Here is a 57,671-nt window from a genome sequence, read left to right on the forward strand (position 1 = left end):
GCCACCGATCCGTCCGACGTCTCAAGACGTCGGACGAAAACAGCATGCCGACGTCGGAGACGTCGGGCGACTTGAGAGGCGACCGTGGTGGAACGCCATTCTGGCCTTACAGCAGATTCGCAAAGGCTTCGTCCACCGCACCCAAGCGATCTTCACTTTCTTCGCCTTCGGACGTTTCATGACTCTCGGCAATCAAATCCAAGAAGTCCTTTGGCTCGGTGCTTGGCATCGAAGTGTCCACCACCTTGGTGGGCGTCTCGATTTCGTGAACCGGTTCTGAAACATGCAGCGTCGTTGATTGCGAAACCGCAGACTGCGCCAATGGCGAAAGCTGAGGAATCGCTTCTCCCGATCCCTGGCGATCCGAGCCTTCGCTACTGGCTTGTGGCCCCTGCAACGACAACTGATTGATCACCTGCAATGCATCGAGTGCCGAAATGATATCGTCACCATTCACGTCATAGTACGCCGGACCACGATCTGCTGCGGTAACCGGAATGCTAGACGTATTGTTCGGAGCCAGTCCGATGCGGTTAATGATCAACAACGCATCAAGTGTCGTCACCGTGCCGCTGGCGTTGACGTCATTGAAACGAGTCGGATTCGGATTTTGCAATCGGAACGCGACCACGTTGAAATGGATCGTCGCCGGTTCACTCACACGTCCAGCCGAATCGGTGATCGTAACCTGCAGCGAATCGGGGCCAAGATGTCCCACGTTGGCCTTGTACGAGATGGTTCCATCCGGGTTGGCCGTCGCGGTACCGTTGGCGGGTCCCGAGATGATATTCAGACTGGTCAAATCAAGCTGGCCTTCGACCGGTGTCGCGGCCGCCCCGACATTCACGATCGTGGTGTCCTTGGACGTTGCCACGACATCATCAAAGTCGGGCACGATTGGCAATCGGCTCGTCGTGATGATGACCGTCGCTTGCTTGCTCTGTTGTCCCAAATTGTCTGCGACGGTGTATCGGAATTCATCCTGACCATCGAAACTGGCAAACGGCGTGTAGACGAGCGTTCCATCCTCTTCGACCGACAACGCGCCCGACTTCGGTTGCGAGGTAATCACGATGCTGGTCGCCACGATCGTACCGTCGACATCCGTATCGTTATCCTGCGGGCGGAAGCGGGTTGGCCCGTTCGCATTGATGATGACGGTATCAGGATTCAAAACCGGAGCATCATTGATACCTTGAACCGTGACCGTGACTTCGACCGGATCGCTTTCAATGCCACTGGCATCCTTGACCGAGTACAAGAACGTATCGATCAGGACATCGCCCGGCTTCAAACGTTGCAATTCAACCGCAAGCGTTGGATCGTAAGTGATCTGTCCATTGACAGGGTTGTAGGTCAAACGAGCTCCCCGTTGTGTGGTGGAACTTGCCGGCAACACGACCGTCAACGATTCCAATGGATTCGAAGCCAGATCCGGATCCACATCGTTGCTTGTCAAATCAATACTGTCGATCACGACAACCGCATCCTCATCGGCATCGAGATTATCGGTAACCGCGATCGGTTTATCGTTCACTTCATCGATATTGATTCGCAAGTTTGCCACTGCGGACACCGCGTCAAGCGAATCGATCGCACGCACCTGAAGATCCGCAAACCCGCTGGCGTCTTTCGCAGGTTTGAACTGCAGCACTCCGCCAGCGTCAATCGTTGGCAACGTTTCGAACAGTCCCAACGAAGCGGTGGGAACGGTCACTTCGAAACGCACCGATTGACCCGATTCATCCGCCGGTCCTGGCGAAATGTTGGTGGCCCATACTTGCGAGTACGGATCACTGTCCTCATCGACATCGACTACGGCACCGGCGGTAAAGGTCGGCACATCGTTGACCGCTGCGACACGAATCGTAAACGTCTGGGTCACGGATTCATTGTTGTGCCCCACCGAAGCGTCGGTCGGATCGCCATTATCTTGCAGCGTGACTTCAAACGTGGCATCTCCGTTGGCGTCTGCTGCCGTGGTGTACGACAAGCTCGCCGTATTGCCCGTGATCGTGACGGTCGGTGGGACCGCGAACAACGAGGCACTGCCGCTGATCTGGTTGAGTACAAACGACACGTTTTGAGCCGGGTTTGTGCCATCGCCTAGCAATTCGTCGGTCGCTTCATCCGGGCCGGCTTGAACGCCGGTCGCCCAGTTCGGAACGACCACGGGGCCTTGATCTTCGACCGAGTCGACATCATCGGCACCGTTGAATTGCGGTGGATCGTTGACGCCACTGACTCCGATCGTGACCTGGTTGGTGACCGATTTGAAGTCATTGGTAGCGACGCCACCGGCCCCCAAAGCGACGGTGACTCCATCATCCGAGATCGTGTAAGTAAACTTGTCCGTTCCGGCGAAATTCAATGTCGGGGTGTAACGAAGTCCGATCACCTCGTTGGCTGCGTTGAGCACCGGAGTGATCGTACCGCCACCATCGGAAGTCGCTGGATAGGGCGAAGCCACATCAATGGTTTGGCCACCACCGACAAGTGTCGACGTTTCGTTATCGGGACCGACCCGGAAAAAGTCCAACAAACCAGGCTGGTCGGCCGCATTGCCAACAAACGGGATGACTACCGAACCGTCTTCGCCAACAACATAAGTCAAATTCGGAGCGTTGCTGACCTTCACCGGAGCATCGTTGACCGGTCGTACGTTGATGGTCATCGTGACTGGCACGCTTTGGAACAAATCGCCGCGGGTTGCGGTATCGGTGGGTCCATTGTCGGACAACATGACCGTAAACTTGAATTCACCAAACACGTCCGGAGCCGACTGGTATGTCAAACGTCCTGTGGGCGAGATCGTGGGCACCGTTGTAAAGAACGCATTGGCATCAAACCCAATCGGTTGGACATCAAAGGCAAGCGTTTGAGCCGATTCATCGGTTGCAGTGGACCGAGGCCCTGCACTGATGTTAAAGGCGAAAGCATTCTTCAGTGTCACCCCGGCATCTTCAGCCGACTCGACACTTAGCGACGCCGTTTCGAATTCTGGCCGATCGTTAACGGGACTCATTCGCAAACGGACTCGGTTGACGACCGCTCGCGGATCTTCGAATAGCGTCCCTTGCGACAACGAATACGTTTCACCGGCAGTCGGATCTCCATTGACAATCGAGTTGTCGTTCACTGAATAGGTGAACCCATCATCGGCTCCGATCGCCGAGTTGTAGTTCGTCGGCGGAACATAATTTAGTCCAACACGTTGGCCGCCTTGGAACACTTCGGTCAAGGTTCCACCACGCTGAGTCGATCGTGGGAAACTCGCAAGCTGCAGAACCTGTGATCCGCCCGGTGCTCCACTGGCCTCGTTATCCGGGCCGACATTGAAGACATCGAGCAGCCCCAGTGCAGCAAATCCGTTAGGCGGATTCACGGCACCTTGCACAAGCGGAATAAAGTACGCAGTCGACGCGTTGCCACCGGGCTGGGTGTTGTCTTCACGCAGCGTGTACGTGATCGTGCCATCGGTCGACACGGAGTAGGCCAAGTCGGGATCGGAATTCGAGACGCCCGCTGTGTTAACGACAGCGAGGTTCAGCCGCGGGGCATCGTTAACCGGCTGCACATTCAACGTGAAGGTCACAAAGTGGGACGCCGGCACGAAACCAGGCGTCGATGGATCGAGGTCCGTCGCCTCGATCACAATCGTGGCGGTACCGACCGCATCGGGTGCAGGGAACACCGACAAGGCACCGTTGTTGGCAACCTTTGGCGGCAATCGGAACAAACCTTGTGGCACGCTTGACAACCCCGGCACGAAGGTAAACTGCACCGATTCTCGTTGCAATTCGTCCAGTGCGGTTGACGGCCCGGCTTGGATGTTTTTCGCCCAATCGGGCACAACCGTCTCACCGTTGTCATCGCGTTCAAGCACATTGACCACTGGCAAGAAGTCGAACTCAGGAGGATCATTTTGCTCAATCGTCGTGATCGTCGCGTTGGCGTATGCCGATCGCAGTGAACCCGTGTCCTGAGTCACCAACGGATTCGAACCAGGGATCGTTACCGCACCACGGTCTTCGATCATGAATTCGAATTGATCATTCGCGGCAAACGGCGAACGACGGTTGTAATCGACGCTCGGCGTGTAAGTTCCGCTGACAAATTCGCCGTTGACGAAGGTAAAGGTCAGCGTTGCGTTGGTCAAAGTGGTACGTGTCACCGTTCCATTGCCACCGGTAAGTCCCGGTTCGTCAATCGATCCGTCCACCAGCATCGGTGCCCCAGGGACACGGAAGGCAACGACACGCAATTCCTGTTCACTTTCGTTGAAACTCGGATTGATCGCAGCATCAAACACTCCCTCGACCGCGTTTCGCAGCAATTGCGTCTTGTCGAATGTCATACTCGCCACTGGCAACGGGCTTAGCAGGTTGCCATCGCTGTCGCGTTCAACCGCTTCGGTCACCAAATCAAGTGTTTGGTCGGCTGCCCGCGGAACATCGTTGACCGGAGTCACGTTCACCGTCAACGTTTGCACCGAGATCTTGGCCGTTCCGCCGGGCGCATTATCCGATGCGGTCACCAGGTAGACCTGAGTGCCGAAAGCATCTGGGTTTGGCAACAACGTCAACCGACCAGTCGGCGAGATGGTCGGAGTCGCACTGAACAAGCCAACGTCGGTCGACAACAACTGCAAACTGAACGTAACCGATTGCCCCACTTCATCCAGTGCAGTCCCAGGTCCCGGAGCGATTCCCGTGACAAAGTTATCTTGGCTGATCGGAGCATGATCACTCGCTTGGTCTTCAAGAATCGTGATCTGCGATGGCATCACGAACACAGGCGGATCGTTGTTTTCAATCAGCCGGAACGTCATGCTCGATGGCAGTGATCGCTCGGGTGTCAAGAAAATCGGACTCGCTGGACCGCCGGGAACCGTGGTTCGCCCGTCGTCTTCGACCACGTATTGCAAGACGTCGGTCGGATCAAACGGAGTCAATCGGTTATAGTCCACTGCGGGACGATACTTGCCGGTTGTAAAGAATCCATTCGCATCGAAGCTGAACTCGAGTTCACCGCCGGTGACAGTCAGCTGAGTGACGGTTTGTCCCTTGAACAAACTTCCATCAATCGTGATGGTCCCCCCCGTCACCGGGTCTTCGATCAAGAACTGGACGACACGAAGCGTTTGCTCGATCTCGTTAAATGGCGCGGGCACCGAGGAAGCGAAATCGCCCGCGGTCGCTGGGATTTCCGATAGCGTACTGTCGCCGTTGATCAGCCCTGCGGCATCAAAGTCGATTTCGACAGCCGGATCAAGCGGATCGCCGAACTTATCGAGTTCCACTGCTTCGATTTCAGTGAACGAGCGAGGATAAGTAACCGGAGTATCGTTGACCGGTGCGACATTGATGGTAATCGTCTTGGTCAACCGCGCCGCGCCTTCGGGTGCTTGGTCATTTGCCGTGACCAGGTAAACCTGAGTTCCGTAGGCATGCGGATTCGGGAACAACGTCAAATCACCCGTCGTCGCCGACAAGGTCGGGGTTTGAGAGAAGATCCCGTGATCGGTTCCCACCAGGACTAACGATTCGAAGATGACCGATTGACCGTGCACGGCACTGTTTTCATCCAACGCGGTCACGGGGCCGGCGAAGACGTCCGAGACGAATCCTGACACTACAACCGGTGTTCCCAATCCGTTTTGGTCCTCCGTCACGTTGACTTGAGCCGAATGATTTACTTCGCCAGCCATCGTGAAAATTGGCGGATCATTCTTATCCAACACTTGGAACGTTGCCGTCACCGCAGCCGATCGCAGCGTACCGAGATCTTCGCTGCGAGCCGGATTCGCACCGGGAACCGTGACATTGCCACGATCTTGGATGACAAACTTGAATTGTTCCGTCGGCGAGAACGGCGTGCGTTGGTTGTAGTCCACCGACGGTGTAAAGCTGCCGCTAACGAACACTTGATCCTTGAACGTGAAGGCAAAGGTTCCGCCGCCGCTAGACACGCGGGTGATCGTTTGCTCGGCTTGCGTCAATGTCGCCCCATCGATGACGATGCTTGCGCCGCCGGCACCGACCATTTCGAACCGCACGACATCCAATTCTTGTTCGCTCTCGTTGAACAGCGGGTTCAATGAGCTTGCGAATTGCCCCTCGACCGCGTTTTGCAACAAGCGATCCTTGTCGAACGTCACCACAGTCGTCGGAAACGGCGAGACCAGATTTCCAAACTCGTCTCGTTCAATCGACTCATCCACAGGTGCAAACACCTGGTCCGCCGCCACGGGGGCGTCATTGACCGGATCGATTGTGATCGTCAATCGGCGAATCGTTTGTTGATTCGCCGGCGAAGTGCCTCCGGTATCGGTCACCACCACGTCGTAAACCGCCACCCCGAATGCCTCGGGCGTGGGTGTAATCGTCAACGTTCCGTCGGCTTGCAGCACAGGCGTTGCCGCCATCAAGCTATCAGCGCCAGGAACGATATTGCCGGGCACGCTGACCGGAACCAAGGTGATCGTTAGCCCTTGCTGTGCTAATTCGTCCAGTGCCGTGACGCGGCCTGGCAGGATCACCGAGGCTGGATTATTGAACAGATCCAAGGTGATCGTTGGTGCGTCGGTCGGTTCGATCTCAGCAACATGAATCGGCAGATTGTCAAAAGCAGGGACGAACGGATTGTCATTACGTTGGTTGACCTTCAAGGTCACCGTCGCAGGTTCCGAGAACTTGCTTGGCAAATCGACGATGGTTGTCGATCCAGGAACGGATGTTCCCGCACCGTCGTTGTCACGAATGATGAATTGGAAGACTTCGTTGATGAAGTTCGGGGAAACATCGAATTCAGCTTGCTCGTTGTAATCGACCGCAGGCGTGTAGGTGCCTTCGGTGAAGATACCGTTGACGAAGCTGAATTGCAGCAGTCCGCCGTTGCGCGTCGTTACCGGAACGATCGCGGTACCGACCGGGTCGGAAACGTCGTTGACGATCACATCCGCATCGCCAGGATTCGGGCTTGGAACGATGAAACGCACGACATCAAAGGTTTGATCATCTTCGTTGTAAGGCGTGCCGAGTGCCAAATCAAATTGTCCCGGCAAACTTCCCGCCATCAGCGAAGCGGCATCAAAATGAATCTTAAACGCAGCGTCGCTTGTCGATTCACCCGCGTCCTCGATTGCCTCATCGACACTAAACTCCTGATCCTGAGCGACCGGTTGGTCATTCACAGGATTGATCGAAATGGTCAACTTGCGAATCGAAACCGCATTATTCGGAGCCACATTGGATCCACTATCGGTGACGATAATGTCGTAGACTGCCACGCCAAACGCATCGGCGACCGGCGAGATCGTAATGTCTCCCGTGGCTGTCAGCAGCGGATCGGAGCTCATCAATCCGGCAGGCACCAGCGAGTTGCCTCCCAGATCAAGTGCGGGCTGCACGACGATACTGACAAGACTCTGCGATGCGAGTTCATCGAGTGCCGTTAGCGGCCCCGGTTTGATCTCGACGCCAGCCGCGGCATACAAGTCAAACGTCAACGAGGGTGCATCGGACTGTTCACGCTCATTGAAGGTGATCGAATTGGCATTGTAACTGACATTCGTCCCATCCACCGTCGTGGTCGAAGTATCAAAGTCCGGGATAAAGGGCGAATCGTTGAATGCCGAAACGCTCAACGAAACACGGGTCGGTAAGGATCGAGCTTCGCCAAGATTTGGTAGATACGGAACGTTTGGCGGCAACAACACCGTCCCATCATCCGAAACGACGTAGTTAAAGAACTCGAGCGGATTCGCCGGATCGGCTTCGTGGGGAACCAACCCGTTGTAATCGACCGCTGGCTCGTAGTAACCATCGACAAAGGCTCCGGCGGTAAAGTTGAACGACAAGACACCTCCGCTCGGAGTCGTCATCGTCAAAGTTCCTGTTCCGCCGCTGCCAGCGAGGTCCGTTAGAACGTCAATCGATTCATCAGCATCGGTGAATGCGACCACCCGCAAAGCTTGATTCGATTCGTTGTAAGGATCGATTAACGTTGGATCATCATTGCCTGGCAATACTGGATTGACACCGGACATTTGCAGCAGGAATTCTGCGTCAAACGCGACTTTGCGATTGATTCCGGTGGGGGTACCATCGGAATTCAGTTCGACCACTTCGTCGACCAACAATTCACGTGGGAACGCAATCGGATTGTCGTTCGTAGGTTCGACAAAAATCGTTACTACCGCAGTGTCCGTCAGCGGGGTAAGCGAACGGAGACCATTGATGTCTTCGTTGATCCCCACATCTTGTGCAGTGTAGGTAAACGTATCTTCGCCGTAGTAATGATCGGGCGCGCGGTAGGTGAACGTGCCGTCATTGTTGAACGTGACCGTGCCGCCAAGTGCAGTCGTCAGAACCGTGCCTGGATCGGGTATCGTCAACGAACCATCGTTCAGATTGGCATTTTCATCTGCTGCACTCGCACGCGCATTGACGTCGTTAGAGAGCAGGAAGTCAATCGGAATGGTGAGTGATTGATCCTCGGTAGGAACCGGAACCGGTTGCCCCAGTCCTGCCCAGTACGACAACCACCGCGTGGAACTCTTGTCGATCGCATCATCATTGGCAATCGGATCATCATTCTCAGGCCGAACGTCAAATGAAATCTTGGCGGTATGGGTCAAGCGACCGTTGACAGCGTCGAAAACACCAATCTCGTCATCGGCACCACCGTCCGTCAAGACGTTCGGGTCATCGGATTTGCCATCATCGCTGATCGTGTACGTAATCTCATCCAAGATGTGCGGATCGCCTACTAAACGCAAGTTATCGCGATTGAGATCTTGGTTAGCTTGGTACTCGAAACTGACCAAGAAGATATTTGCCGGATCGGAGGTATCAAACGTCGCAGACAAGATTTGTCCTCGCGACGTGGCGATCGGAAAATCACCGACCGGCGTGGTGGAATCGATCGTAGTGCCGCCGACATGCAGCGACACAACATGCAACACTTGGTCCGATTCGTCCCAAGGCGCTGTCGGCGTCACCACAGGGTACGAAGGCGAAGCGTCGGCCGTCGCGTTGGCCAACAATTCAGACTCAAGCACGGTTCGAGGTGTATCTTCGAGCATCACGATCGTTTGATCGGCTGCTCGCGGAGCATCGTTGACCGGTTGGACCTCGATTGTCACCGTCGCAAACAAAGTCGATGACAGCATCGAATCGATCGCACTTTGCTGCGTCGCCAATCGATAAGTGAAGGTATCGATTCCAACAAAGTCAGGCAGCGGTGTGTAAGTAAAGTCACCGGTCGCCGAATCGAGCACCAAAGTACCATTGGAAACATTTTGCCCCAGCAACACGGTCACGGGCGTGATGACCAGAGGACTGATTACGTCGTTATCGAGTACCGATGGAATGACATCGGGTGCATCATTGGTATCGAGCGTGCCATCTTCGTTGATCGTATAGTGCGTCGATGGCGATGCTGGGTCATCGACAGGCACAGGCAGAGGGGCGTTGAGAATCTGTACTTCATAATCTTCGACTTCCCCGCCGACGGCCAACCCGGTTGGCTGCAATCCGCCTTCGGGTGAAATTCGGAAGCGAGCCCAAGTCCGTTTGTCGGTCGTACCGGCCGGTGTTTTGACGTTAAAGATGGTCGGATTCGTCGCGTCAGTGACCAAAACATTGTCAATCACTTTTTCCAACGTTGGATGGAACACGCCGTTTCCATCAAAGTCAATCCAAGCGCTAACGTACCCCGTGCCGGTAACGCTGACCGGAATCTGAGCGCCGGCTGGATCTTGAGGATTCAAGAAACCGAGAATGTCGTCCTTATTGGTCGTCGTGCCAGTGACTCCTGGCTTCAGGAACACGATGAAATCAGTGGTGCCGTCGTTATAGACACCGACGTTCACACCGTCTTCGTCATCACGATTGAAGATCTCGATCGTATCAGGACTTCCCGCAACCGCTTGCACAACCAAGGAATCGCCAGCAGCGTTCATTTCCGCATTGATTTTGGCGATCAGCTTCGCAGCGATCAAATCTGCGGTATCGGTTGCCGCAAACCGCACCGGAATATTTCCGACCCCCGGAGCGATGCCCGCCGGAACCAGTTCGAACTGTTTGGCAACGCGTCCGATATCGATCGAGACAACATCCCCAGCGGATGGCGGGTTGGCAAGCGAATCGATGCGGATGATCGTGCCGCCGGTTGCCGTGGCATGCGTTTGGATATCGAAGATCGCTGACGCACTTGGCGAAGTTGCGACCACGGTCGCCGGCGCATCATCCATCCCGCCGGTGAGCAGCGCCGAGTCATTTTCAGAGTCGACATAACTACCCAGTCGTGGCGATGCATTGTTGATGATCGCGTGACGAGCAGCGTTATTCGCCAGCAGCGTGCCATACACATTGGCGCTGCCGGCTAGTTTGGCATCGCCGAAGTCCAAAGGCACTTCGGGCAGAATGATGGTGAACTTCGTCGTCCCATCGGCTTGATTGTCGCGCAACGCATTGCCCGCGTTATCGGCGATCACATTGTTGTCGAATGTGATCTCGTAAACGCCTGCAGGTTCCCACAGATTCGAAAATGGCGTCAGCCGCAACTCACCCGTCAACGCGTTGTAGCCAAGCGTAAAGTCAACACCTTCAGTCAACGTGATGTTGTTCCGACGAACGGTAATGGTCGATGGATTGACCGAGGCTGGATTAATTCCCGTCCCTTCAAACGGTGCGTTCGGCCCCGCACCGTCATTCAGCAAGAACACAAACGAATCCACAATGGGATTATTTAGATGCACCACGGTGAGGTTGGGGTCACGGTCCTCACGAAGCGTGTTGGCATAATCGATCGGGTCTAGGAGCACGACAAAGGGCTGTTCGAGGTCCGAGCGATCGACCGCACCGCGGTCGACAAACACATTGGAACCACCTCCGCCAGGATTATTGGACGAGTTGATACGCAACTGACCAAAAACATCCAAACTTGGCGCATCGATGGTTGAGATGGCAATTCCGAGCTCGGTTTTGAACGTGACATAGTCAAACCGGTCTTCAAGCTGGTTCAGCGAGCTGTCGAGCGCTAACGAGGTGCCAACGAGGTAGTAATTGTCATTGGCAGCATCCACGAACAACGGCGTTCCCGCAGCTTGAACGATGGCATCTGTTCCGGTTGGCCCGTTGGTTCCATTGTCTTGGAAATAGTTTGAACGAATCACGACAGGCTGAGCTGTGGTACTTCGAATCCCTGTGCCAAAGTCCGTAATGATGTTATTCATCAAAGTCGGACTTGAATTGTCGGCAATATCGAACCCGATCCCGCCGCTACCATCGCCAACAAGGGTGTTATTGACAAACCGGCCGAACGGGACGGGACGAGTGGGATTGACATTTGCTTCACCGGCGAACCGAATCGCGGAATCGCCCACGATGACATTATTTTGAACCACGATTCCCGGAACCAAACGGTTGGAATCGACGGCCGGGAAAAGTCGGTCCACTTGAGGGAAATGGATGGTCGAACCGGGGTGTGGCATTCCACCACTGACTTGTTCGGTCCCCGGTTGAACATTAATACCGAGCGTTCCTGAGTCACGGATCACGTTAGAGTCGACAATGAACATGCCCTGAGCTCGCTCGCGGTTTTCGTCCCCCAGCAGTCCGGTTCCGCCCTGCAAAACCTGAATATCGTCGATAAACGCCGCGTCGGTTGCCGAATTGACGGGGGTACCATCAGAGGACGCAAACACCCAACTGAAAACCGTATTCGCTGGATCCGTGAACGGGAAACTGACGACACGATAGCCGGCGTCACCGGTTGCAAACGAAGTGTCAGCGTTGCCACCGGACTCATCGCCTCCGGTTGGCAATAACGCTTGGGGACGACCATTGATCAAAAATCGCAGACCGTTATCGCCATTGGGACTCGACGTGCGGTATGCAAATTGAATCACACCGGCGCCGGCTCCAACGCCGCCCAACTCGAGCGGAGTCGCCTGATAAACGCTTAGCGGCCGCACGCTCAGCGAACCTGACTTCAAACTCTGCGTGCCAGTAAAGGGCTGGTCCGTCGACGGTGCCCAAGGCGAAATTGCGATCGCCGGGATCGCCTGACCTTGGATTTCGATCGCTGTGGGCGTCCACATGAAGCTTCCGTCGGCAGGCTCAAACGCCGTGGTCGCGGTCGATACGACATCGAGCGTGTGGTTGTCATTGGTATCAAACGTGGTGCCGATGATAACAGGCGCGGCTGTCGCATCACGCAAGAATGCGTATTCACCGGCTCGCCGGATCTCTAGCTGATAAGGCCCCGACAAAATATCAGGTAGAGCAGTTGGGTTGTTATCGTTGGTTCGACCGCTATCGAGATTCGTGATGCCACGATCGGTGTTACCCGCGGGTCCGGTTACCATTTCGCCCCGTTCCGCGAAACCGACGATGATATCGTCAATGTAGAACCCTTCGTATTGGTTGTCCTGACTACGGATCGATCGGGTTCCGTTCTTGAATTCGCCAAAGGTCGAATCGGTTCCGCCAAGCGACGAATCGTCCATTGCTCCGGCAGTACTAAAGTCAACTCGAATCTGAATATTCGGTTCACCGGCAAAGGTTGACATATCAACCCGCGCCTGACGCCAATTCCCGGAATTATCAAATAGCTCTTGAACGATTTGATGATTCTCGGCACGTGCTGCTTGGGCGTTCAATCCGGCATCCGACAAATGCGAAAGGAAGCCAGGCAACTCGGCAAAAGGTCCGCTCGTATTCGCCGCACTCAGCTCTGAGTTATTGGTTGCCACCAATTCCCAGGTAACACCGCCGTCGCGGGATGCAAAGACGCGTGCACTATCACGGAACGGATCGGTGCCGTCATTGTTATTGCTTGAGCCGTCGTCGTTTTCGGTTTCCAAGAAGTAATTGAAGTACAGCGTGGGCCGATCCTTCGCGTCCGCGCCCGCAAGTGAAAAATCACTTGAAACCAAACTTCCCAGTCCACCCCCAGGGAAGTTGTAGGAGTTGCGGATGTCGGTGTTGCTGCTAAGGTCGGCGTGCTGGACCGTCGTGCGAATGCCTAATTGTGCGTTCGTTCCCGCACGATAGTTGATGTAGCTATCGCTGTTCCTGGTGGGATCTTGAACCCATTGTTCAAATCCAAAATGGAAACTTAATCCACCATTGGCTTCGTTGACGTCGCGATCGTCTGCCGCATCGCCAGGGTTCGAAATCGTATACGCTTCATTTCCTGGGTTCCGGCTATTGTCGTTAGCGTTGTTCACGCCGTGACCGGCATCGTCAGCCCGTTTGGTCGTGGGGTGCCAAAGGTTGAAATCCAATGGTGAAAACGCAATTCCGGTCGGAGTTCCTGCCATCGCAGTGACGCGACTGACAAAGTCATCCGGCACCCCATCGCCTTTAATACCATCGACGGTCACGTTGGCGGTTCCGCCACTCATTTGGAAATTGTCCACCTCCATTAATATCTGATCGGCGCCCCCCAAGGCGTTCGTGAACTGAACCACGACGCCGGCGCCTTGCAGATCGCCGCTGACAAGAACGTCATTGTCTCCAATGGTGGACAATCCCACGATTGCGTCCCGAACACTCAGCACGCCGTCGACGTCGGTGACGTGCGAAACCGATACGGGACCTCCGTTAATGACGGTATCCGTCGAAGCCTGGATCGAGTTACCATTAATGATTTGAGTGATGACGACATTTGGATTGGTTCCACCCGTAAACGCGGTGCCGCTGGTGATATTACCAATATTGGTATCCTCAAGTGCCCCATTGAACTCGATCGTAAAGGTGGCGCCTGGCAGGTTCCCGCCACCGGTGACGGTCACATTTCCTACGCCGATACTACCGATACCTTCAAGTGCCGTCCGTACTGCCGCGGCATTGGCATTCCAGGCAATATTCGAGGTCGTGCCATAGCCTGGAACGTCGAGTGTGAACGTTCCTCCGGTCGGTCCGCCACTGATCGACAATTGTTGACGTTCGTTATTAACGAGGTTGTCATTGACGACGGTGATCTGTGGCAAAATGTTCTGGTTGCCAAGCGTATTGGTGAATTCAATTTGAATCGGAGATCCCGGAAGTGGTCCGCCCGTGACAACCACATTGCCGGGACCGATGTTGGGAAGCAATTCAAGCTCAGCTTGAATCACCGCAGGAGTCGCATTGAAATCGAGATCGCCAGTGTTTTCACCATCGTATTCAAGTTGGAATGTGCCGCCGACAATCAACGAATCTAGCGTGACCGATTGCACCTCGTTTTTCATCAAGCCCGAGGTGTCCGACGTCAGCTCCAACAAGTCCTTCTTACCCAAGTTATTGCTGAACTCGATCGTAACCGTTCCACTCGTGTCGCCGGTCAGCGGCCCATCATAGATCGACACGGTGATATCACCGGATGCAATCGACGGCAGCCCGCCAAGTGCCGCGGCAACCTGCGCGGCCGTGGCGTTGTAGGCGATCGGCGCGGTGGTTTCGATGTACCGAACAACTTCGTCCGCGTTGTGAGGTACACGTTCGGTCCCGTTGATTGCGCGAATCACATTGAATTGATTGCCCGTCCGGCTGACAACTCGAAGATCTTCATTGCCGATGCGAATATTGAACGAGCCCGTGGTCGGGAACGGCGCATCCGTTTCCACCGTCAGCGTGTCGCTGACGACCGTAGCCACTTGCGGATCGTAGTGAATGTCGATCGCAGTTCCATTGCGACCTCGCACCACTGTCAACGTGTTTGTGCCCGTGTTGACATTGGTAACCAGCATCTCTTCACGGTCGACTCGAATCGTAAACGGAGTCGCCGGGAATACGGAACCGTCGAACACCTGCAAACTCGTCGCTAACGGGCTGGCAGCAATTGGCGCAGTCAGCGCACTCGAACTTGGCGTCAACACTTCGACCAAACTGCCAATTTGGTGCGATGTTGCCGAGGTGCCGAGCTCAGCACGCGACACGGTTAGTTGGTCAACAACGAGGTCCACCGCGGTAACGAACATCACTTCGTCATCAATGCGAATGCTAAACGGTGCAGGGGGGAATTCCGAAGCATCCACCACACTGAGCGTTGTCGAGAGATTGTCAATACCAACGAATCCCGTCCCAAAAACGGGAATCACACGAACGGGGCTACCAAGATCATGTGCGACCGCCACCGTACCGTTCTGAGCGCGCGTCACCGTTAGCCGATTCAGAGTTGCGTTAACATTAGTAACTAACAACTCTTCATTCTCGATTTGAATCTTGAAGGGAAGAGAGGTCGGGAAAATGTCTGCATCGATCACTTCGATTGTGGTGGCAGAAGCGGTGATGCTAGCTCCCGTCGTGCTGATTGCATCCGGCAACACACGCACTTGAGTCCCAATGTTGTGGTTAGCAATCGTAGTTCCGTTTTGAGCCCGGATGACCGTCAACTCGTTCGTGACCAAATCAACCCCAGTCACCTCGAGCTCTTCTCCACCAATAAGAATCGAGAAATTTGTATTCGGATAAATCGAGGCATCGACGACTCGCAGCGTCGTGCTTGCCGGATTGTTATCAAGCCCGACTACGGGTGCCCCGGCTACCGGAATCACCTGAACTTGACTCCCTGCAAGATGCGTTGCAGCGGTCGTCCCATTTTCAGCGCGTGAGATCATAAATTCGTTATTGACCAAATCCACGGCGCTGACCAACATGTCCTCGCCGCCAACCCGAATCGGGAATGGCGCGGCAGGGAAAACACTGGCGTCATCGACTTCGAGAAAGAGTGCCGTCGGACTGATATCGAGAGCCAGTGGTGAACTGAATGTCAGATTACTACTGGCGCTCAGAAGGTCGGTTACCGTCAACGCGGAACTTGCGGTCGCCGACATCGCGGTTGTCAACAGCGACGTCGTTACTTCAGCAACCGTCGCGGTATCAGGGTGCGTCGTCGGAGTCGTATTATGAATCCCGCGTGTCACGGTGAACGAATTCCCGACACGCGAGGTCACCAACATCTGCTCGTTTTGAATCTGGATCACAAACGGTGTCGCTGGCCACTGCTCGGTGAACGGTTGATCCGAAACGTTTTGTACTTGAATCGTCTGGGACGTTCCTGCGACAGGTGCTGTCAGAATGGGTTGCAATAGAGCGCTGACGGCACCCTGATCCTTCTCGAACGACAACGTGAAGTTACCCGAGTAGGCATCCGTCGAAATCGTCTGTTCTTCGTTCACACTAGCGGTGTAAGGTGCATCCGCTTTAATAGGCTCGGTCGTCTGACGCGTCACTCCGTTATCAAAGGTCAACGTAAAGAAACTATCACCCGACGGCGCACCTCCCACGGTCACGAGTTGAGTGCCGTTGTCCGATTCAAACGCGTAAACAGGATTCCCGCTGGAATCGAGCGCAACCACCTCACCACTGCTGGTAACAGCAAACAGCGTATTAGCGTAGGCACCGTCGTTGACGTTTTGAGGGCCGAGTGCGAGTCCTTGGAAGCTAAACGGATTTCCAGCGGAATTAAAGACTTCCCTGCGATTGATCACCAAGCCGTTGTCGGGGTTGATCTCAAGGAATTCCCCTGCATTGGTAACGCCAAAGAGATTGCCGTTACTGAGGAAATTGTCGAAAGAAAGTCCTGTGACTCGTCCGGTAACCGGCCCAATCGCCCCGTCGTCTCCGCCTACCAACGGAATCGTCACGACCGTACCATTGGCCAGGAAATTGCGACCGTTCGTTCCCGTGTTACCACTGGTGATTACCGCGGTGATCAATTCACGAGCATTCACATGATTGTTAATCACATCGGCGATATCGCCTGCGGTCGGACCACCGTTGATAGCACCGTTATTGTCACGGGTGTAGCGAATCCGCAAATTGACCACCGGATTTGTCGCAGCAGAGTTCGATGCACTTGTAACCGTTGCACCGGCGCCGCTGTTCACTTGCTCATAAGACACCACGACCGAGACGTCATTCCCACGATCACCGGGCAATTTGGAGCGAAATTCGATCGTAGTGGAATTGACAGGATTGGCAGAATCACGCACTAAAAAAGTCTCGGATGCGTTCACCACATTCGTACTTTGGATATGCCCTAGGTATCCGTAGCGAGGTTGGCCACCCGCAGCATTTCGTGGCGATGCATCTCCGTTTTCACGTGCGCGATATAACTTGGATGTACCATCGGATTCACGCACGGAGTAATAAACGTTATAGGTCGGCACCGGAGCACTGGACGGTCCCGTGGTACCGGTTCGCTCGAACGTAAAGGCATCCACGTCATGCGAAATCGTGAACTGGTCTAATTGATCCGAAACCGCTGGATTGGCGTTGGTGTAGATATTCGTATTGGGGGTAGTGCCATTGCCAGGGATGTTATCGTTTTGCACCGAGATGAACGAACCATCAGTGGGATCGATCTTCACCAATTGCCCAACGGTCCCGACACCATTTTCTAATCGGATATAACCATACATCGCACCATCGCTACGGATCACGATGTCTTGTAGATCATCACGACCAGACCCCACATTCTGTTTCAATCGCGTGAGGAAGTCCTGAGTCTTTAGGATGCTGGCGGTGTAGAGATTGTCATCGACGGCGTCGAATCCTGAATCGGTCGAGACGTAGGTCACCACATCGGATAAGTCAAACGGGATCACATGGCTAGCGAGACTGACTTCGTCGGTGACGTTAAAAATCCCGTCTGCCTCGGTCGGTACAACGCCAACCCCTTGCGAACGATAACCACTAATGCCGATATGGTCTTCGACGATTCGCGTGACCGAGTTGACCGGTTCAAGCCGCATTAATTGATTGGCTTGGCTTGGATCGGCCTGAAACGCTCCCATCAACGCGGTTGGTAATTGCCGATTGCTCATCACCGCAACATAAAAGTATTGATTCGCAGCAACAGGCGAAAGATGAAACGGCCCAATGAACGGATCTTTGTCGCCCAACGAACCACGACTTAAATCGTCGACCGACGGATCGCTTCCAACCGGTTGGTCGCTATCGACATTGGATTCGCGACTGACATAAACCAATCGTCCTGCATTGTTATAGACCGCCACAGTCGTATCCGCACGAACTGCTTTGTCGGCATAGTCCATGTCCAGCACGACCGACACCGTTCCCGGACCATCATTGACACCCGAGATCGTCTGAACGCCAACATGGTTCAATTTGAATCGGTACCAATCGATATCATTGTTGTCAGAAAGAACGCCAGACAAGCCAATCGCGGCCATGTCTGTTTCAAGCAAATTAACCAGTGTTTGAGCTTCAGCAAAGTCATTGTTGTCAACGCCTAGCTCTCCTGCTTCGGCGATCAATGGACTGTGTGCGGGAAGACCGCGAACATCAATCGCGGTGGAAGCGAAGCGGATATCGGAATATTGCACGGTCGACCCAGGAAATTCATCCTCTTGCTGAGTACGAATTTGCAACTGGTATTGCCCGCTGCTTTCACCGGCAAGCGTGGCGATCGGATTGCTGCCGGGTAAGGATCGTACCCGCACAAAAAAGACCCCTTCGCTACCGGGCACGCCTGGCAACCGAAAGTAAAGTCCCGGATCGCGGAAATTGTGGCTATAAAAATCGCCACCCAAATTCGGATTTTGAGTCAACGTTGCAGAGTTCAAATTCCCAGCAAAGGCTGGATTCGATGAGCGCACCGAACGGGCAAGTACGGTTCCGTTAGCGTTGACGATTTCGACAACCGCATCCAAAGCGGAATCGGTCCGATCGACATCGATCCAAACATCCGTTCCGGCGACCCCACTGAAACTATACACATCGACGTCAGTGGGATCATCCGGGCTGATATACCCCTGAACTTCAAATCCTAAGCGGCGGTTCTCATCACCGCTCTTTTCATCGGGCGCCAAATTACCGAGAAATTGTGCCGATGGCCGATTTTCGTTAATTCCATTTCCGGCGGTAAGCGGATTTTCACGCTCACGGATGATGGCAACATTTCGATCGTTGCTCCATTCGTCAAAAACCATGCCACGCCAGTCACCAGGGCTACCCGTTGACGGACTGAGCGTGTTGTTGGTGTTGGTCATTACCGAACCATCTGTCCCAAAACCTGCACCGACGCTGTCGTCTCGCAAGCTTGTCATGACGACGGGATGCCCCGGCGTTCCCAGCACATGAATCGATCCTCCGATTCGATCGATCATCTCGAGCGGCGTTCCAGTCGCCGTAAATCCAGCGCTAGGCCCGAACAACTTAATTACCAAACTCTCCGAATTGCTACTTTGCAGACGCAATCCACTGACATGATGATGATTATCGACCGTAATCGTGCTGTTGAGCACATGCACGATATCGGTATCGTCCCAGATCCCTTCGGTGGTTAAGATTTCACCCCGCACAAACATTCCATTCGTGCTGTTATTGTCGAGCCGATTCAGACGCACCAAAGGACCAAAGTTGTCATCAAACTCGCTGTAACGATCCGCCGCTGCGGTGCTGCGACCATGGTCGATCCTGTTTTCGCTATTGAGCGAGTTTGCATTGATGTGGATTGCGGCTCCCGAATTGTCGACGATGGTATTGTCGACAATGGTTGGTTGGCTGCCGCGAACATAAATCACGGCATTCGCATTTTGGCCGCGACCGGAACGATTGCCCGAAGCGCCTCCTCCGGCATTGTCCTTCAAAACGCTGTTCGTCAGCCGAAGATCGGCTTGATGCACCTCGATAGCATTAAAGTTAGCCGACACGCCTTCGATCGGTGAATCACCCCCTGCGAACGAGATCAACGCATGATCGATGCTGCCAAAGGAGACTTCGCCAAAGAACAAACCGGACCAATTCCCTGGGGCACCGACGGTGGATGGATTACCATCGGTATCAAATGTCCCGCTACCACCGTAGCGATCATCAAACAACGACGTGAAAATGACAGGCCGGTTTTCGGTCCCTTCGGCAATCAATGCCGACGCGCCGCGTTCAGCTTCGATACGCGCATTGCTCAGCTTTACGACTACCCCTGGATCAATCATCAATCGTCCTGCGGCACGCGCATCACGTGCTCCGACCGCATTAATAAAGGGTCCACCTGGATTGCCCGCAATGATCAAGCTTTGGGTAAGAACGTGGGGAATATCGACATCATCAAAGCGTCCCGGAACGTCGAGTCGATCGATCACCGAACCACTTGCAATTTCGACGCGAACAAATAACCCGTCGATGCGGTTATCAGCCAGAAAATTGCCATAGATATCGGGACCGATTCGGTCCAGCGAATCGTCGAAACTATCAGGGCTCGCGGAAATCGCCGCATTCTGACTATTGGAAATGTGATTGAAACTAAGCGTGGGTCGCGCATCGACAATATGAATCGACGTGAATGTCAAAGATTGCGAGTTCACGGCAACCTTACCACCCCCATTGTTAATATCAGCGTGGTTGACGTAGCTCAGGAAAATCCCACGATCTTCGAGGTCCGAATCATCTCGGATGACGATGCCGCCAAAATCACCGGACGCGGGAGTGCCAATGCCGTCGGAGTCACCTCCGAACGCATCGTTATGGTACGACCGCATGTAAACGGGATTAACGGGTGTGCCCAAAACTTGAATCGCAGATCCAGCTCGACTAATCCCGATCGACGAGGTACCAATATCGATATTTGCTTTACGCAATTTGATCAACGCACCGGCATCGATCATTAGCGTAGCGCCTTGAGGCACCATCAAATCCAACCCGTCACGTAACGCAACACCTGAGTTGTTTTCGCCGATCAAATAGGGCGTGTTGTCGTTGAATGTCGACAAATTACCATCGAGTCCACCGTTGCCAACGATGCGAATCAAGTTCGGAGCAGCCAACAGTGCCGGTGTGTTCTCAACATCTAACGTGTCGATATTCGCCAATTGGACAATTCGCCCGTTTTGCGAAACCGTGACCCCCGCACTCAACCGCCCGCCCGACTTCGCACTGTTGATCGCAGCTGCTATCGTCGCCGCGACGTCCTCCGGAGTCGTGGCCGCACTGATGTCAATCCGATCAAGACCTACGGTTCCAAACGTCAATGTCAACTCAGGATTGATACCATCATCAATCGTGATGATGTCTCCAGTGCTGATATCCGCAAGTGCGTTTTTGGGCACGACAATTCGGGTCGCTGCTGCCGTTACTGCACTACTGATGGTATCGAACGGATCGAGTAGCGAACCGTTACCGTCAGGAGCGGAAAGATTCGTATCGTTCGCACGATCAACAAAAATCGTGGTGCCAGGACTTGCGGATTGGAACCAGAACGAATGGACACCGCCGGGAGTGCCATCGCCGTCGCCGTCAATAAGCGTGCCATCCGAATCTCGTAACGCTGCGTCCCCACGGTTGGCTTCAAACGATAACTTTAGTTCATAAGCTCCATCAGTCGTGCCGCCGCTGCCGCTGTCAGGAACGCGTGGATCGTAATCGTCGTTGCCAGTGCTGGACACTCCGACAAAATAGATGCCGGGCTGAAGGTCCACTTCAAGAAATGCATCATGTCCAAAGTAATGATCATTCTGGACAACCAACTCGACCTTGCCGCCAGTCGTTTGGCGATAGAGTGTGAGGACACTGTCGAGCATACTTGGGTTACTGAGCCGCTCGGCAATGGCTTCCGCTTTAAATTTCCCAGCATCTTTCAACTGAAACTGATAAAGATCAATATCGGTGCTGTTGGGCGGCACGATTCGCTGCAGGTGAACAATATCGTTATCGCCCGGCAAAACTTGTCCTGGCACCGCAATCTTGCTCATTGTCGCCGGCAGTTCATATGCATGACCCAATCCCAACGCATGCAGTAGTTCGTGCGTCATTGTTTCGGTGAAGCCATCGCCATAAGTCGACAATGCTGGAAACTCAAACTTGTTTACCGTTACCGCCCCCCCCGTGAAAATTCCAGCCACAGTTGAGGTCGGACTTAGGTGAGAAGCAACAGCTCGCAAATCCCCCTTACCCACTCGAAGGCCCGCATTGGGTGCCGAAGAATCGACCTCGATAAATTCATAGCCTGACTGACTGGCCAAGACATCAAAAATCCCACGAACAATCTCACGTTCCCGCGCGGTGATCTCATTGGGATACGAAACCCCGTTAGAGTCGGTGCCAATATTGGCAGGGAAGTTGTAGCGGAAAACGGTGATGGGTTGCGGTGTGCTCAACGCTGTACCGCTGGCACCGATGTGTTGTTCACGCTGGATTTGACGATGCCCAGGCTCATCCTGGCTACCTGGATAAGGCGGCAACGGCACGTTTTGGGCCGAGATGGTCGAGGCGACTTTCACGCCTGCGGCACCTAACACGCCCAGCTTCGTTGCGTTATTAACCGAAGAATTATCGTCGGACACCACGGCACTGATATTCGATTGAATCTCCAGTCCATAAGATCCTGTGCCGGATGCACTGGAAATCTCAACCACATACTCACCGGCCGCAAGAATCGGCATCGAATTCACGACGGCACCGACCGCTCCTGTGGTAGCTGCGGCCACCACGGTCGTCAGATCCGCGCTCAACACACGAACGGTCAGCGCCATACCTGCATGGGGCGAAGCGTTAATCGTCAACTGGCCAGTTGCATCGATTTGCACTCGATAGCGATCTACGTCGTTGGCGTCATTATTAAGCCCGTTCGCATCGCCAAGAAAACCGTCTTTTGTGTAACCGCTTTGAATCGTACCGCTATTCGCAAATAACGACCCCACATGAATGGCACCACCGTTAGCAGTTGTGCCATCTGCAGAGTATCCGACATCCAAACGATACGTCCCTTCGGGGATATCGCTATCAAACGTCAACGTTACCGTGGAAGCTGCGTTATCGTACGCCGCTGTGGCCGGAACGAGCGTGACGTCGTCTGCGGTCGACAATGAACCCGCGGTGTCGACGAGTCGGAAGAATTTTGGATCGTTCGCGTCATCCGAATCCAAGGCTTGACCATCGAAGTGAACAACGATGGTGTCCTTTTTCTGACTCAGATCGCCATTGGTCAACCGCTCAATCGGTTGAGGCACTACAGCCACGACTTGAGCACCGCGATCGAGCCGAAATGGCAAGGCATAATTGACGCCGCTATTGAACGCTTCGCCTGCGTTGTTCTCCAGTACAGCTGCACCGGCACCGATGATCTCGATGCGATAGGTGTCATCGGGGAACGAATTCAAAACGGCCGCGGGATCGCTCAGGTCGTCGGTGGGATTGTGCGATGCGGAACTGGCAGTCCGGAACACGATCCGCTGCAACTCTTCGGGATCGGTGCTGCCGGGTTCGTCGAGTCCCACATACCCCAATGCAATCCGTTGTTCGTTACCATCGCCGAACGTTCCGTCGCCGCCACTGCGAACCAAACGCACCGTATTGGCGTTGATCGTGGACTCGTTCAGATCCGCGCCTCCCTTGAACAACAAATTGAACTCGCGAGGTGCGACATTCAACGTATCACCCGACTGCAACAGAGCTCCTGCGTCCGGCCGAATCGCAATCAATTCGGGCCCCGCCAACAGACGACGATCTTCAAGTTGCTGGGTCAGCATCTTGCGTGACTGGTCGCGATGAAGTTGACTTTTTCGGGAAGATCGACGAAGGGCTTTTTTTCCGAGAAACGCGCGAAAAGGTCGGAGGGTCATAGATCTATTTCCGGAGGATCAAAAATTGCGGGGGGGGCTTTTTTCGAGACGAGATGATGAAGCACTATTACAACATATTTCGTGCACTATAGAGTAATCGGGTGGTTTAAAAATCCACCATTTGATTCCTACAACTAAAAAAAAACGTGTAATTGATTCACATGCAACTCGCCGCTGATGCAGGCCAAATCACGAAAGTTCCCTTAAACTAGAAACTTTTCTCGCTTTTCTTTTTACGGCAAATCACGAGCCGCTCGAGACGTCCCGTGCCTATCCCCCAATCGTGTGTGGATAAGATGACACACGACGGACAATCAACGAGTTTCAAATCGCTCGAGCCCCGATCAAGACGCCACTGCGGTGGCAGAAATACTCACCCTCAGAATGCCCCACACGCGCTGGGCGGGAATACAAAAAAAGTGCGGGTGGTAGAGCGTGGACGGAAGCTGCGGTGAAGTGAACTCACGCCGAAGCTTACCTGCAATGCGATCGGCAACGACGCGTTGCTGATGCGACAAGCCGAATGAAAAAGGGGCAGACGCCAGACGACGCCTACCCCTTCTCATTTTGCAGTCCCGCAGCGGTATCGCTGCGGTATCGCTCTTAAATCAACGCGAATCCTTGCGGTATCACTCGAAATCGAGAAACGCTGAATCGAGTGCCGAAACGGCATCATCTGCCCAGCCGTCCGCTTCTCGCTCGTCGGCAATCAAATCGACCGCATCGCTGTCGATCCAATCGTAGGCATCCAGATCCACACTTGAATCAAACACCCCGTCCGCTGGGGAATTGTCGGCTACATTTGCGACCGATTTATCAGGACGTGGGGCGAGTGCGAAAGCAGAATCAGGCTCGGCCATCACTGCCACCGTCTCGCTCGTCATCAGCGCCAGCGGAGTTGCCGTGGCCGAAGCCGCAGCGATACTCTCGCCTTGTGCCAGCTCGCCAGAACCGCTTGCCGGTACCGGACCGCGAAGCATCAATTGGTTGATAACTTGCAACGCATCCAAGGCCGAGATTTGACGATCACCAGAGACGTCAAAGTAATTCGGGCCTCGATCACCGGGCTGAACCGGGATACTCGAAACGTTGCCACCGGCTAGCATCAGTTTGTTGATGATCAACAATGCATCCAACGCGGAAACGTCACCATCGGCGTTGACGTCCGAAAAATCATTTGGATTTTGCAGTCGGCTCGCAACAACTTGAACGCTGACAGTCGCAGGCGTACTGAATCGACCTTCGTTATCCGCGATCGAATAGGTAAACGAATCACGTCCGACAAAACCGGTCGCGGGGATGTAGCGAATCTTTCCATCGGCAAGCGGTACTGCGTCGCCACGACCTGGGGCCGAGACAATTCGAATACTCGCAAGGTTCAGTGTTCCGTTCTCGTCGCTGTCGTTCGCGGCAACGTCAATCACTACCGCTTCGTCGACAAACGTGCCTGCCACATCCGATTTGGCAATCGGAGCCGGGTTTGCATCAATTGTGATCACAGCAGGAATGCTACGAAGTCCAAGGTTGTCTGCGACGGAGTACGAGAACGTGTCTTTACCTGAGAAACTAGCGAATGGCGTGTAAGTCATCACTCCATTCAAATCAATTTGCACCGAGCCGAATACAGGCTGCAATTCGAGACGCACCGATGCCGGGTCAATTTGACCGTCGATATCCGAATCATTGTCCAAAGGACGAATGACGGTAGATCCCGAAGCTGCAAGCACTGGATTATCCGCCACCAAGGTCGGAGCGTCGTTAATTCCATTGATCACCACGCGAACCACCACCGGAGCACTGACCACGCCCGCGGCGTCACGCACTGTGTACGAGAACGAGTCGGTCAAGCTCTTGCCGGGCGCGAGAGCCTGCAACACCGATGCTTTCAGCGGGTTGTAGGTAATCGTCTGCGTCGCGGCATCAAACTTCACCGTCGCTCCGCTGACCGAGGTTGATTCCGCAGGCATAACCAACGTCAACGATTCGTTGGGGTTGGTCTGCAGATCGGGATCACCATCGTTAGCGAGCAACTGGGCTGCTGAAATCGTCAGCACAGTGTCTTCGTCCGACGGGTCCAGAACATCCGACAATGGTCGTGGCGGGTCGTTGACTTCGCCAATCTTGATCTGGAACGAAACCGGTGGCGAGATTGCTTCGCCGGAATCGGTTGCATTGACAACCACGGTCACCGCTCCGACGGCATTCAAGGCCGGAGTGAATCGCAACACGCCCGATTCGCTGATCACCGGAAGCGACGCAAACAGTGACTTGGAAGCTTCGGGCACGGTCACGTTAAAGACGACCGTTTGGCTGCTCTCGTCCGCAGGTCCGGGCGAGATCTGCGTTGCCCACACGGCGTTATACGGTCCGCTATCTTCGTCCACGGTGACATCGCCCGCGTTTGCAAATGTTGGCGGATCATTAACGGCCGTCACGCTAATGGTGAACGTTTGGGTGTCCCCAACGGCGTCGTCACCGATCGCAGCGTCGGACGGTCCGTTGTCACGAAGCTGTGCCGTAAAGACCGCTTGCCCTGCGGCATCCGGTGCCAACGTGTAGGCCAGCGTCGCAGACGATCCGTTGATGATCGCGTTGGGCGCGACCGAGAACAGCGAAGTATTTCCACTGATCTGCGTGATGACAAACTCGGTCTGCTGAGCTTCAATCGCTCCGGCACCTTCGAGTTCGTCGGTGGCACCGGCAGGTCCGGCTTGGACATTGGTTGCCCAATTTGGAACCCGTACGACGCCTCGTCCCAATCCCGTGTCCTGGTCTTCGATCGAAACCACGTCGCCCGCACCGCTAAAGATCGGTGCATCGTTGACGGGCAGAACGTTGATAGCGACGGTATTCGACGCGATCCGTGGGTTACTACGAACCGTACCACCCGTTCCAAAATCGACCGTCACGCCGTCATCCGAAACGGTGTAAATGATCGCGTCGTTACCGGTGAAATTCGCACGTGGTTTGTATCGAAGTGCGACCACTTCGCCGCTGCCGCCCAGCACTTGCGTCAACGTTCCGCCGTTGAGCGAAGTGACCGGAATCGGGGTTCCAAGCGATAAGGTTTGATTTCCACCTGGGGTAACGTTGGAGGCCTCGTTCGCGGGTCCAACCGTAAACACGTCCAACAAACCTGGGTTAGTGCTGTCGCCCCGAACACGAATTTCGACCTCGCCATCTTCGAGCATCGTGAATTGAAGTGGACTCACGGTGGGGTCGATTTGGGGCGGATCGTTGATCGGTTGGATCTCGATCGTCATCGTTTTGGCGAGCGACGAAATCAAGTCGCCTCGGGTAGCATTCCCAGGCCCATTGTCGGTAGCAACAATTTCGAACTGGAATTTGCCAAACGCGTTGGCTGCCGGACGGAACGTCAAGCGACCATTTGAATCAATCGATGGGAACTGAGAAAAGAACTGTGCCGCTTGATCCGATGCAAAACCGAGTGCCGTCACCGTAAACGTGACGTCTTGTCCCGTATTGGGGTCAATTTCATCAAACGCGTTAAACGGAGGTCCCGCGTTGATATTAAACGCATAGTTATTGATCGTGACGGCCGCTCCGTCCTCAGGCACCTCGATATTGGGGCGACTGATCTCAAACTCGGGACGGTCGTTGACCGGATTCAAATTCAACCGAACTTGATTGATCGATGTCAAGCGATCCGGTACCAGTGATCCCGCGGCAAGCGAGTAGGTTTCGTTGCCTGTGCTACTCTTGTCACGCACGGTGTAAGTGAACGTGTCGGCAGAGCCAATCGCGTTATTGAAATTGGCAGGGGGAACATAGTTCACACCAATCAACACACCGCCGCTAAAGACGCTCGTCAATTGACCGCCCAACGCAGTGGTTTCAGGGAAATCAAACAGTTCGAGTGTTTGGGATCCCCCAGGCAGTGCCGCAACTTCATTAGCCGGCCCCGGTGTAAAGACATCCAACAATCCGATTTGGCTGTACCCCGATGTTGCCGCCGGGCGGTTGATCGGAATAAAGAACGCTTGCGACGTGTCTCCGAGTGCTTGCGTGTTGTCTTCGCGAAGCGTGTAAGTGATCGTGCCATCGAAACCGACCGCATAAGCTTGGTCGATGATCGGGTTCGGGCCGGTAGGCACTACCCGGCCGCTGGTGCCGAGCACGCTCGCATTCAATCGCGGAGCATCGTTAACGGGCCGCACATTCAAGACAAACGTTTTGTCGGTCGAGCGTGGATCATTGAACGCCGGGTTATTCGGTTCCGCATCGGTCGCTCGAACGACATACGTTGCCGTACCGAATTGGTCGGGGGCGGGGAATACTTCCAAACTGCCATCGGCCAGCACACGTGGGCTCTGCAACATCAATCCCGCAGGAACGGTTGAAAGCGAATCGACGATGGTAAACGACAACGTTTGAACATCAATTTCATCAAGCGCAGTTGCAGGACCTGCGGCTTGATTGAACACAAATGCGGGAATCGTCGTCGAGAGTGAATCGTCACGCTCGAGCATATCGACAACCGGGATCGTTTGGAAAACCGGAGGATCGTTGGTCTCGGTCACCGTCAACGTCACCGTCGCCGGGGTCGTCGAGCGTTCATCGACCAGATCGCGATCCGCGATGCCACCGCCGAACACGGTCGCTCCGTCATCGGCAATCGTGTAGGTGAAGAAGTCGTTCGGATTGAACGGCGTTCGCTCGTTGTAATCGACTGGCGGTGCGTAGGTTCCGCTGACAAAGGCACCGTTGGTGAAATCGAAAGTCAGGATCCCACCAATGCCGGTTGTCAACGTCAATTGTCCGCTTCCGCCCGCCAAGCTGTTCACATCAACGGTGTTCGAGTTTGACGCGAACGCAACCACGCGAAGAGCTTGGTTTGTCTCGTTGTACGGAGCGGGCAGGGAGGCTGCAAAATTGCCGCCACGATTCGGTTGCTCGCCCACCTTGCCGTTGATCAGATCGGCTGCGGTGAACGTCAATACCGCGGGACCGGCGGGTTCAGCAACTTCGTCCAAGGTCAACGAACGGTTAAATGCAACCGGAACGTCATTAACGGGTTCGAGGAAAATCGTCGAGGTCACGGTGGATGTTAGCGGAGCACTGGTTCGCGTTCCATCGACCGCTTCGTTGACCCCTTGGTCAATCACCGTATAGGTGAACAACACTTGTCCATAAACATCTGCGGTGGGTGTGAACAACAAGTCGCCGTTTGCACCCAGCGTCAACGTTCCCAGGGTCGGATCGACCAAGGCGACGGGGTTAATCAAACGGATCACGCCGTCGTTGCCACGGATAGCTTGATTTTCGTCCGCAGCATCAAGCGGTCCGCTCGAGTCATTTTCCAGCAAGAAGGCCGCTGGAATCACCAGCGATTGATCTTCGGTAGGTACCGGAGCGGTCAAGCCACGCGAGGTGAAGTAGTTGACATAGGCAGGATTGTCGATCGAGACGGAGTCAGTCGCCAAGAACGGTGCGTCGTTCTGTGGCGTGACCCGAATCGAAGCGGTTGCCGTTACCGTTTTTGCTGACGAATTGACGTTGCCCGAATCGGTTACTAATACACCATCGTCTTCGACGGTGAACAGGAATTCGTCTAATCGCAGTCCGCCACCGGACAACGGCAAGTTGTCGCTATTGAAGTTTGCAAGCGGTGTGTATTGAACTTCAGTTAACGAACCATCTACCGCAAACGTGGCGGTCAACGTCCCGCCCTCGACCGTGATTGCTGCCGTGTCTGCGTTTGATTGAGAAATCGTGGTGCCTGAGCTTGGATCTCCTGCAACGCGGCCGCCGGTGATCGAGATCACTCGTAAGTTTTGGTTTGACTCGTCAAACGGCGGAGTTGGAATCGCTGGATCGCCATGACCAGTGGCACCGCTTAGCAGCGCGGATGCTGGAATTCGCAACGTCGTTTCTTCACTAGTGACAAAGTTCTGATTCGACGCTCCGGGATCGTCGTTCACTGGTGCAATATTGATGGTTACTGTTGCAAACGTCGACAACGAAACCGCATTAGGGCTGTTGTTCTGCTGAGTGCTCAAGCGATACGTGAACGTATCTTCGCCGTAATAATCAGTTTCGGGTGTGTAGGTGAACTCACCCGTCAATTCATTCGTGACCACCACGGTACCGTGAGCAGGTTGCTCGCCGACAAAATAGCGAACAGGCAAAATCTGGCCACCGATACCGATATCATTGTCAAATAATGACGACTGACTCGTGGCACCTCCATCCACAACCAAAGGAATATCTTCAGTCGCGGTATAAGAGTCAGTAATCGGGATTGGAAGGGCGACTGGCAGCACCGAAACTACGTAATCTTCGACTTCCCCTCCGACCGATACTCCCACAGGACCGAGATTGCCGCCGGTGCTAATTCGCAGTCGCATGATCGTGTCGCCGGCACCGAGTGCCGCGACCGACGCGGGAGCGAAGAACGAGACCATATTGATGCCATTGACCACCGGTGAATTCGTCAGAATCTGTTCGTTGCTCTGGAAGATACCGTCGCGGTCGAAGTCAATCCAACCATCGACTAGACCAGCCCCCGTTGCGGTGACTGCCATAACGGATCCGGCAGGATCCAACGGATTAACGAACCCTAGAACCTGACTTGGCGAAACAGCATTCGGGTCGGTTCCAGGCGTGGTGAATACTTTCAAAGTGATTCCCCCGGGCGCGTTGAACGTTCCGATGGAAACACCATCTTCGTCATCAACTGCGGTGATTTCGAATGTATCGACCGCAGGATCCGATGGGCTTGCTTTGGCTTTCAAGGCAACTCGCAACGAATCGCCTGTTTGTGCAATCCGACCGTTGATCGCAGTCACCATCTTGGCAGCAACCTCCGCAGGTGTGTCAGTCGCGGTGATGATCACAGGCACGTTGCCATCCTGAGCATTGTCAGTCGCTTTGATCAATTCGAACGTCGTCACAGATCCGCCCACGATAACTTGCAGTTTCTGACCCGTGGTCGGCGTCGATGCGTTGACACTAATCGTAATCGTGTTGGCGGCCGATGCATCAATGTCAAAGATTCCTCCGGATTCAATGGCATTCACGACAAGGGGTTGGTCATCGCCATTGGCCCCCGCAGTCGGTTGCCCATCGGCTTCCGTGTCGAGGAACTGCCCTAACCGTGGTGTGCGATCGCCGCCGACAGTGTGGCGAGCACCGTTGTCGGCAAACAAGGTGCCATACGTAACTGGAGCATCGCCAAGATCGAACAGAACATCTGGCATAATGATCGTAAAACGGGTCTCGTCGTTGACACGAGTTTCCAAAACCGGGTTGCCAGCAAGATCGGCTATTGCGGGAACGACGGTACCGAAATCAACGAGAGCGGATCCACCGGAACGACTTTGAATCGACGCGGCTTTTTCAATCAGCAGCGTCCCCCCGCCTGGCGAGAACGTATTAACGTCCAATGTGGCTTTGCGAATTGCCGCTTGCAGGGTTGCGGCGGTCGACGAGGCCGGGAACTGGTCGGTTGGCAAGAAGGCGACAGGGATTGCTCCACCGCTGGTACCAGCAACCGATACGCCGCTGTCCACAGGGTTGATCGACGCAAGCGATCGAGAGACTCCAGCAGCAGGAATCTCCAACTGTTCACCCAGCAGCACAACCGCTCCGTTCGCAGACGGATTCAAGTCGGCACCAAATGTGGCATCGATCTCGCTCGCCGTCAAAGCAGCGATCTGGTTGGGGGTGGCAAGCCCGCCGAGCAGAATAAGTCGATTGGCACTCGTTAGCGTCGGATCGGTCGTATATTGGAACGTAACCGGAACACCATCTACGGTGACAATGAATCGTTTGCCATCTAGCGAAGAACCTGTGGCGGTGCCCGGAATCGTCATCCGTAACGCGCCGGTGACGCCTGGGACACCTTCTAATGTGAAAGAACTTGGATTGGTGTCGCTGGCGGCCACATCAAAGGTAAGGGTGTCGCTAACACCGCCACCTAGGACCACGCGACCGTCGATTGCTTGACTCGCGCCCAAACCAAGCGCGGGATAATTGCCGAATGCTGCAACGACTTTTGTCGCGATATCCGAAGGTGTGTCTTTCGCCGAAAACACAATCTTGCTTGGATCGGACAAGAACATTGGATCCGAAGTGAACTGAAGCGTTACCGACTCCGTTCCTGCAGTGTACGTCAGACTCTCACCTTCACGAACGCTTGCCGCGACGCCAGAGAACTCGAGCCCATTTACTGTACCGGCAACGATGTGCCCTTGCTTGGTCCCAAGCTGCAACTGATTGCTTGCCAATCCGATCGTCGTTGGTTCGAGTTCGAGGAACTCGGCAACAGTAATCGAGGTTCCCGTTTGTATACGGTTCAAGGCAGCCACGATTGCATCGCGAACCTCTTTAACCGTTCCACCGCTCTTCAAATTGACTTCGACGTTATTGCTGCTAAACGAACCGGCAGTATTGATCTCGAAAGTCCGAGATTGCCCACTGGGGCCGATTATCGAGAACGTTTGTTGGTCTTGGAAAACAGCGTTGGTACCACGGACGGTGATCAAATTGCTTTGTGGAATCGAGAACACATATCCACTTTCGAACTCAAATACAGACTGAGCTCCAGACGCATCCGTAATCACGATCTGGTCGCCATCTGTGATTGTATCGCCCGCCCCCAACTGCAAACTGGTGCGCTGTTTGTTGTTCAGCGTGATTTCGTACACCGCGTCGCTGCGGAACAATCCCGCCAGCGGCGTCAAGCGAATTGATCGACTGTTGGCACTGTAGCCAAACACATAATCGATGCCTTCGACCATGCGACGGCCATTTTCCGTCAGCAACACAGACTCGTTGGTGATCGTCGCGGGATCGGGTCCCGTGCCAGCATCGTCGCGAAGTTGGACTTCGAAGAATTCGACAGTGCCTTGGCTCAAGCGAACAAAGGATTCATCGACGTCACCGTCGCCGCCCACAACAATCACTCCAACCGCATCCTGAGGCTTCGTCAAAATCGCCTTCGGCCGTTCGACATCTGCGCGATCGATCGCACCACGGTCGATGCTCGGGTTCAGTCCCACACCACCTGGAGTCTGCACGTTGGTGTCGTCGACACGCTGCTGACCATAGGCATCAAACGCCGGAGCAATGATCGGCGACGGACTAATCCCCACAGGCTGTTTGACGGTCTGGAAAAAGTCCGAACGATCAGGCAACGATCCAACCGAACTGTCGATCACCAGCGAACCAAAGGCAGGGATATACAAATTGCGAGCCGGGTCTTGGAACAGCGCTGTCGTATTGCCAATCACGATCGACGAAGACGCCAAAGGCAGCGTCGAGTTGGTCGCATTTTGATGGAACACATTCGCACCCACGGTGGTTCCTGCGTTTCGCGACGAAGCATCGACACTGATCCCGGTGTTAAATCCGGAAACAATATTATTCAGTAGCGTGGGACTCGCTGAGCCTTCGACACGAATGCCCAACCCACCACCGGAATTCACCAACGTGTTGTTGTACAAACGCCCGAAGGGAACCGGAGCGGCATATTCGGTGCCTGTTGGAGTGTCACCGGAGAACAGAATGCCTCCCGTCCCCGACGTGTGGACGACGTTATTGGCGATCACGGCCCCGGGGATCAATTGCCCCGTATTTTCATTACGCAGCAGGCGAGCCGAACCGGGTTGAGGCATCCCCGTTGGAGTCCGGTCCCCGGCAGCAGCAACAATACCATAATTACCCGAGTTACTGATGAAGTTGCTCGAGATGATTATCTGGCCCTGGTCTTCCAATCGATTTTTATCGCTGATACCAAACTGGTAATCGACCATCACCACGTCGCGATCTGGGATCTCGGCAGAAGCGGCAGCATTTGGACGAATAGTCAAAGCGTATTCGCCATAGTCGGCGGCGCGAGTTTCCACGAATAGTGGACTTGTGAAGAAGTCGACGACGATGGTCGTTATGCCATCAACGTCTCCGAGATCAACAAACGCGCCTTCGACGGTCGGATTGAGCGACGCCACCTCGGCGGCAATCACTGCCTGAGTTTTCTGAGCGATCACCTCAGGTGTATCGGCCAGGTCGATAAGAATCAGCTTGTTCGGGCTAAACGATCCTGGAACCGTCGTGTACTGGAACTTCGTTTGCTCGCCGCCCACATCAATCAAGAAGGTTTCACCGTCAAGCAGAGCCGCGGAAGCGAAGAATGGAATCTCTAGCGACGTGTTACTCCAAACATTCGCACTACTGACCATTACGTCATAGTAAGCGTCAGCGGGAGCCGTGAAGGACGCAAACGCACCTGCAGTGGACTCACCCGGAGCCGAACTTGGCGTGTGCAGACTTGTGCGAAGGAGTCGATTAGGTCTGAAATTATTACTTGGCAGCGAAGCTTCGAAGACACTAATGACGGGCAGGTCAAGGACTTCGTAACCTCGCGTCCAACCCGCACTGTCGACGTCAATATCAACCGTCTGGCCCGCTTTCAAGTAGATACGCACACTATCGGTATCGTAATGCGGAACATAATTAATGATGACGGGATCATCTTCGAATTGTTCGCCGGTGGTGACGTAATCACCAATCTTGCCTACACCGACCAACACATCTGCAGTACCGTCCGCATAGCCGCTGACGGCGGATCGAGCCAACGCGTTGGGTGAATTCACCTCGGTCACGGTGTCGGCTACATGATCAATCACCGGAATCGTCATCGCGGTTTCGCGGCCTTGGAAAGTTTCCTCGGCAACCAAGTCCATTTTGATGAATCGTCCCTTTCCGGGATTCACCGTAATACCGTTGCCGAATAACTCAACAAACGCACCCGACGAATTCCCAGCCTCACGGCTGTCTCCGGTTGCCGCAGTCAATTGGAAACTATTCTGAACCTGAGACGAATTGATCGCATTGCGAACCGCTCGAGCAACCAAACCTGGATCTCGGCCACTTGCATCGTATTGTACCGGCACGTTGCCTGGGGTAACGCTTGATGGCCCCGTATCAGTAATGGCGTTGAACTCGAAGGTCAGACGCTGAATTCCATCACTGATCACAAACGTGTCGCCATCGACAATGTCGATACCGGCCTGCACGATCAAGGTGACGGCTTCATCATCAAGTCGATCGTTGGTGTCAAACGTTCGCCCCGAGCTCGAAGTGACGTCCAATTTCAAATTGATGGGATCATAATCTTCGGGTACGCCATATTCATCGCTGGTACGTATTTCCAAAGAGTATTTTCCGACGAGCGTTTCATTCTGTCGTTCGGGCTGGATGGCGCGAGGGTCCGAATCGGGCAACGTTTCCGGATTGAATACAAAAGTCGTATTGTTGTTCGGTGCATTCATCACCATTTCGCCACGTTCGGCGAAACCGACGATAATATCATCGATGTAGATGCCTTCGACCACGTTGTTGGACGCACTGTTCACTTCACGTGCCCCATTACTCACGCTACTCGATCGGCGTTCGCCAAATTCATCCGCGGGTAGCGGCGAATCGTAGAAATTGCCAAGACGGTCGTAATACGAACTTCCGTAGGGCCCTGTATTGACCGGTTGTGCATTGAAAATACGAATGCGGTCGTCGCCGTACAGCTTGAAGTTATCCGCGGTGGCATTGTTACTGCCATCGGTTGTGACAAGTCGCCCCAAGCCTTCGGCCAAGGAAATACGCAATCGCTGCGCAACTTGGGAACTGTCCATATCTGCGGACAATTGCACGGGGATCGCGTTAAATCGATTCGTTGAAAATCCAACAATCGCCGATCCGGGACTTGAAGTGACCGACAAAGCATTCAGCAAATTGATTTGCTGATTCGACTCGAGATAGCCTTGCAAACGCAATGGCAACGCCGCCAGAACGGCATTTGCAACCTCCGCTGCCGACCACGCTGGGTCATAGACAATTTCCGTCGATGCCCCGGTAGCGGTAGCAGCGGTTACGAATTTGAACGTCAACCGATTGGTGCCAAGAACATCGTTTTTGGCAAGGATATTGATCGTTTCATTTTCAACGATCTGCGAGCCTTCAGGCAACGTGATCGGCACCGATGTCTCGTTGACCAATTCGGTTGCGATTGTGAACGAAGACGCCCCAGTGGAGATGAATGCAAACGGGAAACCACCGCGAGCCACGTTGATACCATTTCCGTTGATATCGACAAACGCCTGCATTTCCACTGGCAGGATGCTGATAATTTGCCCATACAAATCGGCTGCGGTATCGGTATCGTCAAAGATGATCGGCGTGAAACCAAAGCCAGGCGTGGTCCCGGAGCCAGACTCGATAAATGTAAATCGTGCAGACCGACCTCCTGCAAATACGGTAATACTTTCGCCATCGACGAGATTAATGCCGTCAGCAATCCCGAGATTCAAGACAGTCGTATCGTTAAAGACCGTCGTCGCGACCGTTATCTGCGAGCTTACAGCCCCGGCGGTGGCGCTCGTCGCCAAGAGTCGAACTCGCGTCGGATCCGAGAATGTGATCAATCCATTAAAGGACGTTGGTAAGGCAGCTAGCAATTTTGACGCAACTTGCGCGGCGGTATCGGTCGTTTGATAGTTGACTTCCAAAGGTCCTGGTGCAGTGGCTGAGTTGTTGAAGGTAATGACCGTGGTGACTCCTGATGCCACCAATGTCAGCGTTTCACCATCTGTCAAACTCACCCCAGCGGGCAGCCGAACTTCTTGAGCGGGACGTGGACCTAAATTGATATTCGAGCCCGCGGTATTGGACGAAGCATTCGTAGCACCATAGAACGTCACGAGGGTCCCATTAACGATCTTGTCCACATTATTTGGCAATGCCGCAGCCACGCGATTGGCAATGGTTGTTGCGTTGTCGCCAGGTTGGAAATAGACCTGGCCGGCAGGCGCTGTTCCCGTGCTCTGAATGAATGTGATCGTCGGGTTCCCCGGCGCATTGATCGAGATCACTTCACCATCGATGAGTCCTGCACCATTGGGCACCCCGATATTTAGAGCGGCAACCGAGGCAGTACCAATCGCCGCGGCGCTCGTGACGCTGCTAACGGAGGTCGCGTTGACAAGCACATCCCCGCTATTGCCGTAGTCAAGCAACGCGCTAAGTCCGGAAGGCAATGCGCGGACCAAACGTTCCGAGATGACTTGAGCAGATTCACCATCCTGAAAATTGACCTGCCCCGGAGAAGCGAAGGGGGATTTCACAAAGGTGATGCGAGTGGTAACTCCCATTGGCGAAACAATGTCCAAAGCTTCACCATCGACGAGGTTGTCTCCGTCGGGTAACGAGATCGCAAAGCGGTTCTCGTTGATCGCAACATCCGTCGTAATCGTGTTTCCACTGGTCAAAGTACCCAGTGTCGGCAAGACAGGCGCCAGGAACGTGATCGTGCCATCGCCGCGGCTAACCGCGTCAAGCTCCGTCGGCAGCACTGCGAGAATACGTTCTGCAATCTGCACCGCGGTGTTGGTAGGTGAATATACGATCTCGATGACCGCTGGATCCGTTACCGTTCCTGCCGCAGTAACAAGCTGAATCGTCGTCGATGTTGTCTCACCTTCGAACGTGATCTGCTCGTTCGCAACAACGCTACTGCCATCGGGAACAATCACTTCCGTCGCCGTCGCTTCGACCTGAACCGGATTGGACTGGGCCACCGGGGAATCACCAAAAATGGTCACTGCCGATGCAGCCAGCAGGCTGATTCTTCCCGCCCCTTCGTTGTAGGGTTGCAGCGATTTTGGCAATATTTTGAAGACTTCGGCAGCGACTTCGGCTGCGGTTTGCGAAGGATTGAACAGAACTTCGCCCGGTCCCGCAGGTGCCGTATCGGTGAACGTGATCGTGACAAGCTGTGGGACGCCATTGACCGCCGGCCCTTGGACGGAGAATGAATCTCCGGTCTTGAGTGCCGAACCCGCAGGCAGCACGATGTCCTTACCGATAATGTTTTCAAAGAACACCGTTTGCGCGGTGGAATTGTCAAGAATCGAGAACTCTTGATGGTCGCGCAAACGGCTGCCGTCGGTAGCGACAAGCTCGAACGAGTCATATTGAGCTCGCATCGCACCGGCGGTGGAGAAGTCGAAACGCAGTCGCACGTTTTTGCTGCCAGCCAACGGAGCGATATCGACACGTGCTTGTCGCCATGCGTCGGCGTCATCAAACAACTCTTGAACCGGAATCCCGGACTCGTTGAAATAATCGTATTCGTCTGCACGTGGCAGTTCACGGAAATTGTTATTGGTCGCCAACAGCACCCATTTGCCGTCGTCGCCGGAACCGAACACACGGAAGCTGTCGTTCTGTAATCGACCGTTGGCGTCAGGGTTGTAATCGTCGTCGCCTTCGACTTCCATGCGGTAGGTGAAGTACAACGTTGGTTTGTCCGAGGCACTATATCCTTCAAGCGAAAAGCCACGCGAGATGACGCTGCCATGTGAACCGCCCGGTGCAAGCGTTCCGAGATTGTCGCCATCAGGACGTTCAATCGTGTTATTCGCGGCGTTGCCATTGATCTCGAAACCGTAATACAGGCTGTCGCCGCCGCTTTCGTGGATCCGGGTGTTGTCAACAAAGCGGTCGGTACCATGGCCAAACTCATTTCCACGATCACTGGTTTGGTGCCATGGACTCGCTTCGAGCGTACTGAATGCCAACCCCGTCGGAGAATCCGAAATGGAGATGCCGGTATAAGTAGTCAGTGCAAGTGCCGAACGACCATTAAAGAAGACGTTAGCGGGAACGATCTTATTGTTTTCGATTTTGAAGGCGTATAACCAACCGTCGTCGGTCGTGGCAAACATGGTGGACTGAAAGGCTTGCCCTTCGATACGTTGCGGTCCCATTGTCATCCCGGTAAACCGCGGGAAAGTCTGCCCAGTCGAAGCGGCATGCGTTGGATCAATCGGCACGACACCATAAAACGTGGTTGGAATCACACTGTTGTAACCCGCCGCAGGGCTTGCCGAATCGGCCGCAGTTGTGGTGAATGGATTGACGAGGTGAACTCCACCCAAATTCGTTACGGCGTAGAAATTGCTAGAAGAGTTGGGTACAAAGCCAATCCCTGTGATCGTACCGCCGTCGCCGCCTAAACCGTTAATATTCCCGGTGTCGATCACACCAAGCTCAAATTCATCCGATGCAGGTCCTTGCGTCGTTGAATAGGGGAACGTGCCGGTAAAGGTGCGATCTTGATTATTATTGGTGCTCCCATTACTTAACGCTTCACCGCTATTGGTCTGCATCTCGTATAGCAAGTTTGTCCGTAGTCCGAAGGGAACTTCACCTCGTCCACTTGTATCACGCGATCCCACCGCGAAAAAACTTTCGCCATCGGTGGGTGCACTCCTGTTGTTTACGCCCCCATCAAACTCACTGCTCAGGAAGGCGCTCGGCAACGGATAAGTCATTGCTTCGACAATAAACTGAGCGTTGTCATCATTTTCAAGATCGGTGACATTGGCGTTATTACGTTGGAACGTTAGACCGTCGTCGCCGATGCTGTTTGCGGCACCGTCGAGCGAACTAATATTCAACAAATTCCCAATATTACCGTTGGTACTATTGCCCGTGGGCGGAGCGGTGCTGTAGGCAAACAGCTCTCCATCATCACGCATCGCAAGATCGCGAGTAGCGGGACCGAAATCGCCGATGGTCCGTTCCAATACACCCGTAAACGGATTGAAACTGACAAGGGTACTGCGATTGCTTCCGGTCAATCCATCGTCGTAATTGACGAACAAACGCATATCATCAAGCGTGTACGGAACGAAAGAATCTTTGTCGAACAACGATTCGATCACCGATGCATCGGCGGTGTAATTGGCGAATTGGTCAACAAAGGGCTCTTCGAAATCAGCATCAAAAAACGCTGTAAGCGTCCCGTCAAACGCCTCGTCAGCAATTCGGCGAACCGAGTTGATCGGCATCAGACGCACATCGTTGTTGACGGCGTTGGGCGAGAAGAATTGGTTCAGCGCTGCAGGCACTGCCATCGCACTACTGACCGCGACGTAATATCGGCCTTCGGGCAACTCCACTGGGCCGATGTAAGCGTCGAGCGTTCCGACAGAACCGCCGGTCAGATTGGTTGCGTCGTCGCCCTTGAGCGGACGTCCGGTATCGTCCGCAATATTGGAGTCGCGGCTATGTAAAATCAAGCGACCTTGCGAGTCATAGACAGACAGCGACGTATTGACCCGGCCCAATCCGTCGGCGTAATCGACGTCAAACGTAGTGGTGACAAAGCGATTCTCGCTGTCAAAAACATCCGGTGCAATCTGCTGCGCCTGCAAATCGACTTGATAGACATCGACGTCTTCCATTCGAACAAGTTGATTGATGTCCGGGATATTTCCGATCATCCCGCTAACGACAAGCGACCCGCGATCGGTGGACAACAGATTCCCCAACGGATCAGCTTGTCCAAAGTTGAATCCGAGTCGATTTTGAGCATCTTCGGGAATAAATTCGTCGCCACTATTAGGCGAATTTGGAGTGGGGTCAAACAACGCAGCGCCGTTACGTAGCTTGTCCGTTGCATCACCAGTCAACGGGGAATGCAGCGGTGCTCCAGCGAGCGTTATGGCATTGGTTGCGTAACGAATATCGGCCAACTGAACCGTCGACCCAGCCACCTCATCCGCCTCGCGAAGCCGCAGCGAAAGCTGATACTGACCGGCCGATTTCGCATTGGCGCTTCGTACGCGGATGCGATAGGTATTCAGTTGGCTGGTAGATCCATCGAGCACCACGCGGAACCCTGCATCCAACGCGTTTGGTGACTCGACGGCCCCGTCGCCTGTACGATAAAGCGGATTGACACTTCCAGCAGGGAAGGATGGGTCGATATAAACAAGTGAACGATTGCGTGATTCAGCAAACGAATTGTCACTGCGGACCAAAACTTTTCCGTTTACATCGATCAGCTCCACCACGGTATCTAAACCGAACGAGGTGTCATCAATATCAACAAAGACTTCGGTCCCGCCGGTGGCGTTAAAGCGATAGACGTCAACATCGTTATTAGCTGCCAACGTCCCTCGAATGTTGAAACCAAGCCGTTCATTTTCGTCGCCAGCATATTGGTGCCGGGCCAAGGTCCCAACGAGTTCACTACTGAAAATACTAGCCGATGCATTTTGCAGAATTGCCGAGGGCACCGCACGCTCTTGCTCAAGGACATAGGCAACGTTGCGGTCGTTTGCCAAGGCTTGAATTTCCAGGCCAGCCCAATCGCCCGCTGCAGCTGTGTTGACATCGCTGCCGGTATTAAGCGTATCGTTCTGAGCGACGCCGTCGGGCGTAAAGCCAGCACCGACAGTGTTGTCATTGAGACTGGTCAAGACCACAGGGTTGCCGGGCGAACCAATGACTTGCAGTGTTCCGCCAATTCGATCGTTAATATCCAAAGTCCGACCACCGCCAACCAAAGTCGCGCCGGTACCGAACTTAACGACCAAACTTTGGTTCGGATCGCTCTTTAATCGCAATCCGCCACGATAAGCATGGGTAAGCGAGTCAATTTCGCCTTCCACAACATGCACAATGTCGGTGTCGTCCCAAACGCTTTCCGTCGTCAGAATCTCACTACGAACTCGCATCCCATTAATCATGTTCCCATCAAGTTCGTTGCCGGAAACCAATGGGCCCTGATTATCTAAGTCCGTCGCGACGATATTGATCGGTCCGGTACTGCGACCTTGATCGAGAACGCTTTCAAAATTCAAAGCATTCGGGTTGATGCTAATTGCCGCACCCAAATTGTCAGTGATCACATTGTCCACGATAGTGGGCTGAGCACCACGAACGAAGATGGTCGAATCGTCGTTAAATCCGCGTCCGCCCCGAATACTCTGGCTTACGAAACCGCTGGCATTGCGACGCAGTGTCGAATTTGCGATTCGCACATCACTTTGCAAAATCTCAACAGCATTGAACTCGGTGAATCCACCTTCGATCGGAGTGGTCCCTCCGCCGTAAGCAATCTCAACAAAATCGAGACTAGCGGTGGAACCTTGTCGGAAAACTAAACCGCCCCAATCCCCAGGCGTTGGAACACCACTGCTGGCGAGATCGGCATCGTCGTTAGTGTCAAACGTTCCGCCGGCGCCATACGAGTCGTCCAGACGACTTGTAAAGATCACCCGATTTCCGTCAGTACCCTCAGCGTAAAAATCCGCACCAAATGTCGCTTCAATTCGTGCACTTTGCAGCTTGACCACCAAACCTGGATCAACGGATAGTCGCGCATTAAAGCGAGGCAGCAGTGCTGCGTTACCGATGGTGTGCGTTGGCAATAATCCGCCACGGGTAGCGCCTCGGTCGGTGTAGCTGCTGGTTTTACGATTCAGCTGCGTCACAAAGACATAATCGCCACTCACGGGGTCTAAACGATACAACCGCCGACCGGCAAATTCCGCCGGTGCCGCCGGCAAATTGTTCAGCACAATTGCTCCGCCCGATCCCGCAGGACGCGTGGTTGTATCAAGACTCGCAAGCGATTCGTTGCCCTCTTCGGTGACGTAGGTCAACCGATAACTGTACGGCGTGTTAGGAACCAACGTACCGCCGGTGGCATCGGACAACGTGACGCTGCGGACGCTCGGCTTGTCTTCCAACAGAATCGGTCCGCCTGGTTCTCCCTGCAATACCAAGACTTGGCTGATGACGTGAACAATATCCTTGTCATCCATCCGTCCGCTAACGGTCATCGGTTCAAGCTGACCGACTGCGGGCGTTCGCACCCGCACAAACAATCCGTTGATGCTGTTATCGCTGAGCACATTGCCAACGAGATCGGGTCCGACTCGATCGTAATCGCTCGTAAACGCCTGGACGCGTTGATAGGTCGGCGCGTGAAAGTTTGTCTCGAGAAAACTATTCGGATCAGCGCTTATCGCGGCTTCCGCACTATCGGTAATCGTGTTGTAGATCACCGTAGGCCGGCTTTCGTACATCGCGACCGGAGTAACAATCGGTGTGTTTGGCGTTAGACTGCCGCCACCATAGGTGATCGTTGCATGCGAAACATAATCCAAGAAGATCCCTTCGGTTTCCCAAACGCCGCGACCCTCGGAGTAATCAAAATCGTTTCGAAATTCGATCCCACCCCATTCCCCAGGAGCAGGTGTGGAATTCAATACATTTGTATCGACGCCCAATGACTCATCATCGTAGCTGGTGAAATAAACGGTGCCGGCATTTTGGATCAACGGATCTCCCGCCGCATTGGACGGCAGGGGCGTCCCCAAGACTTGGAATGCAGCTAGCGATCGATCCTCGTCGGTCGATTCACTTCCGACCCCAATTTTCGCCTTGAAAAGCTTAAAGATGGCTCCCGCGTCAGCCATCACGGTCACCCCTTGGGGAACCTTGAAATCAGCCCCGTCCTCCAGCGTCCCCTTGCTGGGATGAATTCCAATTTCGTAGGCCAAGTTATCGCCTACGGTTTGGATCAATCCATCACCACCGCCGCTGGGCAACAATCGCACAATATCAAACGGGCGTGCTTTAGCAAAAGCATCACTAATCGTGCGAAGTGGTGAAGAAAGCGTGCCGCTATTAAAGGCTGTCCCATCGTCCTTGGAAACAAAGATTACGCGAGGCTCATCGACAGCGGGGGTAGGCGTGTCATTTGCAACACGGAACCAGAAGTTGAAATTACCGCCTTCTTTGCCGTCAGCATCGCCATCCAAACGGCTGTTGTTAGTATCGGTGATCGTTGCCCCACGCTCACCGACGAAAGTGACGCGGAGTTGGTAAGAACCTTCGGTTCGCCCTCCCAATCCGCTGCCGTTGACATTGCCGTTGTAGCTTTCGTTTCCAACGGAGCTGACACCGAGTACATAGGTGGAAGGGACTTTGGCTCCGGTGTTATCCACTGGCAACACGATATCCAAGCCAATCAGCGAGTCGTTACCGTAGAAGTCCCCATTACTGGCCACTAACTCGTACTGTTGAGTCGCCGCATCCACCACACGGTAAAGTGTCAAATGGGTATCAAGCAGGCTGCCATCTTCTAATCGCTGGGCGAACGTCTCTGCGGTAATGCGACCATCTTCGGTTACCGAAAATGAATAAAAGTCGACATCGTTACTCTCAGGCCGATGCAGTGCTTGACCAACCGAAATATCACTTTGCGCTAAGAAATCGGGTTCAACTGGCAAATTGGGATAGAAATCGGTGAACGCCAACGAATTGGGTTCGTCCGGTGATGATCCCCCGGCTCCCGAGCCTGGCGGCAAGTGAAACGCAGGCCCAATGCCTAGCAGTGAGCCGATCCCACGAACGGCCTCGACAAACCACGCGGGTCGACCGTCAGGGCTCAGTCCGTAGCCATCGAACCAGTTTTCACCAGCGTCCAAAACTAAGACGCCTTGCGTGGGATCAAAATCGTTGACTCGATACAGGCTGTACGGTGTATCACCACCCCCAGTATCGGCAGAATCAGCGATCGCGCGTAAATCGCCAGTGACGATTTGCAACCCACGATTCTCTGACTCAATGAACTGAACGCCAAGCCGATCGGCATAGAGCGATAGAACCTCACGCGCACGTTGTTTCTGGGCTTCAGTGATCGCGTTATCCAGAGGATTGTTCTGAGGATCAACTCCATAACGATTGGCGAAGTTATAAAAATAAACATCAACACCGGTATTGGTATCGTAACGGCCAACGGTTGCCGAATCACGTCGATTATCGCGAATGCCACTTACATCGCCCGCACCAGGCCAACTCGGGATGATATCGGTCGTCGAGCGAATCATGCCACCGTCAATGACCACACTATCGGTGCCATTGCCAAACGAAACCGACAACGGCATCGCGCCAGCGAATACATCGCCAGCATCGCTGGTGCTAGTTATCGAGGTAGGCGCCGACGGCAATGCTTCGCCACTGCCAATCCGCAATCGGAACGAGCCTGCACCCTTGGTCGAGATTGGCCCTAGATTTCCACTGGCGTCGTTTGGCAACTTCGACAAATCCGCGTCAAACGTCAACACGGCACGGTTCAGCGCGGGGTCATAAACCACATTGCTAGGCTTATAGACCGCGTCGTCGGTGTTTTCAACGGTTCGTTGACTAAAGACGAGTTGGTAAAAAGTTGGATTGACCACACTTCGCGACGAAGTGCTGGTCGAAATGGGCCCCGCTGACGGGTTCGATAGCGGATCGTTGTTGAAGTAAACATATACAGTGTCACGCAGTTGCGTCCGCGCAGCACCCACACCTTCTACTGGTTGCGGAACCACGGCTACCACACGAGGTCCAACCTCAACTTCAAAACGAATATCCTGAAACGGACGATCAGGATCGGCTGGATTAGGTGGCACCAGCAATTCGCCAAGATTGTTCTTTAGACCAACGATCCCCTGATTGGTGTCATCGAACCCAGCAATTTGAACGAGATACTGATCGTCGGGCAAAGTTTCTGCAAATCGGGCGACAACGATTCGAGTTCCGCTCTCGTCTTCGAACCCGAGATAGCCAGGAACAATTGAAACTTCATTGCCTTCGCTAAATGAACCATCGCCTCCTGCCGCAGTAAAGCGAATTGACGACAACGTGTTGGGGTCGAGTCGTTGACCTCCGTCAAAGCGGAACGTCAACTCGGTTGGCGAAGCCTTCAAGACATTATTGTCCTCAAGGTCAAACAATTCACCGGAATTTGCTGCCAGTGCAATCAACTCGGGCGATGTGTCAGAGGCTCCTAACGACGCAGCCAACAACTCGCGACGCTCAAGCGTCTCGTGATGCAAACGACGTGAAGTTTTCTTCGACAGCGGGGAGGATTTGCGAAAGTTTCGTCGCTGAGTCATGTTCGCCCGAACCTCGAGGGATCGTATTAAAAGGAATGTGGGGATCGTCGTGAAAAATAAAAATGAAATGCGTGGTGTCGAGCCGGGGTCAATGTCGAGCTGGGGTCAATTCTCGACGGCTAAACAAGTTCACAACGCGTTATTATGGCTCAACCTCGCCCACCCCTGGGCGCGGTCCGAATGGAATACGGCTAATGAAGAGGCTAATTCCAGCAGAGGGGTAGAGAAAGATTTTACTTTCTCAGAATCCCTCACATTAAATTTACCGGTCGCTACCACCCTGCAAATCGGATTGTTGGTGCATAGCGTTGCAACTCGGCTGGCGATAACGCCAGCCTGACATTTTGAAGGACGACTCACTGCACATCTCCGTTGATAAAGGAATCTTCCAACAACGAGGTGATCGCCAAGTCGACACTCGAAGAGTCCGAGGACGCCGAGTCTGCATCGGAACTTCCGAACTGATCGACGACGTTTTCAACCGCCGAACGACCAATTTCAAAGCCCGCTTGCAATATCGCATCACGTGGATCGACCGCTAACGTTGTGGACTCGCCCTCGACAGCGGCCGCGTTGCGAACCGGCAGGTTAGCTGCGGATGCCGAAGCGTACGAGACGGAGGCGGCAAGGTTGGCGTCGCTGGTCAACGAGTCGCTTTGGACCGCAAATTCACCTTCGGCGACCGCTTCCCCCTGGCCGATCGGTTGACCGCCACGAAGTTCCAATGCGTTGATTACCAACAAAGCGTCAAACGCTGAAACGAACCCGTCACCGCTGACGTCAACATAGTCAGGCGGCGGGCTGCCAATGGCATCGACCGGCAACGACGAAGCGGAACCTGTCAAACGTTGGTTCAATAGGTTGATGATTCGCAGTGCATCGAGTGCCGAGATGGCGCCGTCCGCATTCACGTCCGTGACCATCGAAGCGATTGGATTCTGGTAACGCGATTGGTTCAACGTAAACGTGACCGTCGCCGTGTTGCTTACAAGTCCCGTCGAATCGACCACGTTGTACGAGAACGTGATCTTGTCACCGACGTTGCCGGAACTGGCTTTGAACGTAAACGTTCCATCGGCGTTGAGCACAAAATCAGGACTGGTCGGTGTCACCGAGTTCAGATCGATCGACAACGAATCGCCATCGGCATCGGTGTCATTACCCAACAAACCGTCCGCAGGGTTAAGTACCTGCAACTGAGCTCCAACCGGAACGTTGTAGCCATCGTTGTTGGCAACCGGAGCATCGGGAGTCGCGGTGACCGTCAACGTGAATGCGTCGCTGATCCGGAAACTGCCATCGGTCGCGGCAATTTCAAGCTCCACCGCGCCCGATTGGTTTGGCTTCAATTGGATCTGCAATTCACCATTGACAAAGCCAATCGATTGAACCAACGGATGCTGTGCAATTTGCGCCGCAGTTGGATTCGTGATATTGCCAATTCGAGCAACTGAATAGGTCAGTGGTTCGCCGTCGGGATCCGCAAACACGGTTGACAACGTCGCGGTCACCAATTGGTCTTCGACCCCGCCAAGCGGGTTGAACGTCCCGACCAACGTCGGTGGATCCGGCGTATCATTCACCGTCACCGGGATTTGGGTGACGACGGTAGCACCACTGGTATCGACCGCGGTGATGCTTAGCGTCGCGTTGCCGAACGCAAACGGTGGCAAATCCAAGATCAACGTATCCGCCAAGGCACGAGCAGCAACGATCGACGAATTCGACGACGTGACGGTATAGCTGATATCGTCATTCTCGGGGTCGCTAAACCAAGTCGAAAGATCGAACTGCACCGTTCTCGCGTCGTCTTTGCTCTCGTCAAAGGTCAGCGAGGTTTCATTGGCGTTTCCATTGATCCCGATGAATTGCGGTGCATCGTTCTGACCACCCACGTTGATAATCACAAGCGCCGTTGACGTGGCCCCCAAACTATCACGAACGCTGTAGTTGAACTGGTCAACACCACTGAACTGGGACGGCGGGGTGTAACGCAAATTTCCATTTTCAAGCACAACATTACCGCCGCGGAAAGTCCGTTGCGGGAAGTCGCTCGTGACCAGGCTGATCGTTTGACTTTGCGGTGGGTTGACTTCGTCATCCGGTCCCGCAGCGTCGTTGTCCAAGATGCCCTTCTTATCCGCCGTACGAACAGGGATAATCAGAGGCGTATCTTCCTCGGCCGTGTAGGTGTCATTGGTTAGACGAGGTGCATCGTTCACCGCGTCAAACGAGATTGTCACCACCCCGGGGACCGCTGCGGTCTCAGGCGTCTGGCCAGCACCGGGAACATCCGCGACAAAGTAGGTAAATGTATCGGCTTGACTTCCGTTGTAATCGACCGGTGGCGTGTAGACCAAGCTTTGACCGTCACTGGAAATCGCAATGATTCCGCCGAGCGACGACAAGAATGGACCACGGACACTGCCCACCGATTGGAAAATCAATGGCTGATTTGCCTCGTTCGCCGGACCTGGGCTATAGAACGGATCGATCAATTCGGCCTTGGTGAACGTGGTCACCGTATCCTCGTTGATTCGCACCGATTTGCCTGGGTTACTGCCAACGAGCACCGGAGGATTATTCACCGGCGTGACATTGATCGTGACCAAAATTGGTCGTGCACTGAGCAATTCGCTCGCAGTATTCAGCGGCTTCACATCGGTCACACGAGCACTGAACGTGACTTGTCCGTTGAAGTCCTTCGCCGGCACAAATGTGAACGTTCCGTCACTGCGAAGATCCAATTCCCCCGCTTCGACATTGCTGACAAACAGCGTTTCCTTTCGTACGTCCGGAGCATAGATGGCCACGTCATCGTTATCCGCATCGATGACTCCGACCAACAAACCGTCATCGCCTGTCGTCGTTGGCGTCAACTGTCCCGTGCTATCGAGGACTTGTAACGGACGATTTTCTTGGACGGTGTAGGTGCGATTGGCTTGTTGGTTGCCAACGGCCGGAGCGGATCCAGGCAACAAACGCAATCGATAATCTTCGACTTCGCCGCTGAGAGCCAAACCGGTCGGTTGCAATCCACCGTTGCGTGAAACGCGGAACCGAGCATAGGTGTCCGTTGCAGCAACCGGATTCGGTGCGTTGGACGGGAACGGAACGTAGAACGTTTGTGGTTGGCCGTCCCCATTCAGGATGGCTCCGCTAATGATCTGGTCGCCCACGTCGGTGAAATCACCGTCGGCGGCGAAATCGATCCAAGCATCCAGCACGCCCGATCCCGTGACCTTGATCGGCAAGAAGATCGCGACATTGCCATTGGCGTCGAGGATCAAGTCGCCGTTTTCGTCAACGCGAGTCACGCCGACGCTGCGATTGAGAATTCCGTTTGGATTCAGATCACTGACAAAGTCGACACCGTCTTCGTCATCTCCATCGATCGTGACCACGGCGCCGTCAACCGAAACGGCTGCCGGACGAAGCGGACTCTCTTCGATCGCCTTCTTGATCGCTTCGGCAATCGATTCTGGCGTATTGGTGGTCGAACGAATCGCAAAATGGTCTTCGTCGAATCGACCGTTGATATCAAATTCGAGCGTCGCGATGTCCACGCCGGTATCGATCGTGATCGTGTCTCCGTCACGCGTTGAGGCGTTGACGGATGAGTTCACCGTCACCTCGACTCGTCCTTCGACAATTTTCACGTTGAACAACGTGCCGGTCGACGTTGCAGAAATCGTCAGATCGTCACCATCGGCCGCGTGGCCTGGGATGCCACCGGCGTTCACGTCAACCTTGGTTCCCAACTTGATATCACCGCCCACCACGTGGCGAGGTCCATCGTTGGCAAGCGTGGTCGGGTAACGACCCGGAACACCGCTGACGGGATCCGGAGCATCACCGAAATCGAGACCTACCGTCGGCATCAAAATGGTGAACTGAGTGGTTTGATCGTCGCGGTTCGGTTCCAACGGATTGCCGACTTGGTCCTTAATACCCGGCAGGTAGAACGTCGAGATCGGCCCTTGGAAGATTTGTCCGTTCTCGACAAAGAAGGTTCCTCCACCGCGGTCTTCGGCAACCAGATTCGTCAACGCCGGTTCACCCGGTTGGTTGACACCATTGATTGCTTTCAGCAGGGCTGTCTTGATCTGTTCGGCTGTGAAGTTGGGTTTGATTGGAATCGCAATCGCTCCGCCTGGTACCCCGACCACATTCAACGTGGGCGCTTGCGAGGCGTCCACGACGGTTCCCGGCAAATCGTCAAGCGAAACCGTTCCGGTCGGATTGCCGAGCAAGTCCAAATCGGCGGTCGCAGTCACCCGTAGCGAGCCACGGTTGTTGTTGATGGCCGCCGCCAAAGAAACCGCGATATCCCCAATCGTGCTGGTCGGTTGGAATGGGATTGCAATGTTTCCAGGTCGTACACCGCCGCCGTTATTGACCGATTCAAATTCGAACGAGACGGCCACGGTGCCTTGACGCAGCGTCAGCACTTCGCCGTCGTTGACAATCCCACGGCGGATCGCGATTTGTGAGACGCCGGGAGCTCCGGAGCCAGGCACGGCCGGATCTGCGGGAATCCCGTTCAATTCGACTCGGTCCGCGGCGATACGTCCCAGCGAGATGCGACCATTGAGAAGGTTCTGAGCGGTAATGCCCACGGTCGAACCATTGATCGCCAGTACCAACGAATCTGCCAAAATGTCGACAGTGTCAAAGGTGTTGAACGTGACAGGAATCGAATTCGGAACGGTCTGCAGGGTGTTGACCAAGTTGAATTCAAAGATCACATCGTTGCCGAGGTTATCTCGCAAGATCAGCACGCTGCCGTCTTGGAAACCACCACCGCCAACCAGCGGCAGGTTCAATAGCAGCGGTCCGAACACTTCGATCGACGAGGCACCGGTGACATCAGGTGTTCCCACGACTTCGAGCGAAGTCCCGGTCACTCCGACGCCAAGACCTTGTTCTCCACCGATCGAAACCTGGCTTCCGTCGATCACCGTCACTTGATCGGTATCCAAGCCGACAATTCGGTCAACTCCGTTCACCTTGGTCGACTTGATTGCCGCGACAATTTTCGCTGCCAATTCATCGGCAGTGGTCAAACGAGTGATGTTTACCGGAATGTTCGGAACCGTCACACCATCGTCAATCGTCGTCCCGAGCACAGCACTTGGCTCGTCGGTGCGATTGATCTCGATACTAATCGGGTCGGAACCGTTGTTCGGCGAGAACGTGATCAAGTCACCATCGGTCGGCGTGCGACTGAGTCCCACCAACGTCAGTTGGCCAAAAGGAACATTCGCAGAACCATTGATGGGCAAGTTCAAGTAGACCGAGTCCGCATTGACGCGAGCGTTCAAACGCAAGGAGGAGGCCAAAATCGCTTGTTGGATTGCCACGGCAACTTGATTCGACGTCAAATCACTTGCGATCGGAACGACCACGTTGGCAGGGTCGACAAGGCCGCCAGCGATATCGAATTCAAACGTGATCGCTTGAGTGCCGTCATTGACCACAAAGGTGTCTCCATCGACGACACCGCCGAATGCGGATCCCGCTTCGGGGACGCGTAAAGCAAGCGTTCGCACATCTTGCAGCAATCCGCTGCCGCTGGTGGTCGCGGTGGTACCAGGTTCGGCACCAATCACGACGCGGAACGGATCGTTGTTAGGATCGGTGATCGGATCGCCGTTAGCGTCGTTGAGCGGATCAACCTTGGTTTCGACATTCAAACGCCCGGCGGCCACTTCCGCATCGATGGCAGCTTGGATGTTCAACGCGATTCCGTTTAGGAATACACGCAGCGCGGCGGGATCGGTCGGCGGACGCTCCGATGGCAAGGAAACCACGACGCTGTTTGGCAATCGGGCCCCATCGCTATCAAGTTCAAAGACAACGACCGGGTTGACGCCATCATTGATCTGGAAAATATCGCCGTCACTGACGCCACCAAAATTGGTGCCCACTTGAGGCACGATCAGCGAAATCGTTTCGGGCAACTGCAACTGATAACCGGTCTCGAATTCGAAGACGATATCGCCACCGTTGGCGTCCGTGATCGTGATTTGATCTCCGTCGGACAGACTACGTCCCTCAGGGGCCGACAATACGGTGCGGTCACGGTTATTCAAACCAATGCGGTACGAACGATCGTCCTGCCAAATTCCCGCCAACGGCGTCAACGTGATCAGGTTCTTTGTCTTGTCGTAGCTAAAGATGTAATCGATGCCTTCTTCGAGCAAACGATCATCTTCGAACAACGTCACATTCGCACCCCGTGGGCGAAGACCCGGGATCGCAGGAACAACGACGGTGTTGTCATCGATGCCGATACCTGGGAATGGATCCGAGGCATCGCCGTTGTCACGCAGCTGAATACGGAATTCTTTGTATGTGCCTCCGGTCAAATTGATGAAACTGATCGCGGGATCCGAATCAATTCCTTCGGCATCGTTGTCGCGTGGGATCTCGGCAATCGCGACGGGGCCAACAAAGTCGGCAAGCTCATTGGAGCCACGATCTCGGAAGACCGATTCACCCACAGTTCCCGGCGGTTGGAAGAACGGGTTGTCCGCTCGTAAGATGCCGTTGACATCGCGAGTCGGTGCCAGCACGTTGCTTTCGGTGATCCCCACCGACGCCTTCAATGCCTTGAACGTGTCGCGATCGGTCAACGAATTGACAGAGGAATCGACAAGCAACGAATTCCCGATCGGCAAGAAGTTGTTGCCAGCCGCATACTCGAGTGACGGAGCAAAGTTGCCCAGCGTGACGTTGAAATCGTCGGTGCCGCCGTTCAGATTGCTCGGCTCGTTTGTTCCCGTGGTAATGCCGTTGGAGTTGGCAATAAACGTCATTCGGCTGTTGAAATCGGTTTGATTCGGTTGATCGAATTGGAACACCGAACCCACCACGACCGTGTCCTGGGTCATCGGCTTGGGATGCGAGTTGATGTTTTGTCCAAAACCAAGAGCATTGGTTTCTTCGATCACGACACTTTCGTGCAGATTGACAAATACGTTGTTCAAGATCGCAGGACTTGAACCGCCTGCGATCATGACGCCGGTTTCGTTGAGCACTTGATCGGTGTCACGTCCGGCAACCGGATCAAGAGTCAAACCGGCCGCACGTGCTGCGGCACTCAGTTCAATCTTGGCAACGTTATCAACGGCCACATAAAGCTCGGTCGTGCCGCTTCCAGGTGTCGACAGCCGGTTATGGCCGTAACCTTGTTGGAAATCGGTCGTGTTGCCCGCGAGCGCCTGAAGCATTGGGTTTCCAGGCAACTGGTTGCGTTCTGGCAATTCCTCCAGATCGTTACTATTCCAAAGCGAGGCTCCCTTTTCGTTCAATACCGGTGCCAACCCTGAATTGGATCCGAGCGTATCGAGCAGCAGCGGCCCAGGTTGACGCAGCGTCAAGTTTTCAACGCCACCGTTGTCCCCATCGCGTCCCCCCAGTGCCAACGCCGAAGCATGCTGGATCGGACCACTGATTCCGCCCGGTCCGTTGCCTTGGGTGTGATTGACCAACAACGGATGAATATTGATCGCAGTGCTGATCGCCCGAATGATATCGGGCATGTGATCCGCATCCGCCACAACCACATTGCCGACTCCGACATTGTTGGAGAAGGTGAACGTGACTTGATTGGTCGCGGCATTTGGCACGTCCGGGATCTGGGTCACAGTAAACGTGGTTCCGATCAAATCGGCACCGCGAACGCCACCCCCATCGTTGATCGCTCCGTTGTTGATGCTCATCACGAAGCCGCGAGCCGCATAGTTCTCGATCGAGATCGTGTAATCGCCTGTTCCACCGGTGCCCAGTTTTCGGCCGGACAAGTCGGAGGGATCAAACGATTCGTTGCCCTTGCTGCTGACCGCAATGAAGTACGTGCCGGTCGACAAGGCAGTGAAGTCAACAAACGGATCGCGGTTGTTGACATCATCATTGGTCGGATTAGCAACCGTGGAACCAGGATTCAGATAGCTCGGTGCGGTGGCGGCATCGACCACGGTCAGGCCGTTAGCCAACGTCTGAGCAACTCCGCCCGCATCAAACACTTGCAATACCGTATCGAGCGAATTGAAGGTATCGATATCGACGATCAAACGATCGCCAACTTCCATTTCGACTCGGTAGAAATCGACGTCGCCGGCGGCGCCAATCGGACCGCTGTTGTCACCAATCGCTGCGGTGTCGACATAAGCACCGACATGGCTGCGACCGATCTTGGTATCAATGGCCGTATCGATCGTATCGTCGGATTCGCGATCCGCCGATTCGGGGAACAAGCCTTCGGTACCGTCGGCACCATAGATCGTGTTATTGACGATCCGTGAAAACGGTTGCAGCGGTTCCGCCACCGGTGCCAATGTCGTTGTAATGTTCGCGACACGCGGCGTTTCAGCCACACGGGTCGTAATATAGATGTTGCTAACACCGGTTAGATAGACCGCCGCAGTGGTAAAGTCCATCGGCCGACGTGCATTTGCATTGGCAAACTCGTCATCGGTCAACAGCGATGGACCGATATACGGCGTCACCAGTTCCGCAGCATCGTTGGTGACCAGAATGCTGCCTTGGATCGCCTGCATGACTGCGGTCGCCATTTCGATCGAAGTATAAGCATTCGCGGCAGCCCGGCCGTTGTAGGTCAGGTTCGATGCGTGCGTTCGACGATAATAAATCGGAACATGTCCATCGGCGACGCCATCGCCGCCCTGGACGCCCGATCCGCTGTTGGTCGTCGGTGTACCACCAATGTCATCGAATTCGAACACGACGCGTGTTCCACCCGAGTCGATCGCCATCGTCACGCCGTCAGCAACGTCATCGCCGTCGCCGATTTCGATCATCCATGGGCGTGTTTCCCCTTCGACTTTGATTCCAGCGTAACCGGCTTGGTCGATCGTGTTGTTGCGAACCACAACCCCCGGCATCAAACCGCCGAGCACTTCGTCATTAAGCGTTGGCAGATTCCGTGCCACACCGGGTTGAGGATTGCCAACCGGCGGTTGCTGCATGAACGGATGCGGCTGCGTGATCACACCTGGGTTGAATGGATCAAAGTTTCCAAATCGTGGATCCTGGCGAACATCTTCAGGATCGGTATCACGCAATCCAGGCTCACTCCAAATCCCGATCGCATGCGCGTCACTGATCGTGTTGTTCTGAATCACCAATTGAGATTGACGACGCTCGAAGTTGAAGTCACCAAGACCTTGATTGAAAATCACCGGCAATTCCAAATTGCCATTCGCATCCAAGTTCAAACGGGTTCCCGGAGGCGGTGCTTGATTCACATTTGCGACCCCGATAAACGAACCGCCACGAGCGCCGACCAGTGCCAAGCGTCCATCGGTCATCCCGTTGGTGTCTTGTCCTGCGGCCGAGGAAGCCTCGACCTTGATTCGCGTCTGCGTACGGATCGCCGTGCGGATCGATTCGGCGACGTTATGAGGATCATCGCTGGCAGCAAACAGCACTGGGGTGTTGCCAAAACGAACGGTGCCTGGCGTCGTCGTGAATTCAAACGTCTGGCTGACACTTCCATCGCTGATGGTAAACGTATCACCATCGACAATCTGGTCGCCGGCCGGAGCAACAATCGTGATCGTTTCGCTGTGACGATCGTTGGTGTCGAAATCAAGATTCAACTGAGTGCCGAACGCGGTTGGCGTTGCGTACTGAGTTCCCGGACGCATCTCGAGTTGATATTCGCCCGATTCACCGGAACCAAATCCCGAGAACCGGTCTTCCCCGCTGCGCGCGTTGAAGATCGTTTCGCCACGTTCGGCAAAGCCGACAATAAAGTCGTCGAGGAACAAACCGTTGCCAGTTCCAATGATCGGCCCACCACCACCGCTGGACGGCGTGTAGGTAAACTCAAATTGAATTCCCTCGTGTCCCGCAAATTGGCCAAGCGAAATGCGGTTTTGGTGCCATTCGGCATCAAAATTCGGTGTCGCATTCATCGTGACACCCACCGGATCGTCGGCACTAAAGATTCTTAGCGATACGGCGTCATTAGCGGACGGATCAAAGTTGTAGTTGTAATAGAACGTCGGCAAATCGGCGGCGACATACCCAGCCAAACTAAACGGTTCACTGGTGATCGTTCCCGGAGTCGAGTTGGCTAAACGATCGTAGTGCAGTGCGGTATTGCCGCCTGCGTTGGCTGGCAACACGTGATCTTCGATCGAAACGTGAAGCGTATAGGTTTGTGCGTTATTACTAATCGCATCGTTCGATAACGTCGTCCCCCCATTGTTGTTGAAGGCAAACGTGGTGTTCGTCGGCAGCACCCCAATGAAATAGGTGCCTGCGTTCAGCGTGATATCGATAAACGGGTCGAGACTTCGACCACCGTTGTCATCCGGTGCACTGCCCAATCGCCCATCGTTGGCGCTGGACGTGGTCACACGTCCCGTGCCCGGCACAAACTGCAATTGCCCTGGGTTGGCCGGATCGAGCCGCAACAGAACAAAATCGGTATCCACACTAGTGGGATCAAATTGGAACGTTGGCGTGAGCGGATCGTTATCATCGATTCCTTGGAACGGATTGTAGCCGTTATCCACATCGATGATCACACGAAGCCCATCGTCATTGAGCGTGAACTGGTAAAAGTCCGCCAAGTCCGAGCGTAAATTGCCTTCGATCGAAACGTGAGGAATGAACACCGATGTGTTTTCCGACACGCCACCAAAGAACGGGCTGCCAATAAACTGACCACCAATCTCAGAGTCATCGACAAGTGAGAAATCAAGGTTATCAAGGTTGGCAGTGTTCGCGCCCCCTACATTGTTCGGCGCGTCGCCACCGGCAACAACGAATTCAGAGATCCGCGGTGCTCCGGTCAGTGACGTTCCATTGGAACCATCAAAGTGCGTTGGTTTGCCGTGACCTGGACTGGTTTCCGAAGCTTCGACAAATCCGCCCGCAGCGATGGTTGCATCCGAGAACAGCTTGATCAAATCCGCTTGCGTCGCGGTGCTTGGAGTCGCAGGATTGATACGGTCTTCGACGATTCGACGTACCGAGTTGATCGGCTCGCGGCGCACCGACGCGTTGGCAGTCAATTCCAGCGGTAATGATCCGTCGGCAGTGACGGCGACGTAATACGTACCTTCGGGCAACGAAACCGGGCCGATGAATGCATCGCCGGTGCCGATCGAACCACGCAGAAGTTTTTCCAGCGAGGAATTCTCGCCGTTGGGACTGGTCAAATCGTCCAGGATATTTGCGTCCTCGCCAAATAGCACCAAGCGTGGCAATTGAATGCCTTGCTCGCCATCGGGATCATAAAAGACGCTGACCGACGTGTTAGGACGATTGAAGCCGTCGGCATAGTCGATATCAAACACGGTCGAGCGAAGCAACGAACCGTTGCCAACGCTGTAGTCGACATCGAATTGATAGAAATCGACATCAAACGTGCTGCTTAGCGATCCCGCAACACTGATCACTCCGTTCTTATTGCCGACCAAATTGCCAATGTTCTGAGGACGTTGGCCCAGCGGGGTGGTGTCGCTGAATAAACCAGGCGTGGTGTCGATGCGGTCGTTACTGGCGTTAAACGAGGAGGTCCCTTCGTTTTCGCCCGCTTCACCCACCAACGGTGACGAACTCGGCAATCCGCGAGTGTGGATGCCATTATTTGCGTAGCGAATATCGGTGTAACGAACGACGCTACCGGGGAACTCTTGCTCTTCGGTCAAACGCACTTGGAAGCGATAGCCGCCATAGGTCAAACCGCCCTCGATGTCGTCGGGATTCAGCGACGCACTGCGAACACGGAAGAAGAACACACTTCGCGCCGATGCGTTGGCCGAATTGCCAGGCAAAGTAAAGTGAATGCCGGCGTCGCGTGGGTTGGTCGATCCGAAATCTTCATACAAACCGCCCGCCCCGCGTTCGGTGTACTGTTCACCGGAAGCTTGCAAGGAAGTGGTGCTGCTAAGCAAATTCGGATCCAGTACGACCACCGATGCATCGCCCGAAGTTTCTTCGAACGAATTATCGCTACGCGCCAAGACCCGACCATTTTCGTCAAGCAGCTCGATCACCGAGTCCAGCGTGTAGGTGGTGCGATCGATGTCAACCCAAATCTCGGTCCCCGGCGATCCGGTGAATGTATAGGTATCAATATCCGTTTCGCTGCTGAGGTAACCTTCGACCTCGAACCCATGACGACGGTTTTCGTCTCCGGAAAACAAATTCGGAGCCAACTCGCCGAGCAGCTGAGCGTTTTCAATCGCCCCGTTCAGCCCCGGTGCCACTTCGGTCGGCAACTCAAATTCGGTAATCACATCGACGTTTCGGTCGTTGCTGTATTGGTCCAAGAAAACGCTTCGCCAATC

Annotated in this window: 4 protein-coding genes (1 of these 4 only partly in view); 1 reads left to right on the forward strand and 3 read right to left on the reverse strand. The window is 54.3% G+C overall.

Annotated features, from left to right (window positions below; all coding sequences use genetic code 11):
* Window positions 1-106: 106 nt before the first annotated feature.
* Together ABD971_RS06195 and ABD971_RS06200 are read right to left on the reverse strand one after the other, a co-directional pair.
* Window positions 107-23,485: a tandem-95 repeat protein gene (locus tag ABD971_RS06195; RefSeq protein ID WP_345320415.1), complete on the reverse strand. Its 23,379-nt coding sequence runs from the start codon at window positions 23,483-23,485 to the stop codon at window positions 107-109.
* Between the two features lie 722 nt (window positions 23,486-24,207).
* Window positions 24,208-45,339 carry a tandem-95 repeat protein gene (locus ABD971_RS06200; RefSeq protein WP_345320417.1) on the reverse strand — a complete coding sequence of 7,044 codons (21,132 nt, stop codon included), beginning with the start codon at window positions 45,337-45,339 and terminating at the stop codon, window positions 24,208-24,210.
* Window positions 45,340-45,388: 49 nt separating this feature from the next.
* On the opposite strand from ABD971_RS06200, the gene ABD971_RS06205 reads away from it, so the two are divergent.
* Window positions 45,389-45,679 carry a hypothetical protein gene (locus tag ABD971_RS06205; protein WP_339941257.1) on the forward strand — a complete coding sequence of 97 codons (291 nt, stop codon included), beginning with the start codon at window positions 45,389-45,391 and terminating at the stop codon, window positions 45,677-45,679.
* 16 nt (window positions 45,680-45,695) lie between these two features.
* Here ABD971_RS06205 and ABD971_RS06210 read toward each other — a convergent pair whose 3' ends face one another.
* Window positions 45,696-57,671: the 3' portion of a tandem-95 repeat protein gene (locus ABD971_RS06210; RefSeq protein WP_345320419.1), read on the reverse strand. It continues 5,703 nt past the right edge of the window; the window shows 11,976 of its 17,679 coding nt (coding positions 5,704-17,679); its start codon lies beyond the right edge, outside the window; its stop codon occupies window positions 45,696-45,698.

Origin of the sequence: Novipirellula rosea, from assembly GCF_039541335.1 — a bacterium.
Taxonomy (GTDB): domain Bacteria; phylum Planctomycetota; class Planctomycetia; order Pirellulales; family Pirellulaceae; genus Novipirellula; species Novipirellula rosea.

Coding starts and splice junctions, on each gene's coding strand:
- ABD971_RS06200 (WP_345320417.1), bottom strand. CDS start 45,339: ATGACTCAGCGACGAAACTTTCGCAAATCCTCCCCGCTGTCGAAGAAA.
- ABD971_RS06195 (WP_345320415.1), bottom strand. CDS start 23,485: ATGCTGACCCAGCAACTTGAAGATCGTCGTCTGTTGGCGGGGCCCGAA.